We start from the raw sequence: 56943 nt of genomic DNA on the forward strand, positions 1-56943 counted from the left end.
GAAGGCGGCGCAGATGGGCCTGTCGGAAATCTTCGCCCGCCTTGCCTTGGCCAAGTCGGTGCTGGTGAACGGGTTCTCGACGATCTACACCCTGCCCGCGGCGACCGCGGCGCAGAACTTCATGAAGACCCGGATTGACCCGGTGATCGACAGCTCTGAGTATCTGCGTGACGCGGTTTCCGGCGACATCGACAACTCGTCCATGAAGCAGTTCGGCGACTCCTTCCTCTATCTGAAGGGTGCGCAGGTCGATCGTCAGGCCATCTCCGTCCCTGCCGACTTGCTGATCAACGATGAAGTGGACAACTCGTCGCAGGAGGTCATGACGCTGTACGAGTCACGCCTCAACCACTCGTCCTACGCTGAGAAGATCAAGCTCTCCACGCCGTCGATCCCGGACTTCGGCATCGACTTGCTGTTCAAGGAGTCGCGCCAGCACTTCAACTTGTGCAAGTGCAACCATTGCGGGCACTGGTTCTTCCCTCAGTACTACGAGAACGTGGTCATTCCGGACTTCAATCGTGACCTAGACAGGATCACCAAGGGGGATTTCCGCAGTCACAGCTTCCGCTGGCAGGAAGCTTACGTGGCTTGCCCTGAGTGCTGGAAGCCGGTCGATCTGGGGCCGGCGAACCGGGAGTGGGTCGTCAAGAATCCGGGTGACGCCTACGTCGCCGCAGGCTATCAGTGCTCTCCGTTTGACTGCCCGGCCATCATCAAGCCTTCGGCCCTGATCAAGTCCAGCGTCGAATACAAGCGCCCGCAAGACTTCCGGAATCAGCGCCTGGGCGAGTCGATGGAGGACAAGGAGTCGAGCTTTGACCTTGAAGAACTCAACCGAGCCTTGATCAGCGAGTACCCGGGCGGCGGCTTCAGCTACGTCATGGGGCTTGATATGGGCTTGATCTGCTGGTGCACGATCGCCGCGGTGTGCGGCGACGGCACGCTGATCATCGTCAAGACTGAGGGCATCCCGATGCACAAAGTCAAGCAGCGGCGAGCCGAGCTGGCCAAGCAGTATCGGGTCCGCATGACGGTGGTGGATTCGGTGCCCTACGCCGAGACGGTCCTGTCCATGCAGCAGGACGACAACAACCTGTTCGCCGCGGTCTATGTCGAGACCAAGGGCATCGAGCTGTTCAGGGTCAAGGATCAGGAAGAAGACGACGAGAAGGCTCAGGAGCAGATCAAGCAGGTCAATGTGGTGCGGAACCGGGGCTTCGACCAAGTCATGCTCGAACTGCGCAGCGGGCGCATCCTGAAGGTCATGGACGAGAACGACGATCTCTGGAAGGAACACCTGCGAGACCAGAAGCGGGTCAAGGAATTCCGGAACGAGGAGCTCATCATGGTCTGGAAGAAATCCAAGGGTGACGATCACCTTCATCACTCCCTGCTCTACACCCTTGTCGCCTCGCGTATGCTGGGTGTATCAGCGGGCGTCCTTGAGGGCGTACCTATCATCTTGGGCAAGTTCGGAGTTTGACACCTTGAACTTAGAAGAGCGACAACGTAGAATCCAAGTATGAAAGCTCGAATTCTCCTTGGCGCCATCCTCCTTTATTTCGTCTGCCTCTACTGGCTGGTGGAGAACCGCGTGCGTGGCTGGCTCGGCCTGAAGATCGAGCACAACTGCTTCACGGATGCCTGGGCCAATTTTGACTACGATGCCGGCGACGGCTTCATGCCGCACAAGTCGCTGTCGGGCTGGTTTCCCCACGTCGTTATCGTGAAGGGTGCACGGGCAGAGAACCGCATGCAGCTCAGCCTGACGGAGTATGTGCCGGTCAAGCGCCGACCCGATATGAAACTACCTCCCCGCAAGTTCAAGGGGATCAAGAAGACGCAGCGGTTCGTTGCGCTCTAAATCAACAAGATCATCAAGGAGATGACAATGGGCATGGCGAACGGCACACCTGATTTTTTGGTCGATATCGACGGCATCGGTTTTGGTTTCAGGGATCGCGGCGGCAAGGCACGTGCGGTGCCCTTCTGGTCTGATGACGGCACGCAGCTGATTGGTCCGGACAATCTCCCAGTATCCCTCGGAGGTAGCGGTGGTGGTTTCAACCAGGCTCAGGTTGAAGCCCTTGCTGACGCCCAAATCAATGCGCAGAAGGGTCAGCCCAACGGCATCCTCGCTCTTGATGCAGATGGAGTTGCACACGCCAGTATCGTCCCGAGGCAAGCTGCCCTTGCCACCCTGACCACTCTTATCAACGGTGGAGGGGAAATTGCTGTTGCTACAGACGTTGATGCTCTCGTTGTGCTGAATGACGCTGGCGCAAAGGTGTTTGGATTGGTACCAGTGGATTTTTATAACGCAAGTAACAATTCGGCACAGCTTGTTACACTTAAAAACCGTGATGGGGTATCCCTTAGCCTTGCTAGTACAGCTTCGATGTCACTTATGAGTGCTTCGTCTCTCCTAATGCAAGTTAAAGCCTCAAGCGTTTCTGGGGCTAGTCTCCCTCCAATTACGCTTCAAGGTGGTCACAGCACGCACGCAACAGCAGGAACTGGTGGCTCTGTCTATGTACAGCTAGGCAAGGGTGCTACTGCTACAGGTGAGTTTGCTGTACTGACTGCAAATGATTTTATGCCACTTAATATCACTGAAGTGGCAGGTGAAGCTGTGATCGGGTTCTTCGAGGCTGCACCTGTTGCACAGCCCACCGTGTCAGGCTCTCGTGGTGGAAACGCGGCTCTGGCGAGCCTGCTCACGGCACTAGCCAGCTTGGGGTTGATCGTCAACAGCACTACTGCATAAATATGCCTTCAGTTGTCTTTGATGGCGGAGGTGGCAGTATTCGCGCCTTCGTCGGCGCTGAAAACCCAACAGTTGCAATAGCTCCAACACAGGAGGTAGTTGCAACCTTTTCTGAACCAGTTCAAACGCAAGACATAGTTCTCAATAAGGTAACTGATGAAGCTGTGAGAACTAACGCGCAGGTGACTGTTACAGAAAGCTCGATACGCCCTGGATATACCTTCTCCAACCAAACACCTGCTGTTTGTACGATTGACGGCAGTGGGCTAGTTACGTGCGTTGGGCCGGGTGGATTGGCGAAAATCAGAGTGCGCACACTCTGTGCTGAATATGAAGTGTCGCAATATCTGAGCTATGCCCCTGTTGTTCATGAGCAGGTCAGTTCGTATGCTGCAGGCTCACTGGCCTGGCACATAGACAACGCAATCAGGGGCATGATTGAAGGTAAGACAGGTGACGCCAGTACGCGCAACCTGTTTCTCACTGCAAGTGGCGGCACATCTGCCCCGAACTACATCAGGAATCCGAACCTGTTCTCGGGCGCACTTGATCTGTCCGCAATCACGGTTGCAACAGCGGGCCTGCCTGCTGTTCTCATCTCACCTAGACACCTGATGGTGGGTCACGCTACTTTACCAAACAACAGCCAAGTGGTTTTCAAGGATAGCGCTGGAGATTACCAGACGAGAACTGTTCAAAGCAGTATTGCTGTGCGTATTGGCGGAGACAACAGTGTGGCCCTGCTGAACGAGGCAGTCACCTCGATAGAGCCGATCTCGTTTCTACCTGCAACATGGGCAAATTACATCCCGTCTTTCAGGGCAGAGGCCTATGTAGATAGTCAGCTATACCCAATCCCAGTACTTAATATCGGGCGAACCGCGGCAACGCGCCTCCGAGTAATACCTTCACGTGTCAGTGGAAACAACTGGTGGACGGGCACAATGGCTATCACACCCTCCGCATTCGCTGATTGGGGAACCAATCACTCCAATCCAGCCCTCGCCGGGGTTATTGGGGGAGATAGTAATGGGCCTGTGTTTGTGCCGATAAACGGAAAACCTGTTCTGCTGCACTGCATGAACTTCGGCGGTTTAGGTGGAAGTGGCGACTTCTACCCGGCCATGCTTGACCAGATTGATGCAGCGATGACCAGTCTGGGTGGCGGGTATGTTTCCACAAAGGCTGACATCACAATGTTCCCAAGTTACTAGCTTGCCCTTGGCACGGTTTTCGCTTATCCTCGGTCAAAATAACAAGAGAGGTAAAAACCTCCATGGGCATTCGCGAATTTTTCACGAACCTGAGTGCGGCAGCCGGCCTAGCGCCGGTCGCTGAACCAAAGGTAAAACGAGGGCCGTTGGCCCTTCCGTCTTTTCTCAAGACAGCTAGGCCGTCAACGTCTTCCTCTCTGCCAAGGGAAGACCGAAACATCGCCTCCAAAGACTTGACCACCCTAAGAACGGGGGCGAGTACGAACGCGGTCATGCGCGAGTTCATCGCCACGTCTCCGGACCTGAGCGCAGCTGTCTTCGCTTACACCCGCTCGGCGATCACCTCCAAATTCACGGCCTACGCCAAAAACCCGGACGGCACCTTCAACCCTGAAGCGACCAGCCTTCTGCAGCAGCTGATCACCCGCTTCAACGTCCTGCCGAACTACGACAACGGCTACGCGTCGATGGGCTCCATGACCGGCATCAGCGAGTCGCTGGTCAAGGAGTGCATGAGCTACGGTGCCATGGCCTGTGAGCTTGTGCTTGACAAGGCTCGGCTGCCTGCCTACATCCAGCCGCTGTCGGTTACGCACATCAAGTTCTACCCGGACAGCAAGGGCATCCTGCGGCCCAAGCAGGAGCTTTCAGGCAACAAGGTTGATCTCGACAACCCCTGCTTTTTCTATATGGCGCTCGACCAGGACCTGCTTCAGCCTTACGCATCGTCGCCGATGGAGCCGGCCCTGCAGCCGAGCCTGTTTGCCGCCGAGTTCCTCAACGACATCCGGCGCGTCGTGCAGACGGCCATCCACCCTCGCCTGCACGTCACTATCGACGAGGCCAAGCTGTCGCGCAGCATCCCTGCCGAAGCTCAGCATGACCCAGTCAAGAAGGCCGAGTGGGTAGCTGGCGTCGTCGCCCAGATCAAGGACTCAGTAACCAACCTTGCACCTGACGAGGCTCTGGTCACCCTTGATTCTCTCGGCATCAACCTGCTGAACAACGGCAACATCAGCCTGGCGGACGAGTACAAGATCATCCGCGACATCTCGGACGCCAAGCTCGCGACCGGAGCCAAGACCCTGCCAGCCATCCTTGGCCACGGCACGATGTCGAGCAACATCGCTTCGACCGAGACGATGCTGTTCATGCGCAATGCACAGGGCGTCCAGACCAAGGTCAATGAGCTCTACTCCCGTCTCTTCACCTTGGCGCTGCGCCTTTACGGCATGGACGTCTATGTCGAGTTCGCCTACGCACCGATCGACCTGCGTCCTGAAGCGGAGATGGAGACGTTCAAGTCACTCAAGCAGTCCCGTGTGCTGGAACTGTTGAGCATCGGCATGCTGACAGACGACGAGGCCTGCCTTGACCTGACCGGCCACCTGCCTCCGCAGGGCTACAAGCCGCTGGCCGGCACGATGTTCAAGAGCAAGTCAGGGGCTACCGACAGCAACCCGAACGGCGACTCGAACAGCGGCTCGACGCTCAACCAGAACCTCAACTCCGACGCGCCCAAGGGCGTGAAGGGCCAAAACAAGAAGGCTGACCCCATGAAAGCAAACCTTGTCGCAATCGCTGGTGGCAACTGATGGCTTATAGCACTGAGGAGATTGTCGCAGCCTATATGGCCAACGGGCAGAGTCAGCGAGCCACGTCACGGGTTCTGAACATGGCCGTCTCGACTGTTCAGTATCACCTGGACAAAGCTGGACTTCGCGGCGCCGTGGCTCAGCTGGCTGCCGAGGTGAAGCCCGAGGCGCTGACGCAGGAACTCATCCTTGCTGACAAGGTCAAGCAGCTGGAAGCCCAGCTCGCCCTGTTCAAGCGAGAGACACTGGACGACCACTATGTCAAAACCAAAATCCTTGGCATCAAGGAAGAGTTCGACCAACTGGCTCCACCGATCTGGCTGACTACGCCATCCAGCAGCGGGCACAGCCTTTCGGTACCAACTCTGCTGCTGTCTGACCTGCATTGGGGCGAAGTCGTGGATGCCAAGCAAGTCTCTGGGATCAACGAATACAACATCGGGATAGCTAACCGGCGCCTGGATACGGTCATCGAAAAGGCTGTCATGCTGCTCCGTGAGCACATCGCTGGTGTGGATTACCCGGGTTTTGTCCTCTGTCTTGGTGGCGACCTCCTTGCCGGCGATATCCACGATGAGCTCAAGGAGACCAACGATGGTCCGACCTTCCCAGCGCTGCTCAACTTATTGTCGGCCCTGATCTCGAAGATTGAGTTCCTTGCTGATGAGTTTGACTACGTGTATGTCCCATGCGTGGCCGGCAACCATGGTCGCACGACGCGCAAGCCCCGCGCCAAGCACCGCAACGAGACGAACCTAGACTGGTTGCTGTACCAGTTCCTTGCCCTGCACTTCCAAGGCGATTCCCGCGTTGTCATCGACGCGCCGACTAGCCCTGAGCTGACCTACAAGGTATTCAATCATACCTACCACCTGTGCCACGGTGACCAGCTTGGCAAGGGTGGCGACGGCATCATTGGTTCTTTTGGCCCGATCATCCGTGGTGATCACAAGCGGCGCTCGCTGCAGTCCCAGCTGAACAAGCCGTACAACACGATGATCCACGGCCACTACCACACGTATGCCGCGACCCAGCGCTTCATCTCGAACGGTTCGCTGGTTGGCTACGACGAATACGCCATGGCCTGTGGCTTCGGCTACGAGATACCCCAGCAGGCATTCTGGCTGACGCATGCCGAGCATGGCATCACCTTCTCGATGCCGGTTCATGCGGAAGAGCCAAAGAAGGTTGCGCCGGCCAAGTGGGTTTCCTTCGAGGAGCGCACGTGATCAGGCAGCGCATCCTTGTCGGAGCACTCTCCCTATCGGCTGCCGGCTTCGCTGGCATTGCCCTGCAGGAGGGTTACACCGAGCAGGCGATTGTGCCTGTGCCTGGCGATCCGCATACCTTTGGGATAGGTTCCACCACCGGCCCAGACGGCAAGCCTGTCAAAGCAGGTGACAAGATCAAGCCGACGCAGGCAATCCGCCTTGCTGTGCGTGACATTGAGGACAAAGAAGTGCGCCTGCGGGCCTGCTTCGGCGATGTTGCCCTCTACCAGCATGAGTACGATGCGTTTGTCGACCTTTCCTATAATGTCGGCGTTGGCGCCGTGTGCAACTCCTCGATCCCGAAGAAGTTGAAGGCGGAACAGCACGAACTGGCCTGCAACACGATCCTCGACTTCAAGTCTGTCCAGCACCGGAACTGCTGCCTGCCGGCGAACCGTAGGTTCTGCGGCGGCGTGTGTGACCGGCGCAAGGAGATGGCGGCACTGTGCCTGACCGGAGTGCGCAAATGAAGGCTTTCGATCTCGCTGCCGGCATCACCATCGTGCTCATCCTCAGCTTGCAGGCAGCCTCCTTCTGGGCGCTTTCTACCCACGAGCTCAGCTTCAAGGACTATGCCGCACTCTGGGCACCTGCCCTCACCCTCGCTCTCGGTTACTGGTTTCGTGGTACGCAGGCGGTGACGCAATGAACCCCTACCTGATCCTTGCCCTCATCGTTGCATGGGGCCTGTCCCTTGTTGGCGTTGGCAACTGGCAGTACGACGCTGGCGTGACGAGCGAGCGCTTGGTCTGGCAGAGCCAGCAAAGCACGCAGTTGCGTACCGCACTCGCCGACGTTAGCCGGTTGCAGAAGCAGGCCCGTGACGATGAAGCCACGCACGCCAAAGCTCTAGCCGACAACTCTGCCCACTACCAGGAGCAACTACTCAATGAAAAAGCTACCAATGCTCGCCGCGTTGCTGACATTCGCAATGGCACTCTCAAGCTGCGCCAGCCAACCGGCCTTAACGCCAACGCTGCAAGTGGAGTCAAGGCGCCTGGCACCAGCCCCAGCGGATGTGATGGTCAAGCGGGAGCCGAATTTTCGATCGAGACTGCTGAGTACCTTTACAACCTCGCAGGAGAAGCAGACGAGGTTGTCATCCAGCTCGGAGCCTGCCAGCAAGTAGTTATCGAAGACAGAAAAACAGTGAATACGGAGAACGAAAGTGATTGAAGTAGGTGAAAAGGTATCGAGCGTAATTACTTACACCTCAAGCGGCAGTGTTCTGCTGTTTGGTTGGTTGATTAGTGACCTCAGTATGGCTATTGCGGCAGCCGTTGCAATCCTTGGCTACCTCACTGGACTGTTCTTTCAGATGAAGCACCTGAAGATTAAAGAGCGTGAGCTTGAAGCTCGCCTAGCCGGCAACACCGAGGAGGAAGTAACGTGAAAACCACACAAGGTAAAGTCTGGGCGGGCACCGAGTCCAGCCTGCAATGCGCTCTTGACGCCGAGCAGTCCGTCACTGACAAGGTCATGGCTGGCGACTATGCCAAGGACAACACTGAGGACGAACTACCCTACCTGCTAACCAAGCAGGACTCTGTGGGCATCGTCAGCATCAAGGGGTCCCTTGTCAATCGCGACAGCGAGTGGAACAAGTACTTCGGGATCACCAGCTACAACGCGATCCGCGAGGCGATGATTGCCGCAGCCAACGATCCAGAAGTTAGCTCGATCGTGCTTGATATTGATTCTGGTGGCGGCGCCGTGAATGGTGTCAGCGACACAGCAACTCTGATCCGCATGATCAATGACAAGGTCAAGCCTGTTGTCGCCTTTACCGATGGCACGATGGCCTCAGCTGCTTACTGGCTGGGCTGCTCTGCTGGCCAGGTCTTCGCCGGCCGCACTGCACTTGTTGGCTCCATCGGCGTGATCGCTACCCATATGGAGTACAGCAAGCAGCTGAAGGAATCTGGCGTCGGCGTTACGGTCGTCCGCTCTGGCAAGTACAAAGCGCTGCTGAACAGCGTCGAGCCGGCCAGCAAGGAGGCAATCGCTGGGCTTCAGAGCCTCCTTGACGTTACCTACAACGTCTTCGCAGGCCACGTTGCTGACATGCGTAACAAGACGATGCAGGTCGTTGAAGACACCATGGCACAGGGGCGTGAGTTCGTAGGCGAGGCTGCTGTAGGCGCTTCTCTGGTCGATGGCATCACCACCTTCGACAAGCTGCTGTCAGGACTAGAAGCAGAATCTATTGACACACCAGCAAATTTTATCGACAATTTCAAAAACTCTCATCAAGGAGGCCTCATGAAGAAGGCACTGACTGAGCAGCAAATCGCTGCCATCGCTGTAGGCGGACAACAAGCCGCTGTTTCCACACCCGTTGTCGAAGGCTCTACGGATACTGTCATTGCCAACCCTGAAGCTGCAGTTGCTTCGGTTGAAGGACAGGCTGCAGTGGTTGCTCCGGTTGAAGGTCAAGAGGCTGCTCCGGTCGAAGCACAGGCTGCCGTTGCTGCACCCGTGGCAGCTGACGCGGGCGTCGTCGCTTACCTACAGGCCGAAATCAAAGAGAAGGACAGCGCCATTCTGGCTGCCAACGTGAAGCTGGCGCAGATCGAGGGGGAGCACGAAACCTTCAAGGCTTCCATCAATGCTTTGATGGAGATCGCTGGTTCTGCCATCGGCAACCTACAGGTCGCACTTGGTGGCACGGCCACCGATATCTCGGCCATGGCCCCGCTCCAAGTTATCGCTGAGCACAAGCGACTGGCCGGCGAGTTCAAGAACAAGTTCAAGGCTGGAGGTGTTGCTGCAGTTGATGCAGCCATCGAAACCCCGGTAACCGTCACGATCGACCCGCTTCACAAGGCTCGCCTTGCTGCGGTGCGTTCTGCATCCAAAGCCAAATAAGGAGAAAACCAAATGGCTAAGTTTCAAATGAAGGAACGCATCCTTACCAACGCCAAGTCGGCTCGGCTGGCTGAAGGTACGGACGCAGCGAATGCGACCCGCGCTACGCAGGTCACGAACAACCACGGCCAAGAAGAAGTCGGCAAGTTCGTCAAGACGAACGGGGAATCCCGCTTCTCCTTGGCGGCTGCCGGTGACCAGATCGAAGGTTTCATCACCTCCCTGGAAGCTGCTCAGGTCGATGGCTACACCTTCGGCTCTGTTGCCGGCTCGGTTGGCGACTACAAAGAAGTCATGTTCGACGGCCTGCAAGCAACCCCGGGCACCGGCACTCTCGTTGTCGGCGACCGCGTTGTTGTCGGTTCCGTTTCCGCCAAGGGCACCGCGTTGCCTGGCGCTGTCAAGGTGTGCAAGGCCACGACCCAGACCGGCATGGATTATGTCTGGCGCGTCGTTTCCCTTGGTTCCGCTGGTACGGGTGCTGTCGGCACTGTCGGCACCATCGAACGCGTTTCCTAATCAGCAGCCCACAAGGAGAAATATAAATGGCCGCTTTTATCGACGACGCAGGGCAGACTCAACAAGTCACCCTTGACGTCTCCATGTACCGGGTTGCTGCTGACAACAACCTGTCTTTCGAGCAGTACGTCAATCGCCAGTTCCCGGCTTCCGCCAACGGTAACACGTTTGACCAGCTGCTCGCCTCCGAAGGCATCTTCGTTCGCGGTGACCGCTCCATCGGCCTGCGTTCCGCCTCCATGGACGAAGTCCTGAATGGTCGCCCGCGGATGGAAGCCGGCGTCATCGTCAAGGACGCCGTTCCGACCTCGCGTATCCTCTTCCCGGCGGCGATCCTTGCCGCCGTCGAAGACAAACTGGTGGCCGATCTTGAAATGAACCCGAACGCGTTCGACCGCCTGGTTGCTCTCGACGAGACGATCAGCAACGACCGCTGGGAACGCCCGATCCTGAACTTCAGCAAGCCGGAAGCTGCCCGCTCGCAAGCGATCAGCCAACTGTCCTTGCCGACCTCGATGCTCACCATCACCGCTTCGCAGATCAGCCGGGCCATCCCGACTCGCTCGATCGGTATGGAAGTTTCCGACCAGGCGCTGCGTGGCACCTCCCTCGACCTTGTCACCCTCGCCCTTGCTCGCCAGCGTGCGACCGAGCGTAACGAGCGTGCCAACGAATACATCCTGTCCCTGCTCAACGGTGACAACGATATCGGCATGGGCGCCCTTTCCGCGATCGCCAACAAGGTCAAGAAGGCCAACACCTTCGACACCTCGATCGCTACTGCCGGCGTGCTGACCCAGAAGGCCTGGATGGCTTTCCTGATCAACAACGCTACCCGTCGCACGATCACCCACGTGATCACCGACTTGGCAGGTGCTCTGGCCATCGAGCAGCGTACCGGCAAGCCGATCATCACGAACGACAACGCCAACTCTCCGCGTGTGAACACGGAAATGGTTGTCATGAACCCGCTGTGGCCGCAGAACGTTCAAATCTTCATCACGACCGATCCGCTGTGGCCGGCGAACACCATCGTTGGCCTCGATGCCCGCTACGGCATCCACCGCGTCAATTCGGTCTGGGCTGCCTACGAGGCTGTCGAGCAGTTCGTGCTGAAGCGTTCCACCGCTATGCGCTTCGACTCCGGTGAAGTGGTCGAGCGCCTGTTCGACGACGCCTTCGACGTCCTCGAACTGAAGCTGTAAGCCTTGGGCTGAACTGGCTGCATAACAGGCCCTTCCACAAGAAGGGCCTGTTTTTCTGGAGAACACCATGGCTGTAAAAACGAAAACCCCAAACGCTGCACCAGAGCCTGTACCTGAAGCCAAGGTCATCGAGGTCACTGTGGGCTACGGCTGTTCGCTGATCGACCCGCTGACCAAGGAGACGTACTCGACGTTTCCAAAGCCCCTCGTCGCGTCGGCATGGACTGACACGCAACTTGCCCTTGGCAACCTGATCGAGGCGAAATAATGATCACCACCTACACGACGTATGCAGACGTTCGTGCGGTCATTGGCGTCTCTGAGGATGAGGTCGAGGATGCAACCCTTGCCCTGAGTCTTTACGACGACAAGCTGGCTCTGGAGATGCTGGAGATCAGCCCGAACCTGCCTGCGCTCTATACGCTGACACTGGCTATTGCCGAGGGCAGCCGAACACTGGCGCAGAAGAAACTGGTGCTGCTTACCCGTCTGTTCGCCACGTACCAGGTGGCTCGCCACCTTGGCATAGGCTTGCCAATGGCAGGCCCGAAGTCGATCTCGGACGGCAAGGCCAGCATGTCACGCTTCGCGGGCGAGCCCTACAAGCAAACCCTTGCTGCCCTTGAGGAGAACTTCCAGCGAGCCAAGCAGCAGCTGTCGGAAACCCTTGCTGAGCTTGGTGAAAGCACCAACGGGCAGGTTGCCCTTCCATTCCTGACTGGAGCAGCACCTTCAGTCGATCGAGTGACCAACGCATAATGCGCCTCGCCAAAGCTGCCTCCTACTTCGACCGTACCATCTGTCAAGATGCTTACGGTTCCGCTACCTTCAAGGCGCAGTTCGGGCTGTATGACGACGCGACCCGGGACGGCCTCGGCACCGTGCGCCGTATCCTCTCCACAGCTCCTGAGTTGGTCATGCCGGCTCGACACGCCATTGTTGTGGAAGGGGTTACGTGGCTGATTGGCGACAAGCATCAGGACTTTTTCGGCGCTCTGGCAATTCGGCACAAGTACGTGCTTCACAAAGCTGAGGGCCTCGCTAACCTGCGTTCATTTGCTGAGTGTATAGCTGGTACGGGAGGTTCCCAAGCCTACGCGGCGCCTGTCTGGATCAAAACGAACAAGCAGGTTGAAATCTCTTCCGACCTGTTCAACACCTTCGAAGTCATCCTCGGGCAAGGTGAAGCTGTTGGCGTGCCAAGCGTCATCGAGCTGAATAGCAAGTTCTTCCTGGTGCATTCGACTTACCCGACTGAAGCCGGCTTTCTGGCTGCTTCATCCGTGGAGTTGCCCAGCCCCCGCAGCACCATCACGTCCATCTCTCGGACCTATGTGCCGAACACGGACACGTGGACTGAGGCTCCAGTCTCCGTCACCGGCCTGCACATGCGTTGGCAGGAGCACTTCAAGTACTTCGCCCAGTACAGCACGGACTACGAAGCCGGTGACATGCAGGTGCTGGTCACCAAGACGGACGTCGCCTCTGTCAAAGCAGGTGATCGCTTTGTAGTTGGAGGCCAGACCTACTCAGTAGTCGTTGCATATGACGAAACCCCGATCTGGTCCTGTCACGTGAGGCCAGTGTGATCTATGCCAGCAACGTTGATCAGGTAGCAAAGGACCTAGAGGCCTTTCTCCTTGCAGCGGAGCGGAAGGCCACACTGAAGCTCAAGGTTATTGGCGGTCATGCCCTGCGCTGGCTGGCTACCAACTCACCACAGTACTCTGGTGACTTTGCAGCGAACTGGAAAGTTGCCATCAACGGTATCGACCTGACGTTCAATGACCACGCTGTGAGCGCTGCCGGCACAGCGAAAGCTCGCAGCGTAGGGCAGATTGTTGAAGGTCACGACGCAGCCATGTTCCAGCAGGGTTCGGCCCCTGCTGTTTCCTTCTCGTTTTCCCACGGAGGCCCAGTCATCAACCGGGCTAGGGTGGGCGACACGATCACTATCTCCAACAGCGCAGTGCATGACGAACCCTACGCCTGGAAGATCGAGAAAAACCAGATTAAGTTTCGTGACGAGAACCCTGATGGGGGTCGTGTCATTGAACGCTTCATCACATCATTCAGGAACCTCCCAACATGAACTATGAAACAGCCCGTACAGCACTTGCCGGCCTGATGGAAGCCGCGCTCACGGCCTACCCTACCCTTGCTGTGTCATGGGACAACACGCCGATCGACCTATCCAAGGCTGGCGACCTTGCTCTCCAGATTGAGTACATGTGGGATGACGCAGGTCAGATCGACCTCGGGCTTGCTCCCAACCACAGGACTACCGGCTCCCTCTTCCTGACCATCTTTGCCAAGGCAGGAACCGGCACAGTGAAGGCACTGCAGCTCATGGACACGCTGACGCTTCAGCTGAAGTGCAAGTCCGTCAGCGGGTTGGTTACCACTGTACCGAAGCCTGGCAAGAAGCCAGAGCGCTCCGGATGGAAGACACAGGAACTGCACGTCCCGTTTTACTTCGATTCAACCTCTTGACCTAGGCACGTTTCTTGCTTAGACTCCAAAAAAAAAAAACAAGATCATCACAAAGGTGACACTCTATGGCTCTCGCATCGACCTCGCTGGTACAGCTCCGCTACATCTCTGAAGCTGTTGCTGGTACTACCCCAAATTCAGGCAACGGCACCAATCTGCGAATGACCGGCGAATCGCTGGACTTCGCGGTTCAAACCGAAACCTCCAAGGAAATCCGTTCCGATCGCCAGACCACCGACCTCGTGCAGGTTGGCGCTTCCTGTTCGGGCGGCTTCAACTTCGAGATGTCGTTCAAGGAATATGACTCGCTGCTCGAAGCTGTGCTTCAGGGTGCGTGGGCTGACTACGGTACTGCCGGCAAAGGCACCGCACTTGCACTTGGTATCGACTCCACTGCCGGCACGCTGACCGCTTCCGTGGCTCCGACTGGCAACGATGCTTTTGCAAACCTTGCTGTTGGCCAGTGGTTCCGCCTGAAGGCGCCTGGTGATGCAGCCGACAAGGCCTTCCTGAAGGTTCTGTCTAAGACGGCTACTGCTATTACCGTCGATACGGCCACCCCGATCCCGGGTACTGGCAACCGTGCTGGTGTCGCTGGCTGTGTTATCTCGGCCTCGCGTGTTTCGAACGGCGCTGCCCAGAAGTACTTCACGCTGGAGAAGAACTTCTCTGACGTGAATCGCTTCCTTGCCTACCGCGGCATGTCTCCGAACAAGATGAGCCTTAGCTTCGAGTCTGGCGCCATCGTTACCGGCAACTTCGACTTCATTGGCATGAACGCCAGTGCGATGGTTGCTGCTACCACCCTGCCCGGCTCGCCTACTGCTTCGCAGACCTTCGACGTCATGAACGCCATTACCGGCGTCGGCCAGCTGCTCGAAGGCGGCGTCGCAATGACCTCGACCTTCATCAAGTCACTGAAGCTGGACTTCGACAACGCCCTGCGCGGCCAGACCGCCATCGGTACCTACGGCTTCGTCGGCGTTGCTGGTGGCACCATCAACGTCAGCGGCTCCATGACCGTCTATCTGAAGGACGGCACGGCTTACGACAAGTTCATCAACGGTACCGCCTCCTCGATCTCTTGGACGCTCAAGGACGGCGCCGGCAACGGTTACGTGCTGACCCTGCCGAAGCTGAAGTACTCCTCGGCCAAGGTTGTAGCTGGTGGCCTGAACCAGGATGCGGTGCTGGAAATGCCCTTCACCGCCATCCTTGATCCGGTAACCGCACGGACGATGATCATCGACCGCCTAGCGGCCTAAGCAAACGGGGCACCTGCCCCGTTTCTCAAAGCACCTTGGTAACAGGGTCCTTTGAGAAACACCGCTCTCAGGGCGTGGATTGAAACGAGAAACACTGAGAAGTAACTTTTGAAGAGCACCCAACCTACAAGGAGAACAACAAATGTTGGATATTTTCGCTTCTTTTGCTACCGACGAACTCGCTGAAGTGAATGGTACCTGGCTGCCGTTCAATGGCGCCAAGCTGCTGATCGCCCGCGCCGGCAACCGCAAGTACGTCAAGACCCTGACTAAGAAAGTCGAAACCTTCCAGAAGGAACTCGACGCTCAGGACGAAGCCGCTGACAAGCGCTCCGACGAGATCATGGCTGAAGTCTTCGCTGAATCCATCCTGCTGGGCTGGGAAAACGTCGGCTTCAAGGGCGCTCCGATGGACTACTCCAAGGACAACGCCAAGACTCTGTTGCTGGTCAAGGACTTCCGCCGCGCCGTGGCCGCGCTCTCCGATGACATGAACAACTACCGTGTCAAGGTCGAGGCCGAGCAGGTAAAAAACTAAGGGAGGCACTCAGCTGGCAGCTTCAGTGGGGTCCGCAGGTCAAGTTCCTGCAGGACATGGCGAGGGAAACAGGGATCATTCCAAATGCCCTCGCCATCCGCCCAAGCGTCCGACCTGAGTGCAACCAATACCTCGAAGCGTTCTTCACCTTGAGCGCTTCGAGAAGCAGCAACGGTTACGGACTAAACCCCGTGACGATTGGGGAGATCAAGGACTACGCGCTGATGCTGGACCTTGATCGAGAGGAGGCTCTGAAGCTCCTCAGAGTGGTGCAGGCAATGGACTCCAGCTTCTTGGAGTACATCGCGGAAAAGAACAAGACCTCCTAAGAGGCTGAGCATGTCAGACGCAGTCAGTACCATTGCCCTAAGAGTGGATTCCTCGCAGGCCCGCACGGGCCTGCAGGAGCTCACCGCGTCGATTAACCTGTTCAAGACCAGCCTGTCCAACCTTGGCACGCTGACGGATGGCTACGCCAAGATCAAGCAGGAAGTCCAGGCACTCAAAACCACCTTGGCTGAGTATCAGTCTGGGGTAAGGTCCAGTGGCGCTGCTGAAGAGCAGGCTATCAGTAAGTCGAAGACTGCGTGGGCCAGCTACCGCACGACCGTCGAAGGCGTTGGCCACTCCTACAAAGTCATCTCGAACCTGACCCGCGAGCAGATCAGCGCATCGGTATCGGCTGCTGAAGCTGTCAAGAAAGAGGCAGCTGAGCGCAAGGCCGGCATCCTGCAGGTCACTGCTTCGCTGCAAGACCAGGCCCGCGCCCAGCGCATCGCCAACGAGGCGGCTGCTCAGGTTCCGCAACTGAAAGCCAACCGCAACACACTGACAACCTCCCTTGCTGCACAGGGCGTTGGCACTTTCCCTGCCCGCGAAGCCGGCCTTGCTGACTTCTACAAGCGGCAGGGGCTTGCCGCAGACGCCACGGCCTCTGCCAGCAAGATCAGCCGCGGCTCCTCGACCAATGAGGTGATGAATTCCGTAGCTCAGCTGACAGCTGGGCCGTCAGCTGAACTGAGCAAGCTGAACGAGCATTACCGCCAGCTTGAAGCGAACGTGAGCAAGGTAGGTAAGGCGCATGTGGCTGCCAAGCAGGTGGTCAATGACCACTCCGCTGCCGTCGCTCACCATCGGGACCAGCAGGCGATGCTGCACTCCACCTTGCGAGGCGTAGCTGGTGGCATGGATAACCTGTGGCTGACCTACGGGCGCTACGTGGGTCACATGATCGGCGCCTACGCTGCGGTGACTGCTGCCCGCAAGTCGATGAAGGAAGGCGTCGAGTTCGACTACCAGAGCCGCTACATTGCGGCCATTGGCGATGACAAATCCCCTGACGCTTACAAGCAGGTTCAAGCAGGCCTCGAAGGCGTGAAGGACGCGCCGGCAAGTGTCAACGAGCTTGCAGCAGCCCTGCGGACCCTGCAACAGACAGGAGTTGAAGCCTCGCAGGGGTTAGGTCTATTGCCCACCATCATCGCAGCTTCGACGATGGGCGAGACCACGATGAAGACGGCAACCGAAGACCTTGTTGGCGTACTGGAAGTGTTCAACCTGCATAGTGAAGACCCGAACCGCCTTGCTGCTAACTTCAGAGGTGCAGGTGACGTGCTGGCTTATGTGGCCCAGGAGACTAAGGCCAACTTGCACGACGTAGCGACATCCATGCAGGGCGTAACTGGCGTGGCCGAGCAGTACGGTGTGAAGATGGAAACGGCTGCAGCGGCAATCGCGATGCTGGGTAAGCAAGGCATCGTTGGCAGTAAGGCAGGTACTTACACTCGCTCGATGATGGAGTCTCTCTACGTGCCCACTTCTGCCAAGGCGGAGAAGGTTACGAAGGAGATCGACTTCTCTATGTTTGACAAGGCAGGCAACGTCAAGGACAACTTACAAGGCATCCTTGAACTGGTGAATAAGCTCAAGGAGTACGACCCTAAGAGCCAAGCAACCATGATCGACTCCATGTTCAACGCATGGGGTGCCAAAGCGTTCCGAGGCATCTTCAACGACGTTCAGGGTTTCATCGACAAGCAAAAAGAAGCAGGGGAACAGGCTGGTCTGCTGGCAAAGCAGAACGAGGCGATGACGAAATCCACCAGTTACCAGTTGCAGCAACTGGGAGCGGACTGGGACAACCTCTTCACCAAGGCCGGCAGCGGCAACGAACTCCTTGCTGAGCCGATCAAGGCGCTGCGTGACGCTCTGAAAGACCCTGCCACCGTCGAGAGTCTGAAGTCGATTGTGACTGAGCTCGTGAAGCTCGGCGCCTTCGCCGCACAGAACGTCGATGGCATCCTAATGATCGTCAAGGCCATCGCCGCTTTGGCAGTAGGCCAGGCGGCGGCGGGCGCCGTCACGCTCCTTGGTACAGCTCTGACAGCGGCTGCCGGCCCCTTCGCCGCCATGACTGCGGCGGGTATGGCAGCTACTGGCGCCATGGGTCCGCTACTCACCGGCACAGCTGGCCTGCGTATCGCAATGGCAGGACTTCCTGCAGTACTGGCAGGCGTAACCCTGCCCCTGACGCTTATCGTTGGCGCGGCGGCGGCTGCCGGCGCAGCCTTCTACTTGTTCCGTGATCGCACCTACGAAGCGGTTGATGGAATCAAGACCAAGGTTGAGGGGCTTGCTGAGAGCGTACAGAAGAGTCTTGCTGATGTGATGCGTGACTTAGCCACTATGTCGACTGCCTCTGTCAAGTCGGCTGTGACTAATGCAGGTTCAAGTCTGGCTACTATCAATGATCAGCTTTCGACGCAAAAAGGGCTCATCAAGAGGAAATACGGACTAGGTGACGATGAGGCTATTCGGGCTGCTTACGTTTCCTCTATGGACGACGGGCACGGTGGAGTCTACGCAGAGGGAGAGAAGACACAGGCCCTAGGCGCCTACCTTGATACAGTCAAGAAGCGTGATGCTGCCTCTTCCAGCTACTACAAAGCCAATGAGGCACTTGCTGGCAAGCAGGAGGGCGACTCAGCTGCAGCTCAAGCGGCCAAAGAAAAGGCCAAGGCTGACGAGAAGAAGCTGAGCTACTCCGGAGCTCGCCCTGATCGCGCTGCTGAGAACGACCTCTCGCGTGCCGCAGTCAAGCGCATGGAGTCTGCCCTCAAGGTCGCGAAGAAGGAATACGAGACCATCGCCGCCCAGATTGACACGGACGTCGAGAACTTCGTCATCAACAAATCTGAAGGCATCGCCAAGAAGTACGAGGCTGAGATTCAGATGCTCAACAACCAGGCCGAGACCCTGAAGGGGCAGATCGAACTGGCGCATCGCCGCGGCAAGAAAGCCGACGAAGAGGCTGCCCGCGGCAAGTTGGCCGAGGTGAAAGAGGCTGGCGAGACTGCACAAGCAGAAGCCACCCTTGCCCTGACGAAGAACCAGCAGGCCCTGAACAAGGACACTGCTGAGTACATCATCGCCAAGCAGCAAGAAAGTGAAGAGCTTGCATTCCAGATCACGCTGATCGGCAAAACCGAGCTTGAAGTGCAGAAGCTGATTGCTGCCCGCAAGGACGAACTGGAGTTCCAGAAGCGAGCGAACAACCTGACTGTCGAGAACGGCAAAGTTGTAGCCAAGCCGAAGGAAAACTTTGCTGAGTTGAGTACCGCTCACGAGGAAGCAAGGAAGGAAAAGGATCGCATGGCGACTGAGGAGTATGAAGCTCAGCGCTCCTTCAGCACGGGCTGGAACAAGGCCTACCAAAGCTACATCTCAGACACCTCGAACGCAGCCACGATGGCGGCTGATGCTTTCAAGACGGGCACCTCCACGATGGAGGACGCCATCTACAACCTCGCCACCAATACCAAGGCCAGCTACAAGGACATGGTCAAGGTTGCGCTGCAGGAACTGGCGAGGCTCGCAGCAAAGCAGGCTGCGATGGGCCTGGTGAAGCTGGGAGTAAGCCTTGCCCGCGCGTACTTCGGGAGTTCTAGCTCCAGTTCCAGCACGGCAGGAGCCACGACAACGCCAGGCTACAGCAGTGGAGACCTTGGTTCTGGCATCAAGATGAGTGCCCATGGCAACGTCTTTGCCTCCGAGTCGCTTTCCAAATACAGCAACAATGTCTATTCCAGCCCGCGTGCCTTCGCCTTCGCCAAGGGCGCTGGAATATTCGCTGAGCGCGGCGCCGAGGCAATCATGCCCCTCACGCGGACGGCGACAGGCGACCTTGGCGTTCGCGCAATAGGCGGTGGCGGCGGTGGCGGTGGCCCGATCGAGGTCAATGTCAGCGTCACCGTCCAGGCCAATGGCGATAGCGAGACCACCACCGAAACCAAGGGACCGAACCAGATGGACGCCAAGGCACTTGGCGAGAGCGTGGGTGCCATCGTGAAACAGAAGCTCGTCGAGGAGATGCGCAGCGGCGGGCTGCTTGAGAAGGTGAGGACTGGGCGATGAGCGGAACATTCGTATGGATACCAGATCACGGAGCAGAGGAAGACATCTCGACCTCCGTGCTCTCCGCAAAGTTCGGCGATGGCTATGAGCAGCGGGCCGAGGACGGGATCAACTCAGTCAGATCAAGGTGGAACCTTGTCTTCTCGAAAAGAACGCTGGCCGATGTCAATGCGATGTCTGCGTTCCTTCGCTTGAAGAAGGGGGCCGAACCTTTTGACTGGGCGCCGCCCGGCGAGACTGCTCGCAAGTTCAAGTGTGTTGGCTGGCGCCGTGTGCTGAGCACGGACACTGACTGCTCACTATCCTGCACGCTGGAAGAAGTTTTTGACCTATGAGCATTACGAGCGATGTACAACTCCTTGCTCCCGGGGCGCTGGTCGATCTTTTTGAGGTTGATCTGACAGGCATAGGTGGCGGAACGCTGTTCATTCACCCGGGTCGCAACAGCGTCAATACTGACATCGTCTGGAACGGGAGAACCTACACCGCGTTTCCGGTCAAGGCCGAGGGTTTCGAGGCCACTGGTAACGGGAGAATGCCGAGGCCGACTGTTCGTGTCGCCAATGTTACGGGCTTGATTTCCAGCTTGCTGAAGGACTTCGACGACCTGATCGGTTGCAAGATCACACGTCGCAGAACCTTCGCGAAGTACCTCGATGCCGTGAATTTCCCGGGCGGGGTCAATCCAACAGCAAACCCCCTGCAGGAGTTCCCCAAGGAAGTCTGGTACATCGACCGGAAGGCTACCGAAACCAAGATGATGGTGGAGTTCGAGCTCGCAGCGAGCTGGGACGTTCAGGGAGTGCTGCTTCCTCGCCGGCAATGTATCGCCAACACCTGCACGTGGCGCTACCGCGGACCTGACTGCGGCTATACGGGCGGACCCGTGGCAGACGGAAGAGACAACCCCACTTCAGAAGCTGGACTTGATAGTTGTGGCAAGCGCTTGTCTTCTTGCAAACTCAGGTTTGGATCCTACGCAGTCCTGCCGTTCGGCGCCTTTATTGCAGTCGGGATTATTTCGTAATGGCCAGAATACTTGACATTACAGGCGTTAGAAACTCCAACGCGTCCTACAGGAAACAAGAATGATTGATGTTCGCCCTTTTTTCGAGCAAGCATTCAAGCACGCTCAGGAGACTCCACAGAGAGAGGCCTGCGGGCTTGTGGTTGTACCCTATGGCCACCCCATCTACCGCCCCTGCCGGAACATTGCAGAGACCGATGTCGAGTTTGTGATCCACCCTGCGGATTACCTGAAGGCTGAGCGTGAAGGAATCATCGCGGTGGTGCACTCCCACCTGCATGGCTCGCCGGAACCGAGCATGGCCGACCTCGTAGGCTGCGAGAGTACTAAGCTCCCTTGGATCATTGTCGCGCTGCCATCGGGTGCCTACAAGCAGATCGAGCCTACTGATTTCAAAGCTCCGCTGATCGGGCGTCCGTTTGTGCCTGGTGTGCTGGACTGCTTTTCACTGGCCCGTGACTACTACGCCACAATCGGTCTCGACCTGCCTGACTTTGCCCGGGACGGCGCTTGGTGGGAGCACGGCGAGGACCTCCTCACTCCAGATAATTTCTGGAAAGCTGGCTTCCGCGTAGTGACAGATGGAACCTTAAGGATGGACGATGGTATCATTATGCAGAACGGTATCACCCCTGTCCCGAACCACGTTGCGGTCTATCTTGGTGACGGTTTGATGCTTCACCACTCTGGCAACGCCCTCTCCTGCAAGACGCCTTACGGAGGGTACTGGCAGAAGTGCACCAACTTTATATTGAGGCACGAGTCGAAATGCTGACCCCTGTAATCCTCCATGGGCACCTGGCAGAAAAGTACGGCAGCAGGTTCGACCTAGCTGCCGAGTCTGTGGCGGAAGCCATAGCGCTTCTTCGAGCAAGTTTCGCTACCTTCGCGGATGACGTCATCGGCCACGAGTACCACGTATGGGTAGGTGAATCCAACATAGGTTCGAACGAACTTGCGAACCCTGTGCAAGGCCAAGAGATTCACATTATCCCTGTTATCAAGGGCGCTGGCGGCAACGGCAGCGTCTGGCAGGTCGTCTTAGGTATCGTCCTTGTTGTTGTGGGGGTGCTTACAGCTGAGTTCGGTGGCGGTTTTCTGGTTGACGTCGGCATCGGCCTGATCATCGGCGGAGTAATCGGCATGATCTTTGCCCCTAGCGCCAGGTCCCTCACGTTTGCAGGTCTGGAGCGAGGCGCGTCGAAAGCTTCTTACAGATTCAGCGGCGCTCTCAACGTGTCACGGCAAGGTAACCCGGTTCCGGTGCTTTACGGGCGAGCTGTGGTTGGTTCCCAAGTTATCGCAACGGCGATCTCATCCAAGGACCTTGTCTGATGGCTACGATCACGCTCCACGGAAACCTTGCTGAGCGCTACGGTTCGTGCTTCGAACTGGAAGTTCATTCAGTGCTGCAAGCTATTCAGGTGATCGGCGCCAGCCTTCCCTCCTTTCTGCACGATGTGATCGCCAGCGACAGCGGGTTCGTCGTTACGGTCGATGGCGTTGAAATGCAAAGCCCCGCCGATATGGTGGCTTCGCGATTGAACCCTGACATCCATATTGTCCCTGCAATCAAGGGAGCAGGTGGTGATAACAACGGCCTATCGACAATCCTCCTTGCAGCAGTAGTGGCTGTAGCCAGCTATTACCTAGGCCCAGCAGGTGCCGGGTGGTTGAGCTCGTCAGGGGTTCAGACTGGTTATGCAATCGCAGCCAACCTTGCGATCAGCGGCGTGCTCTCGATGATGGTGTCAGGTCAGAAAGATACGGATGTCCAGGGCGTTCTGGACGAGCAGGAACTCACTTCATACGCCTTTTCAGGCGCAGTGAATACGGTTTCACAGGGCCACCCTGTGCCGGTCCTTTATGGCCGGCTCGTCGTGGGTTCTCAGGTAATTTCAGCAGGGGTGACTGCAGGTGCATAACTACGTTAGAGGTGCAGGTGGCGGTGGTGGTGACAGCGGCGCATCAACCCCGCGTGCAGCGACAATCGCAGCGGACACGCTGGCGTCAGTCCAGTATGCAAGAATCCTAGACCTTGTTTCTGAGGGAGAGGTAGAGGGGCTAGTGAATGGCTTTCAGTCCATTCTAATCGACGACACCCCTCTGCAGAATGCGGATTCATCCTACAACTTCAACGGTTTCACTGTTGAAACTCGTAGCGGTGCAGTTGTCCAGACCCACGTTCCCGGCTTCCCAGCCACTGAGGCGGTTATTGCCTCGTCCATCGGCGAGGTGACTGCTGGTACGCCTCTGACGCGCATGCTGATCGGTGCTTACTATGACGCAGCCCGCATCATGGTTACTGTGCCCCGCCTCTCCACTCAGAACCCTACGTCGGGCGATGTTACTGGCGGATCGGTAGGCGTCCAGATCAGCGTGAATGGTGCAGTCGTTATCACCGACACGATCACCGGCAAGGCCTCAAGTCCTTACAGTAAGGACTACCGTATCGAACTCCCCGGAGATGGTCCTTGGACTATACAAGTGGCTAAGACCACCCCTGATTCTGACGACTACAACTTACGAGACCTACAATGGGCCTCGCTGACGGCCCTCATTGACTCCAAGTTCTCGTACCCGAACTCGGCCCTCGTTGGGATCACTATCGATGCCAGCCAGTTCTCTGCCATCCCTACTCGTGCTTATGACATGAAAGGGTTGCGGATCAGGGTTCCGAAGAATTACGACCCGATCACTCGCGTGTATGCCACCACCGGGCCGGGCACTTCTGGAGGTATCTGGAACGGAGAGATGAAGGTCGCCTGGTCGGACAACCCTGCCTGGTGCTTCTACGATCTGCTGACCAACCCGCGCTACGGCCTTGGTGAGTTCGTCCCTGAATCTCAAGTAGACAAGGCGAACCTGTACGCGATTGGCAAGTACTGCGACGAGCTTGTACCTGATGGCTATGGAGGCCAAGAGCCTCGCTTCAGTTGCAACATGTATCTGCAGACGAGAGAGGAAGCTTTCAAGGTCCTGTCGGACATGACCGGACTGTTTGCCGGCATGCTGTTCTGGGCCTCTGGCGGCTTGTCCTGCACGCAGGATGCGCCTGCAGACGCTGCCTACCAATTCACAAACGCCAACGTAATTGACGGCCTCTTCACTTACAACGGGTCTTCCCGGTCTGTTCGACACACCACTGCTCTAGTTAGCTACAACGACCCGCTCGACCAGTATCGCCGCAAGGTGGAGTACGTTGAGGACCCCGAGGGTATCGAACGTTATGGCATCCGACAGGCTGAACTGGTGGCCATTGGCTGTGCTTCACGCGGGCAGGCTCACCGGATGGGTAAGCGGATTCTCCTGACGGAGCGCTATCTCACTGATGTGGTCACGTTCAAGGTGGGCCTTGAACACCTGCGCTGTTACCCCGGAGCCGTGATCAAGGTCATGGACAACGACAAGGCTGGGGCGCGGTTGGGCGGTCGAGTCAAAGCTGCAACGCTGAACAAGATTACGCTGGACAAGTCGGTAACCCTCCTTGGTACTGAGGCCTACACGCTCTCAGTGATCAAGCCTGATGGAACCATCGAGGAGAGGGGTGTGTTCCTGACTCCCGGCGAGACCACGGAACTGGACCTGACTTCGGCGCTCTCCGAGGTGCCAAACACACAATCGGTATGGGTCCTTGCCAGTACGGCGGTTTCACCGCAACTGTTCAAGGTGGTGAGCATGAAGGAACTGGAGGGGATCACCTACGAGATCACTGCCCTTCAGTACAACCCGAGCAAGTTCGCCGCTATTGACCAAGGCACGCAGTTCGAACCCCTTGCGAATACCGTGACGCCGGCTCGGCCGGCTGAGAAGCTGGCAGCGCCCACTGGCCTGACCCACACGATCGTGCATTACATCGATCAGAATGGCTACTACCGTCCGAGGGTTACTATCCATTGGGATGCCATCGGCTCACCCTACGTGGCAACCTACACAGTCTCCTATCGTTACGGTGGGGGCACCTGGAGAAGCATGCCTGACGTGGCGGTGACTGAAGTTGAACTTGAGGACGCTACCCCCGGCGACTATGAGATCAGCGTGGCGGGTGTATCAATCCTTGGTCGCCCGGGGCATGTTTCATCTGACACGTTTGTGGTTCCAAGTATTGATCCGACCAGTGTCTATTCAGCTACCACTGTATCTCTGGTGGAAGCGTGGGAAGGTCCGGACCTGACAGTGGGCTGGGTAGCCTTGCCTCGTGTGAGAGGCTACTACGTGCGGTTCAAGGTGGGCGCTACCATCGTGCGCCAGTTTGAAACTCCCGATCTGCAATTTACCTACCGCTTCGCCCAGATGGCGGCTGACCAGTCTGACGCCCCTTCTCGTACCCTGACTGTCGAAGTGGAAGGGATTTCCCCTTCAGGAGCACACGGGGCTACGGCATCAATCGTTGTAACCAACTCGCAAATGGCTGAGGCTCCAGCTCCATCTGTAGATGAAGGCGTACAGGCTTTTGCGGTAACGGTTGGTAAGCCAGCCAAAGCTGATTATGCCGGGACGATCTTCTGGGCTTCCCAGACTTCGGGATTCACGCCCGATGATAGCAATAAAATCTACGAGGGACCGGCAACATCCTTCCTGCACATGGGTACAGGCAGCTGGTTCTTCAAGGCAGCCTACTATGACCTGTTCGGGAAGACTGGCCTGAACATTAGCGCTGAGTCAGGTGGCAGCAGCTTTAACGCAGGAGGCTTGCCATCCGTCTCAACCCTACCAGCCAGCCCAGCTGACGTAGGTGGTCAGCAGGTCGTCTACCACCTTGTAGAGAAAAAACTTTACCGATGGGATGGTGTATCGGCCTGGACAAATAAGATCGACGGTGGTGACATGATCCCCGAGTCTATTCTGGCAGAGCACATCGCATCTATCGATCTGAAGGCTATCAGCGCCAGCGTTGGTGAGTTAGAGACCGGCAAGATGAAGGTCGACAATACTGGTCATATCCGAGGTGGGCAGCCCGCATTTGATAATGGTAGTGGGTTCTGGCTTGGCTATGATGTTAACGCTTACAAGCTCTCACTTGGCAACGCCGCCTCTGACAAGATGACGTTCGATGAGAACGGCATGGTGATCAACGGTAACCTGTCCATTGTTTCCAACGCCAGCACACCTGCCATTCTCAATGGCAGTTTCGATGCAGGACTGTTGAATTGGACCACGCAGGTTGCAGGTGCTCAAGGTTCATGGAGTGCTGCCAACGTCGATACAAGGTCGTGCATAAAATTCACAACGCCGTCCACCTACGGAACATCGTTTGACACCTACCTGTACTCTGACAAGTTCGTCGTTGCCCCGGGTCAGGTTTTCTCATCGACAGTCACCTTCAGTGTGGATGCGCTACCTCTAAACGCAGGGATGACGATCACATTGGAGTGCAGTACCAATCCTGCGTTCAGCGGTCAGTATGTCGGGACCGGTGACATCAGCGTGTTCATCAGCCAGCAGGATATATCCGTAGTTGGTGAATGGATCACTGTCGCATTGGACGGTTTGATCCCGCCTGGTAGCTGCTTTGCATCCCTTGTAATCTACTTCTGGGGGCAGCAGGGGTCATGAGCTTGATGATTGATTCGACACTTGTCAGGCTTGAGCAAGCTGGGAATGAGAGCACGTTCAAGGCTGACGTCCTGAGCGCAGGTACTGTGCTTTCTTCCGCACCGATAATCGACGATTCCGATGAGTCGTTCGGATTCGACCTGGCTGTTGCCGGCAAGGGGCCGACCGGGAGAATCCCGCAATTGCTTCCTGTTGGCAGGTGCTTCAAGGTGAAACCTAGACCTAAGCACAATTATGTTGTGCCATATACGGAATGGGTGAGGATGGTACAGGTTGTCCGACAGGGGCAGTGCATCGTGCTCAGAGTGAGTGCCATGGTGACTGCTGTTGACGCGTCACCTGGATACTGTCGTTTCGTGGATAAAACAGACCCTTCAGACTGGTTGTACTTGCCAAGTTACGACGGCTTGACTCAAGGAACACTTAGCCCTGCCTACTCGAATATAGGGTCAAGCTATTACCCAAGTGGCAATCGCTCATTGGATTTCACACATGTGTGGAAAGTCCCTCAGGGTGTTGATGGCCCAAGGGTGATTGCGTTTGAACTTGCAGTCGGCAGCCTCACGTTAACAGAACTACTCATCATGGGTGCATGAGATGGGATTGATACTAGACAGGGCTGCAGTTGATGTTCCGTATTCAGTTAAAGCAGCTGTGGCTGACTTTGACGAGCTGCGGGTTGGTGGTCAGCGAGTCACCAAGATTTACGCTGAAAGCTATGCAGGTGTCACGTCTGGACAAGTGCTCACCAACACAGTCAATCTATTGAATGGTAGGCAGACTATTGTTGAGGTACATGTGCTGCTTCCGCATAGAACTGATTACACGTGGCAGGCATCGAGATGTCAGGCTCAGCTGAAAGTAAACGGTGTTGTGCATGGAACTATAGGTGTCTCACGAGACATAAGAAACGAGTATCAAACAGCAACCTTCATCATGCAGTTTGTGGCACCTGCTGACGGTGCTTACGTGCTGGACGTTGTTCTATCCATGTCGAGCGTTGTTGTTGCCAATGGATCAAGCACGTACACAAATAGATCGTCTGCTTTACCTGTCAATGTGACAGTAACAATTTGGCCGTGATATGAACCTCTCAATAGATAAAGTAGAACTATCTAAACTCGATAGAACCCCATCTACAAACCTGTTCGCTGTGTATCGACGCATCAAAGTTCAGGGTGATGAAGTGTCGTCAGTTGTTATCACACCTGACTGGCTCTTCAATATCGACTCTCTGCACAGGGCCGTGCTGCAGTACAAGTTGCAGCCATTGAAGAAAACCCTCATTCAGGTTCGATCGATACATGGGGCTGGCTTTTCAGTTAAGAAGGATGGTGTGGCCATCATCTCTCAGTCAACGGGTATCAGTGCTGAGGGGCCGTTCAGGTTCAGCCAGGTGATCACTGGCGCTGAAACAGTTGAGGTTGGCATATTCATCGAGAGCACTTTCGACTGGGAAACCTACGTTGCATTTCCTGAGAGTCAAAAGAACGAGATACATGTGACAGCTAGAATCGTCGCTTAGTCACTGACCCGGACAAATGAAGCTGAGCAGGTGTCTTGTAGCACCTCCCTACTTAACCAATTCCAGCCCTCGAACCAGTTGCCCAGTCTTACGGTCAATCCGTAGCCACCGGGATACTCCGGTTCTGGAGGTGAGTAGGATATCTACACAGTTCTCTGGGATACGCCCACCCTTGAAAAAGAACTGGACCTTGCTAAAGGTATTGGCGATTAGCTGCCGACACTTCAGGCGAGCGTCGTAGTCCAGTGCCATCACCCCTTCCCTCAACGCAGCCCACTCAAGTGAAGTAGCCTCAGCGGGTTCGCCTGCAGTCACCTTGGCATCCAGCTGGTGAATCCTGTCCCTGAGTCCAACCAAGGAGTCCTCAAGCTCCTTTGCTTTTCGCAGCAACGCCTGCGGCAGTTCGTCCAGTTCAAGGGCTGCGTCGAGGATTTTTGTGATCTTGTGCTCAGTTTCAGCAAGAGTCTGGGCAGTTAAAGCTCGTTCGGCTTGCAGCGTCGCATCCCTACCACCGCCACTCAGTAGGGCGTCTAGGTTGAGCTGATCAGAGCAATAGTCGAGCACAGCTTTCTCTATCGCTGTCGCGCCGGCACTAGCCTGCTGGTTCTTCAGGCGAGCCATGCTGGCTGTCAGAGAGCACGTCGTGCAGCGCACCCAGCGATAGACCGAAGGACCGCTTTCGAACTGGCGTGTGCTGTTGCAGGAGACAATTTTGCCCCCACAGTTCCCGCAGAACGCCAATGACATCCCAGTGAACAGGCTAGGATAGTCACTCTTGCCGCCAGCCCTACGCGGGGCCTGCTTACGCTCTGCAATCGCGGCCAGCAGTCGTGCGTACTCCTCAGCAGTGAGCAATGGAGGGTAGTACCCTTCCAGCACGAACGACTCTCCGCACGTGGAAATAGGCCTTTGCCCGATGAACAAGCGAGGCTGCTTCGTGATCAGTGCCAGCGCGTTTGAGGCGCGTTGTGATCCAGTCATAGGGATGCCCTGCTCCTCGAAGAGCTGCAGGATACGAACCGGACCATTGCCCTCTATGTACAACTGGATCGCGGTCTTGACTGCGGAAGCCATGACAGGCTCAAGCTCAAACGCCTGCCCGTTCCAACGCACCCAAGAGGGGTCCTTTCCGCCTGGCACCTTGCCACGGAACGTACCGGCCTCCCACCCCTGGCAACGTCGAAGGACAGCAGCAGCTACGCGCTTGCTTTTAGTCTCACTCTCCTCGTGTGCTCGGATCATCACAAGCAGCGAGTAGAGGAGGTCCATCGGGTTAGCTTTGAGGCGTTCCCGGTTGTACTGCTTGCCATCCACGGAGGTGACCACCGTGATATCAGCGTTGATGATCTGGTACAGCTGAGCCTGCGCTTGGATCGGCTCAGCCCGGGACAAGCGATCAAGGCCCTCGACGATCAACACCGAACCTGTAGGGATTCGCCCAGCTGTAACTGCTTCGAGGAAGAGGCCAAGGGCACCAGAGCGAACGTGCTTCTGGTGGTAGGCTGAGAGACCCTCATCCTTCATGGTGAGGGTCTGATCGAGTACCATGCCCTGTGACTCAGCCCACTTCAGTGCATACTCAGCCTGGCGCTCAATGCTCGTACCAGTGGCCTGCTTGGCTGCTGAGAAGCGGAGATAGCTATAAACTTTTCTGTTTTCCATGAAGTTATATTACACCTCTTTCATCTTCCTGAAGAACGAATTCAAGCGACTCGGCATTACCTTCCGCGCTTCCGTGCTGTGCACCGTCAAGCTGTCGCGCACCCTGTTCCCGGAGCACAAGCGGCACAATCTCGACAGCCTGATCGAGCGCCACGACCTGCGTGCCGAGGCCCGCCACCGGGCGCTGGCCGATGCCCAGTTGATCCACCAGTTCTGGCAAAAGATCCACCTCAAGCGCAGCCTTGAAACCATCGATGCCGCGCTCAAGGCACAGAACGCCCACCCCAGCCTGCCGCCGCATATCGACGCCAGCATTCTTGATGACTTGCCGGAATCGCCCGGTGTTTACCTGTTCTACGGCGACAACGACCTGCCGCTCTATATCGGCAAGGCCAAGGACATCCGCCAGCGGGTGCTGTCGCATTTCTCGGGCGACCACAGTTCAGCCAAGGAGATGGCGCTGGCCCAACAGGTCAGGCGCATCGACTGGATCGAAACAGCCGGCGAGATCGGCGCCCTGCTCAAGGAGTCGCGGCTGGTCAAGACCCTGCTGCCGACGGCCAACCGCCAACTGCGCAAGAACGACGACGTCTGCACCTGGACGCTGGTCGATGAAGGCGAAGGCTGGCTGCGCCCCCAACTGGCACTGGCCGCCGACCTGGATTTCGACATTCACACGTCCTGCTACGGGCTGTTCAAGAGCACCAAGGAAGCCAACGAGGTGCTGCGGACGCTGGCCGAATCGCACAATCTGTGTGATGTCCTGACAGGTCTGGACAAGGCCAAGCCGGGCAAACCCTGCTTCGGCCACCAGATCAAGCGCTGCAAGGGTGCCTGCATCGGCAAGGAGCCGCTGGCCAAGCACACCATGCGGCTGATGACCGCACTGACTAGCCTGAAGCTGGTGTCCTGGCCCTTCACCGGACCGGCGCTGATCCGCGAAGGCGAAGAAGCCCATCTGGTCGAGGGCTGGCGCTACCTCGGCACGGTGAAAAGCGACGAAGAAATCCACGCCCTGCTCGACGGCTCGCGCCCGCCCTTCGACCGCGACGCCTACAAGCTGCTCGCGAAATACGTCAGCAAGATGATTCCGTTACCATTGAAACGCTCCAACAACCTAGAATAAAGCCATGAAACATGTGCTCCCCCTGCTCCTCGCAGCCCTCGCCCTGCCGGTTGCCGCCGAAGAAATCGATTGCGCCACCACCGCCTGGAAATTGATAGGCGCCAACCATCGGGTCTGCGTCTATGCCTACGATGACCCGAAGATATCGGGCGTCACCTGCCACGTCAGCCAGGCGCGCACCGGCGGCGTCAAAGGCAGCTTCGGGCTGGCTGAAGACCCGTCGCAATTCTCGCTGGCCTGCCGCCAGATCGGCCCGATCAACCTGCCAGCCAAGCTGGCTGAAGACGAAGTGGTGTTCAGCGAAGACACCTCGCTGCTCTTCAAGGAAACCAAGATCCACCGTTTCTTCGACAAGAAACGCAACGTGCTGATCTATCTGGCGATCAGCCGCCGGATCATCGAAGGCGCCCCAGCCAACGCCATCTCGACCGTGCCGATCCAACCCTGGGGCGGCCAGTGAGCCTGAAAACATCGCTGGGTGATGTTGCCCCCTACATCACCAAGGATGGCTCGGAGATCCGCGAGCTGCTGCACCCCACCCAGCACGCGGTTCGCCAGCAAAGCCTGGCCGAAGCCGTCGTTCCGCCGGGCAGCACGACCCGGCTGCACCGGCACGGAATCACCGAAGAGATTTACCACGTGACCAAGGGTCGCGGCCTGATGACCCTGGGCAGTGAGCGTTTTGCCATCGCAGTCGGCGACAGCATCGCGATCGCCCCGGGCACACCGCACTGCGTGGAAAACACGGGGTCAGAAGCCTTGCACATCCTGTGCTGCTGCGCACCGGCCTATTCGCACGAAGATACCGAACTACTCTGATTTCTGAATCGGCCATCGGCCGGGCGATCAAGGCACAGCCGAGGCTAGCAGGCCGAAATCCTCGACAAATATGCCGTCACGATCCACCGATTTGCCGGCACGAACTTTGAGTTTCTCGCTGGACAAACTGTCGACCGAAACGGCTAACCAGGATTTCTCCCTGACACCCGAACACGGAGCACGAGCACGAGCGGCAATTGCACTCACAGCTCCCAACGTATCTCGCCACCGCCACCAATCTCGTTACCGTGCGAGCTAATCCGGCCGACGATTCCGGCGCGTACTGAGACTCCGGGGGCGATGTAGCCCTGCAAACCCAGTCCTATCAGATGATTGATCGGTCCCTTGTTGGCGCCGATTTGCGTAAATGAGCCAAACAGGTGGCTGTTGGCGGTGATTTCGTGGGCGGCGTTCTGGTCGGCGCTCCAGTCGTAGCCGAAGCGGTAGAAGCCGGCCAGCGACAGCGGGTTTTTCGTTCCATGACTCAGCGGCATCAGGAATTCGCCACCGACAAAGCTCAGCATCGAACGGGCGCTGGTCGCTGAAATCGAATAGTTGAAATCATTACCCCCCGATTCATTCGCCTGACCCATCCACAACTGTGAATAGGAAACACCGGCGAATGGCGTCAGCGCCAGGCGCTCGGAGGCCAGGAAGGGGCGGGAAAGTTTCAGGGCACCGTACACCCCGTTCGACTGATACTTGCTTTTCGCTGCACCGCCGGTGAAGGCGCCGATATTCGGGTTGTTACGCGTGGCTGTCGAATCGCTGTAGATATAGCCGACGGCGCCGGACAGCTTGAAGCTGTTCGGCAGGTATTGGCCACCGTAGAGGCCCAGGTAATAGTTGGTCGATGAAAAGTCCTGCGATACCTGTTCTGGTTCAGTCATCGTCGTGTAACCGACGCCGCCGAACACGCCGAATCCGCCGGATGGATTCCGGGCAAGGTCGCTACCGATGACGATGTTGGAGAGCTGGTAGCCAAATCCGGCCAGATTGTCGTAGCTACTTACCGAGCCTTTCATGGTGCTGGCATCGCCCCAGAAGTAGCGGCCCTGATCGATTTCATAGGCCGCCGACGTCGCATTCTGGCCGGAGAGCGGCGCATGGATGCGATCCATCACCGTATTGGTGATGTGCCCCATCTGCTCCAGGTTGATCGTCATGTTCGACGAATAGCCTTCGGCGTGGACCTTGGACAGCCCGTTGGCCTGGGCCGGGGTCAGTGACTGAATGGCGCCCAGCAAACTTCCGCTGTTGGCAATCGCCGTCGCACCGCTCGTGGCATACGAGATCAACAGCGCGTTGCTTAGCTTGTTGCCTGAACTGGTCCCAGTGCTGGTCGGCGTAACGGGGATCGAGGTGGCGGTGAGATCCCACTGCGTTCCCGCCGGGTTGCTCAGCAGCCAGTTCATCTGCACCAGGCCCCCGCCATAGACACCGCTGGTCGCTGCCAGATTGCCGGCAGTGACGCCGGTCAGCACGGCGGTGTAGGTGTTGTTGGTCAGCGCAGAGCCCTGAGCGATGCCAAAGCTCGTCTGACCTGAGGGCGCAGTAACATTCAATTTGCCGTAACTGGCTGGGCTGGCAATGATGGTGTTGTAGTTGGCTGGGAGTGGGCCGTAATACTTCAAGTCGCCCTGGGCGTTATTGAGGGTGCCGATTGTTCCGGTAACGCCGTTGATAATGCCGTAGCCGGTGCTGCCGGTATTGCCGCTGGTCAGGTTCCCCTGGTTGGTAATCGTGCCAATCGAGCCGCCTGCGTTATTGATTGCGGCATAGCAGGTTCCACCGGCATCGCAAACGCTGTGATCAATCGTTCCGGTGTTTAGAATCGTGCCAATTGAGTTGCCAGGCCCAAGCTCAATTGCGTTGGCAAAGGTGGAGGTCGGGGCACCGCTTATGCCGCCTTCAATGGTTCCCGAGTTGATCAAGGTATCAATTCTGGCAGTGAAGCCTGGCGTGAAATAAATCGCGCGATTTTGGGCCGAGATGGTGCCGGAGTTAATCAATGTTCCAATATGGCCGCTCTGCAAGATCGCCTGGGCGCCCGCGCCAAATGAACCGACCGTTGCAGAAATGATCCCTCTATTGGTTAGCGTGCCGATTTCATTGTTATTCAATACCGCGGCATATGAATTATTGGTGGAGCCATTCGTTATCGTGCCTTCGTTGGTTAGCGCCGAAACATTTCCATGGTTTACGAATGCGTTGTGGCCAAAGCCAGACGTAATGGTTCCCTGGTTCAGAAAGGTACCGCTCACCGTTCCCGCCGGATTGATCGATACGGCGTCCAGGGCAAAGAATGGCGATACCGTCGCTGATTGGCCTATCGTCACCCCCGTTGTGGAATTGCCAATGCTCAGGTCTTCGCAATTGGAGGCAATCTGGATGGTGTCTCCGGTGGCGCTACAAGTTGCAAATGCCGAGCCCGGCGCAAATATCGAGCACAGAACCCCTGGCAGTAGCAGATACGCGCTTCGCCCGGAGACAGCTCCTTTCCTGACGATTCTTGCCTTGCGTTTCGTGTTCATGAATACCCCCTGAAAATTGGCCCGCCTTTTGGGTTGCGTGAGCTTTTATTGACCGAAAAGCGTCCTGGTTGCCTTGGCATCCACCTTCTTGTCGTAGCGATTGGTCCAGCAGGTTTTCACCTTGGCATCGCAGGTCAGGCCACCGCGCATGGTGAAGGTCGTGGCGTCGAAGTCCTGGATACCGACCTTGTTGATCTCGGCCATCAGCTTCTGCTCGGCCTTTTCGCCGAGGTACATTTTGGTCAGGGCCACGGAAACCCCCATGTGGTCGGCGCAGAAGCCGGATTTCCTGTCGCAGATGGCGCCTTCCTTGTAGTACTCGAGGCCGGCGGCCTGGGCGGCCAACGTGGCAGTCAACAGGGCAAGCAGAGCAAATCTTTTCACGATCATTCCTCCCTGATGGTGTGGACGGTGCCGCCGCAACCGGTGAAGCACTGCCGGTAGTTTTCATCACAGCGCCAGGTGTTCGCATTGCTGAAACAGGCCTGGCGGAAACAGTGCTTGGCGTCTTTGTCGCTACGGGCGTGGTGCAGACAATCGTGATACTGATAGTCGCTGCGCTGTTCGCAGGCTTGCTGTTCGTACTGGGCGCGGTTCATCTCGTTCTGCTGGCAGAACTCCTTGGAGGTCGAACATTGCATGGCACACATTCGTCCGTGCTCGGTCGTCGGTGCCACATATTCATAGCGTGTCGTGACACAACCCGAGACCAGCCATACCGCGAGCAAGGCGCCGAGAATGCGCCCCGGAAAACTTGAGAATTTCATGACGACTCCCCCTGTGATGAGGCCGATCGACCCGCATCGGCATTTTTGCCCAGCAAAATTTCCAGCGTTGGCCGGATTTCGGCGATGCAATCCTCGGCGCTACCACCGTGGATGGCGGCTCGGCGGAATCCGACGTAATACACCGACCAGATGCCATAGCCCCGCGCTTCTATCCCTTCCAACCCCGCTTCGGCCATCCATCCGGCCACCGGCTGCAACAACTGCAGGACCTGGCCAATGATTTCCTGCTCATAGCGGGTGTTCCACATCCAGCCGAAAGCCGCCCCCACTGAGCGAATCGGCAGGAATTCGATGTCCAGGCGATAAAGTTCGAGAAAATAGGAGCAAACCCGTTCGCTCAGGCTCTCCCCCTTGACCCTGCCCAGCAGTTCCGGCAGTTGCCTGATTTCCTCCGCATTCAGTTCGATGATCAGTTCGGCGAGGATGTCCGGCTTGGCGAGATTCAAGCGATATATCTGCACTGGCTGGCGCCCCACGGCACCGGCGATATCCCGCACCCCGACCGCGTCATAACCCCGCGTGAGAAACAATTCCTTGGCGGCAGCGAGTACGAGTTGCTTGAGTGACCGGGTCACGAATTCCGCTTATATTTGAGTTATTGAGGCCTTTGTTGACGGTCAATGTAATCACGTTTACATTGACCGTCAACAAATAACAAAAAAAATAAAAACATTTTTCTTACATTCAATTGGCAATAATAGTAAGCAATCTCGACCGGGCCCAAAAATGAAAAAAATTTGTCGCGCATTGCTCTTCATGCTCTGTTTCCTTGGGGGAGCCGTACAGGCCGCCGGCCCTGACTGTGGCCGCAGCTTTACCCTGGGCCTCCATGAACACGGCTTGCTCTACTCGGCCGAGACGGACCGCGGAATCGACAAGGACGTTGCCGATGAACTGATCCGTCGCAGCGGTTGCAAGGTGAATGTCAGCCTGATGCCGCGCGCCCGGATCTGGCAACTGATCGAATCCGGCGCACTCGATTTCAGCCTGTCCGGGATCACCAATCCTGAACGCGAACGTTTCGCGGCGTTTGCCTGGTATGTCAGCAACAAATACTACTTGCTGACGCGCAAGGACGCGGGCGTTAGCCAGATTGCCGATTTCGAGCGAAACGACAGGCTGCAACTCGGCGTCATCCGGAGCTTCCGCTACAGCACCAACGCCAACCAGTTGGTGGACCGGCTGACGGCAGGCAACCGCGTCAGCCAGGCCGGCGGCTTGTCGCCCTTGTACGAATTGCTGCTGGCTAACAAGATACAGGGCATGATCATCGAGCCTTTCGACTACCCGGCGCTCCAGGAGAAAAGGATTCACGATGTGACGACCATCGTCGAATTCAATGACCCGGCAGTACCGCACGGTCTGATCATGTCGAAAAAAGCCTTGCCCCCCGAGGAGCGTGAAAAATGGCGCGCCCTGGTGGACGGCATGCGTTCCGATGGAACCATGCGCCGCATCTTCGAACGCTATTTCCGGACGGATCTGGCGGCAGAAATGGTTGAATTCCAGGCTCCTTGATGGCACACCTGCGCGCACTGTGGTTACCGCTGGGCATCCTGCTCCTGACCCTGGGCCTGACCTGGCAAGCCTGGAATCATGAGCGCGCCAATAGCCAGCTTCAGCTAAAAACACATTTCAATCACGCCCAGCAAGAAACGATCAGTCGTATCGAGCAACGCATGGGGGCGTATGAGCAGTTGCTGCGCGGGGTGCAGGCGCATTACGTCGCTGCCGGAAAAATTGATCGCACCGCGTTTCGCAACTATGTCGCAACGCTTCAACTGGATGCCAATTTCTCCGGCATTCAGGCCATCGGCCAGATCGACTGGGTACCCGCCGCCCAGAAAGAGGATCATCTCGCCAAGATGCGCCGACTTGGGGTTGCCGATTACCGGATTTCACCGGAAGGCGTGCGCGACGCCTACGCCCCCATCGTCCAACGCGAGCCCTACATCGGTCGCAACCGGATTGCCTACGGGTTCGATAGCTGGTCTGAGCCGGCCCGGCATCTGGCCATGGAACGGGCAAGAGACACCGGCATGGCCACGATTTCCGGGAAGGTACGATTGCGTGTCGAAACGGAGCCTGATGAACAGCCGGGTTTTATCATGTACCTGCCGATCTATGCGGGCGATACCGGACTTGCCACGCAAGAACAGCGCCGCGCCAAGCTGATCGGCTGGGTATACGCGGCATTCCGGATGAGCGACCTGATGGCCAGCCTCTACGGCCAGCTGCCGCCGGGAATCGGTTTTGCCATCCATGACGGGATAGAACTTTCCCCTCAGACCCTGATGTATCGGTACCCGACGCAAGCGGAGGGGACATCCGGCATTTTCAACGCCAACGAATACATGGTCATCGCCGGGCGTACCTGGGCGCTCTCCATGGTGGCTTCCGAAGGCTTTGCCAAGCGTTTTGGCAGTAACGAGGCGCCACTGATCCTGTGGAGTGGCGTCGGTCTTGGCCTGTTGCTGACACTGGTTGCCTGGTTGCTGACGACCAGCCGAGCCCGTGCCTTGAAACTGGCCCGGACGATGACGCACGAATTGCAGGCGCGCGAGCGCTTCCTGCTTGATGTGACCGACAACATTCCCGGCCTGGTCGCTTACTGGAATGCCGAACTGCATTGCGAATTTGCCAATGCCCGCCATCGGGAATTTTTCGGGAAAGCGCCAGAGGAAGTGCGCGGCCTGCACTTGCAGGCGCTCCTTGGCGAAGAATCGTTTCGCCATGTGGAACCCCATATCCGCGCCGTGTTGCAGGGTGAAATGCAGCGTTTCGAGGATACGTTGTACATGCCGGACGGCAGCGCATGCTCGACCTATACCCACTACTTGCCTGATGTTCAGGATCAACGGGTCAAGGGTTTTTATGCGCTGGTTTCGGACATCACGCCGCTCAAGTTGCTGGAGCGCCATCTGCGGCATTTTGAATCGATCATTCAGTCATCGGAAGATGCGATCATCAGCAAGTCACTGGATGGGATCGTCACCAGCTGGAACCCGGGAGCGGCCGCTTTGTTTGGCTTTACTGCCGAGGAAATGATCGGCCAGCCCTTGCAGCGCATCTTTCCGCCGGATCATCAGGATGCGGAAGCAGCGATCCTCAGACGGATTCAGCTTGGCGAACAGATCGATCACTTTGAAACAGTCAGGCTGCGCAAGGATGGCGTGAGGCTTGATGTTTCAGTCACCATTTCGCCGATCTTCGATGCCAATGGTGAAATCGTTGGCGTATCGACCATTGCCCGGGACATCACCGCGCAAAAGCAGGCAGAGGCGGAACTGGCCGACCACCGGGAGCGTCTGGAAATGCTGGTCGAGCAACGCACGGCGGCGCTTTCGATTGCCAAGGAGGCCGCCGAAGCCGCCAATCGGGCGAAGAGCATTTTCCTGGCGACCATGAGTCACGAGTTACGGACCCCGATGAACGCCATCCTCGGCCTGACAAGAATCGTCCGGCGCGCTACGACAGATCCCAAGCAGACTGATCAACTGGACAAGGTGCTGGTGGCCTCCAATCAACTCCTGGAAATCATCAACGATATTCTTGAGCTCGCCAATATCGAGGCCAGTGAAATACGGTTCGCGAACGCTGGATTCAGGCTAGCCGACACGCTTGAACGCGTTTCCTCACGATTCGAAGCGGACGCTCGCAAGAAGGATCTGCTATTCGAACTGAGCCTTGACCCTGCCCTGGCCAATCGCCAGCTCTATGGAGACCCGGCACGCCTCGAACAAATCCTCTCCAAGCTGACCAGCAACGCCATCAAATTCACTGCCGCTGGCTCAGTTCAACTTCGTGCGGCACTCGGCGAGGAAAGCGCGACAAGTCTTGTTCTGCACTTTGAGATAGCCGATACCGGCATCGGGATACCAGCCGAAGAGCAAGGACGTTTGTTCTCCGCATTTGAACAACTCGACGGCTCAATGACCCGAAAATTCGGCGGTACCGGCCTGGGGCTGGCAATCAGTAAGAAACTGGTGCAAGCGATGGGGGGAAGCATCGGTGTCGACAGCCAACTCGGCATGGGCAGCACTTTCTGGTTCACGGTGCGACTCGATAAACCAGCTGCTCAGGATGGCTGCTGACCAGCTCTTTGCTGCCCAAAACGTCATGCCGGTCAGCTGCCCCCCTTGATGAACAAGCGGCCGACAACTCCCCCGGCCAAACCTTCCTCAATGCGACCTGCATCACCGAAGCAGTAAGACAATCATCCTGTTGAGAAGCGATGTCCGGTTCAGGTAAAACGCCGCACCAATGGCCACCGGGGTTGGGTCCGCCGACAAACTTTGATACAAATCGTCGCACAAACGCTACTTGAAAAATTGCGTTCTGGCGCAACACTAGCTCCCTGCTGATATCGACAAGGAGTCCCCGATGCAATCCGACCACCACTGGCAAGAACAGACGCTTGCCCGATTCATGCGGGTGTCTCGCCAGCATCTTGGCCTGGCCGACACCCCGGCCGCCATCCGACCATCCCGCCGCCTTGCCGGAAACGGCCGGCTCATACTTCGTTCGCTGCTGGTTGCCGGCTCGCTCGGTGCGCTGTTTGGCGGATCGGCTTTCGCCGGCGAAAGTATTTCCCCGGACCCGGCCAAATCCAGTGAAACCGCGCAAAGAGCCGGCGAGACCGGCGATGAGCAGGCCGCCCATTCCCCCTGGCTTTCCTTGCATGGCAAAAATCTCTGATCAATGTCCAACCAATCCACCCGACAAGAGCTCAACATGAAACTGAAACCCCTGAAAATGACCGTGGCCGCCCTTGCCGTTGCCGCCGCCGTGGGCGGCGCCTATTCGCTCGGCCAGAACGTGCCCTTCGGCAATGCCAATGCCGCCACCCAGCCAACTGCCGCCGTCACAGCGCCTGCCGCGGCGCCCATCAACACTCCCAACGGCCTGCCGGACATGCGCAGCATCGTCGCCAGCAACGCCCCGGCCGTGGTCAACATCAGTGTCACCGGCACGCGCAAGACGGCGGCCAACGGCCCCGATCTCCAGCAGATGGACCCGAATGACCCGTTCTTCCAGTTCTTCCGCCACTTCCGCGGGCAGATACCGGAAAGCCGGCAGCCCGTGCAGGGCCTCGGTTCCGGCTTCATCGTGACGCCTGACGGCACGGTGCTGACCAACGCCCATGTCGTCGACGGTGCCGAGGAAGTCACCGTCAAGCTCAACGACAAGCGCGAGTTCAAGGCCAAGGTGCTCGGCCTCGACAAGGCCAGCGACGTCGCCGTGCTGAAACTCGACGCCAAAAACTTGCCGACGGTAAAGATCGGTACCTCGCTGCAAACCCAGGTCGGCGAATGGGTACTCGCCATCGGCTCGCCGTTCGGTTTCGAAAGCAGCGCCAGCGCCGGCATCGTCTCAGCCAAGTCACGCAACCTGCCGGACGGCAGCTACGTCCCCTTCATCCAGACCGACGTTGCGGTCAACCCTGGCAATTCCGGCGGCCCGCTGTTCAACATGAACGGCGAAGTGATCGGCATCAACTCGCAAATCTACTCACGCAGCGGCGGCTACCAGGGCCTCTCCTTTGCCATCCCCATCGAGGTGGCGATGAATGTCGAGAAGCAGATCGTCGCCCACGGCAAGGTCCAGCGCGGCAAGCTCGGCGTCAGCATCCAGGAAGTCAATCAGTCGCTGGCTGACACCTTCGGCCTGGCCAAGCCGGCCGGCGCCCTGGTCGCCTCCGTCGAAAAAGGCGGCCCGGCCGCCAAGGGCGGGCTGGAACCGGGCGACGTCATTCTCGGCATCGACGGCAAAACCATCGAGAGCTCGGGCGAACTGCCGGCCGCCGTCGCCATCAAGCAGCCCGGCGAAACCGCCCACCTGCAGGTCTGGCGCAAGGGCGAAACACGCAACATCGACGTCAAGGTCGGTAGTTTCGGCGAGGAAAAAGTGGCGTCCAGCGAAACGCCATCGGCCGACAAAGGCCGTCTCGGCGTCGCCGTCCGCCCGCTGACCCCGGAAGAACAGCGTCAGGCCGAAGTCAAAGGTGGCCTGCTCGTCGAACAAGCCAGCGGCGCCGCCGGCCGCGCCGGCATCCGCCCGGGCGACATCATCGTTGCGGTCAACGGCCAGCCCATCGGCGACATCGACCAGCTACGCGGCATCATCGCCAAATCCGGCAAAAAAGCCGCCATCCTGATCGAACGCGGCAATTCACGAATATTCGTGCCGGTCGACCTCGGCTAAACGTAAAAAAGGCCGTTCGGATGAACGGCCTGAAAAAAGCAAAGCCCCTTTCGGGGCTCTACTTTTTGCGGTACGGCGACGGGCTGGACGTACCCGGCAAGACGTCGATCAGTTCAGCTTTTCCGGGCTACCGCAGCACTGCTTGAACTTCTTGCCGCTGCCGCAGGGGCAAGGGTCGTTACGGCCGGGTTTGGCTTCGTCATTTTGCACCGTGCCGCCGGTGCGCTTGTTGCGCCAGAAGTTGTACAGGGTCTGGACGATGACCGGCAGGTTTTCCTGGATATCGGCGACCAGCCGGGCTTCTTCGGCCGGCGGGAACCAGCGTTCGCCACTCTTTTCGGCATCTTCCTTGAGCATGCCGTTGAGCAGGAACAGCGGTTCGAGCAGTTCAGAGAGGTCATCGGCATGTTTGCCGGCCATTTCGTACCAGTCGCCGGCCAGGCCGGCACCGAAAATGTAGGAATCCGCCCACGCCTCGTAGTCGTAGTCTTTGCAGCTTTCGTCGAGCGGATAGAGCACCGGCGCGATGGTTTCGCCTGCCAGCAGCGAGGCGGCAATGTCGTTGTTGAGGCGCATCAGCAGTTCCAGTGCGGCTTCGACATTCGGGTTGCCGCCGGCTTCCAGCCCCTTGCCCAGCGCTTCGGTCAGCCAGACAGCCGGCGCAACCGGTTGGGGGCCGCTAACGACGGCGCACAGCATGGCCTGGATTTCGTCGAGGCGCATTGCCTCGCCATTGAAAATTTCTTGCTCGAGCAATTCTTCAAGCCGGTCGAGGTCGGCATCGGTCAGGGGATTCGGGTTCATCTGCGTGCTTTCAAAACAATCGCTCAATCATAGCTGACGCTCCGGCGCCCGTCACGCCGATTCAGAAATCGACTTCAAAGACCAGCGCGCAGTGGTCGGAAACCTTGGCGATGAATTCGGCGCGCGCCGGGCCGCTCAGTTGCTGCCAGCCGCGCACACCGACCTGGTAAGCGCTGCCATCCGGCCGCTTGCCTTGCGCCTTGACAGCCAACCCCTGGCTGACCAGCACATGGTCGAGATCGGATTCGAGCGTGCCATTGTTGAAAGTGGCGCCATGTTCCTTGCTCAATAGCGTCATGTTCGCGCTGGCCGCCGCTTCGCCAAGGGCGGCAATCTCGCGTTCGGCCGCGACAACGAGGTTTTTCTTGGCCGGACGCGGAAAGGTCAGGCCCATGGTATTGAGATCGCCGGTGACGACGAACTGCCCCTCCTCGCCCAGTTTGTCGATGGCCTTTTTCATTTTCCAGACGTACGCGAACATCTCGGCCCGGTTGCCGAAGGCCGGCGCATCGGTACCGCTGTCGGTGTGCAGGAACAGCAGGTTGATGTAGGCATTGCCCTTGCGCAGCGTCAGGCTGGCGCCGGGTCGCAGGCTCGGGTTGTAGGCCTTGAATTCCCGCTTCTGGACGAAGGTTGGCTGGTAACTGGCGTTTTGCTTGAAGCCGACGAGGATTTCCTGCGCTTCCGGCCCGTCGGTGATGTGAAAAACGTATTTGGGGAAATAACTCCGCATCAGTTCGAGCACGCCGAGGTTTTCCACCTCATAGAGCGCGAAAACGTCCGGCTTGTGCTTGAGTACGTGTTCGGCGACGGCTTTAGTGCGGTCGCCGCCGCGAAAGTGTTCGACATTCCAGCTCAAAATCTTGAGTGCCATGGCCGCCTCCTTTTGCCCGCCCGACGGGGCGGTGGACAGCGCCAGTTTATGCCTGCGGCAAGCGACTGTCGCGCTTTACTTGCGGGCCGCGGCCGGGGTGTCGATATCGTGCTCGACGCCGGGATCATCGACCGGGCAGAGGCGCAGCGCCTCACGATGCGCATCGATGATGGCCTTGCCGCCACGGTCTCCGCGCAGGCCGAGCAATTCCGTTTTGAAGGCCGCCGAAAAGCCGACCGGATGGCCCGGCCGGCCTTCGAATGTGGGCCGGGCGATTGCCGCGCCATCGGCCAATGCCGCGATGACGGCCTGATAGCTGTCGCCGGCGATGTAAGGCATGTCGGCCAGCGCGACCAGCCAGCCGCTGGCCTCCGCAGCAGCCGCCACGCCGGCGGCCAGCGTGTGACCCATGCCAAGTTCGGCATCAGGGCAAACGATCACCGGCATGCCGGCGCGAGTCAGCAATGTAGCCAGCACATCGTCACCCGGCCGCACTATCGCCAGGCTGCGCGGGCAGGCAGCAAGCAGGTGGCGCGCCGAGGAAAGCGCCATCGGCGTGCCGTCGGGCAAGCGATGCAGGCGCTTGTCGGTGCCGAAGCGCCGGCTGGCACCGGCGGCCAGCAGGATGCCGGCACAGTCGTTCATGTCGCCTTGCAGGCGTAGGGATCGGCGGCTTCCACGATCATGGAATCAACGGCAGCCCCCAGGGGCCACCTGGAATTTTGCCCATTTTTCACAGCCGTCATTTCGGCCAGGATGGAGACGGCAATTTCCGGCGGCGTTCGGCTGCCGATGGGCAGGCCGACCGGGCCGTGCAGGCGGTCGACTTCGGCCTGCGAGAGGTCGAAATATTGCAGCAGTCGTTCTCGGCGCTTGCTGTTGTTGGCCTTTGAGCCGAGCGCGCCGACATAGAAAGCCGGCGACTTGAGGGCTTCGAGCAGGGCCAGGTCATCGAGTTTGGGATCGTGGGTCAGCGCGACGACGGCGCTGCGCGGGTCGAGGCCAAGTTCGGTGACCGCATCGTCGGGCATCGCGGCAATGCGCTCGGTGCCGGGGACATCCCAGCCGTCGGCATACTCGCTGCGCGGGTCGCAGATGTAGACGCGATAGCCGAGGGCCTGCGCCATGGTCGCGAGATAGCGCGAAATCTGCCCGGCGCCGATGATCAGCAGGCGCCAGGCCGGGCCGTGCAGCGTGACCAGCGTCTGGCCGTCCCATTGCTGGCTGTCCCCGGCGCTGCCGCCTTCGAGAGTGACCGCGCCGCTCGCCAACGCAACCCGCCGATGTACCAGTTGGCCGGTGCTGATGCGCTGGGCGAGTTGTTCGAGCAGTGCGGCATCCGGTGCCGGTTCGAGCACCAGTTCCAGCGTGCCGCCACAGGGCAGGCCGAAGCGATGCGCTTCGTCGGCCGTGACGCCATAGCGCAGCAGGCGGGTTCCGCCGTCAACAAATTCGCCGGATGCGGCGCGGCGAATCAGGTCGTCCTCGATGCAGCCGCCGGAAACCGAACCCTGCACCTGCCCGTCGTCGCGCAGGATCATCCAGGCGCCCGGTGGCCGGGGGGCGGAACCCCAGGTCCGGGCGACGGTGATCAGCGCGAAGCGATGCCCCGCTGCGGCCCATTTGCGGGCGGCGTCGAGGACCTGCGTATCGAGGCTGTCCATGTCAGGCCACCAGCTCGGCGGTATTGAACGGCATCTTGTGCAGGAACTTGCCGGTGGCGGCGGCGATGGCATTGGCCACGGCCGGCGCCAGCGGCGGCACGCCGGGTTCGCCGATGCCGGTCGGGGCGGAAGTTGAAGGAATAATATGAACTTCGACCTTCGGCATGTCGCCGATGCGCAGTAGCGGATAAGTATCGAAATTACCCTGCTCGACACGCCCGCCTTTGAGCGTGATTTCGCCACTCATGGCGGCCGAAAGCGCGAAGCCGACCGCCCCTTCAACCTGCGAACGGATGTTGTCAGGGTTGATCGCCGTACCGCAATCCACCGCGCACACCACGCGGTCGACCTTGATCGAGCCATCCTTTTTGACGGTCACTTCGGCCACCTGGGCGACAAAGGAGTTGAACGATTCATGCACCGCCACACCCCGGCCACGACGCTCGCCGGCGGCTGCCTTGAGCGGCGTTCCCCAGTTCGCTTTTTCGGCGGCCAGCTTGAGCACGCCAGCGTGCTTGGGGTGTTCAGTCAGCAGTTCGAGGCGCAGGGCCACCGGGTCCTTGCCCATCACCGCCGCCACCTGATCGAAGAACACCTCGGTCGAGTAAGCCGTGTGCGACGAGCCGACTGAGCGCCACCAGAGTACCGGCACGCCGATATTGGTCGGCGTGTGCAGATCGACCAGCAGATTGGGAATGGCGTAGGGCAGATTGGAAGCGCCTTCAACCGAAACGCGGTCGATGCCATCCTTGACCATCATCTCGAACGGCGAACCAGTCAGGATCGACTGCCCGACCAGCCGGTGATGCCAACCGACCAGCTTGCCGCTGCCATCGAGCGCTGCTTCCAGCGCGTGATGGAACATGGGCCGGTAAAAGCCGCCACGCATGTCGTCCTCCCGCAGCCAGACCAGCTTGACGGGCGCCCTGCCGTTGATCGCCTTGACGATATGCGCCGCCTCCAGCACGTAATCCGACTGGGTGCAGGCCCGGCGCCCGAAACTGCCGCCGGCGTAGAGCATGTTGAGTTTGACCTGTTCCGGCTTGAGGCCGAACAGCGCGGCCACCCGGCCCTGATCGACAGTCTGGAATTGCTCGCCGTTCCACACTTCGCAGCCATCCGCCTTGAGGTGGACAACGCAATTCATCGGCTCCATCGCAGCATGGGCGAGGTAAGGAAAATCGAAGGCGGCGCTGACCACCTTGGCGGCGCCGGAAAAGGTTTTCGCCGTATCGCCGGTCTGTTTCGCAATCAGGCCGGGCTTCTTGGCCATTTCCTTGTACTGGGCCAGGATTTCGTCGCTGCCCAGCTTGAAGGCCTTGCTGTCGTCCCAACTGACCGACAGCGCATCGCGCCCTTTCTTGGCGCTCCAAGTGTCGGTGGCCAGCACGGCGACGCCCTGTGGAATCTGCACGACATCGACGACACCCTTGATCGCTTTCGCCTTGCTCGCGTCGAAGGACTTCACGGTGGCGCCGAACTGCGGCGGATGGGCGACCACCGCCACCAGCATGCCGGGCAGGAAAACATCCTGCGTGAATTGCGCCGAGCCGTTGGTCTTGGCCGCGCTGTCCTTGCGTTTGGCCTGTTTGCCGATCAGGCGGAAATCCTTGGGGTCTTTCAGTTTGACCTCGGTCGGCACGGTTTCGTTGGCCGCATCAAGTGCCAGTTCGCCAAAGCTGGCTTTGCGGCCGCTGGCAGCATGGCTGACGATGCCGTCGCGCACGACAATCTCCGTCGCGCCGACATTCCAGCGCTTGGCAGCGGCCGAAACCAGCATGGCCCGACCGCTTGCCCCGGCCTTGCGCATCTGATCCCAGGAATTGGCCATCGCCGTACTGCCGCCGGTGCCCTGCGCCGGGCCCCAGAAGGTGTTGTTGTAGCGCTTGGCATCGGCTGCCGCGCCTTCGACGCGAACGTGCTTCCAGTCAGCATCCAGCTCGTCGGCCAGGATGGTGGCCAGACCGGTGTAGGTGCCCTGCCCCATTTCGAGGTGCTTGGACATGACGGTGACGCTGTTGTCGGCGCCGATGCGCAAGAAGGCGTTCGGCTCGAAAGTGGCCGTGCTGGCTGCGACAACGCCCGATTTTCCGGCGGCCCCAGCAGCCATCACCGGCAGGCAGAAGCCCAGCGTCAGGCCGGCGCCACCTTGCAGGAAACGGCGGCGGCTGAGGCTTTCAATGATGATTTCGCTCATGTTCAGACTCCTCAGGCCAAAGCCTTGGCAGCTTCGTGGATGGCAGCGCGGACGCGGACGTAGGTGGCGCAGCGGCAGAGGTTGCCCGACATGGCGTTGTCGATATCGGCATCGGTCGGCTTGCGATTCTGGCTGAGCAGCGCGACGGCGCTCATGATCTGGCCGGACTGGCAGTAGCCGCACTGGACGACATCGAGCTTGCGCCAGGCTTCCTGCACCACCTTGCCGACGCGCTCGCTATCTACCGCCTCGATGGTCCTGATCTTGCGCCCGACCACCGCCGACACCGGCGTCGTACAAGCGCGCACCGGCGTTCCATCGACATGCACGGTACAGGCGCCGCACAGCGCCTGGCCGCAGCCGTATTTCGTGCCGGTCATCTGCAGCGTGTCGCGCAGCGCCCAGAGCAGCGGCGTATCAGGCGCCACATCGAGTTGATGTGCCTTGCCGTTAATAGTCAGTTTGATCATCTGCAAGCTCCTCGTCGGAATGGGGACAGCGGGCTATCGAATGACCGCTGTTTGTGCAAATAGTGTCGGCGATACGAAGTGGCAAGCGATAACCCAATCGTGCAGACTTATTGCCTGATCCTCCAAAAACGGTCTATCGCCTCTCGTCGGCCGCCAGCAAAACCGCTACGCTGTCGGCCATGGATACTGCCGTTCTGACCCCACCTCGCCCAATAGATTCCATCGCCATGGAAAATGCCGCCTTGATTCGCCAGCGCGAGGAGCTCGCCGGGATTCTTCACCGCCATTGCCCGGATGACGGGACAGTTGAGACGGCGATCCCCGGCCTGCGCCTGTTTCGTGGCTCGACGACCGATGCACCGAGCTGCGCCATCATGGCCTCGGTTTTCGCCATGATGGTTCAGGGCGCCAAGCGCATCACGGTCGGCGACGAGGTCTATGACTACGATTGCCGGCATTGCCTGATTTCGTCGGTCGACCTGCCGATGTTCTCGCGCATCACCCGCGCCTCGGCCAGTGAGCCCTACCTCGGGCTGGGGCTGATTCTCGATCCGCTGAAGATCAACGAACTGTCGGCGGCCATTCCCAAAAATCGGGCCCTGGATGCCGTCGACCGTGGCATTGCCGTCGGCACCATCAGCGCCGACATTCAGGGCGCCGCCCTGCGCCTCGCCCGTTTGCTCGATACGCCGGCCGACATCCCGGTGCTCGCCCCGATCATCGAGCGCGAACTGCTCTACCGCCTGCTCACCAGCCCACTCGGCACACGCCTGCGGCAAGCGGCGGCGGCTGGCAGCCACAGCCACCAGATCGTGCGCGCCATCGACTGGCTGAAAACCAACCTCGACCAGCCGATCAGCATCGACCGCCTGGCCAGCCTGTCGAACATGAGCAAATCATCGCTGCACCACCATTTCAAGGCGCTGACCGCGATGACCCCGCTGCAATATCAAAAGCAGATGCGCCTGCATGAGGCGCGCCGCCTGATGCTGGTCAGCGATGCGGACGCTGCCTCGGCCGCCCACCACGTCGGCTACGAAAGCCCCTCGCAATTCAACCGCGAATATCGCCGCATGTTCGGCGCCCCGCCGGGCCGCGATGTCGCCCAACTGCGCCAAAACCAGCCGAGCTGACTGCCGGCGGAATTATTTGTTGCCCAGCCACTCCAAGCGGGGAAGCCAAGGAAAAAATCATGCCGAAAATCGAAAAATCCGACGTCGAATGGCGCAGCCAGCTCGACGAAATCCAGTACCGAGTCACCCGCCAGAAAGGCACCGAACGCGCCTTCACCGGCAAATATTGGGACACCCACGAAGACGGCACCTACCACTGCATCTGCTGCGGCGCCCCGCTCTTCCGCTCGGAAGCCAAGTTCGATTCCGGCTGCGGCTGGCCGAGCTTTCACACGCCGAACGACGAAAAACTGATCGACGAACACGTCGACCGCAGCGTCGGCATGATCCGCACCGAAGTCACCTGCCACGACTGCGACGCCCACCTCGGCCACGTCTTCAACGACGGCCCGGCGCCGACCGGGTTGCGCTACTGCATCAACTCGGCGTCGCTGAAGTTGGAGAAGGATGGGGAGTGAGGCGTGGGGGAGGTTCGCGGTGTGGCCGCAACTCGGACCGAAGCCGGCGGGCAATCACTTGCTATTGACTGGCAACGACGAGCCCAAAGCGGAAGTAGCTAGTTCGGGAAAGCTGACACGCCTTGGCTACTTATTCGGCACTGGACGGCGATCACGATATTCCTTGTCTTTCGCGATCCACCCATCAATCTTTTTCCAGTCCTCTTCGAGCTGCGAGCGCGTTTGGTCAATGACATCCTGACCAACTTGAGCACACTCATGAATGCTTTTCCCTGTTGAAGTTGGCAAGACGGTTACCGTGGAATCGTTAGCGCCATCAAGCTGTTTCGGACGTTTCCCGTTAATGCACATTAACCAAACATCGACATTCAACTGTCGCCGTCCGGGAACGACATTCCACGACACAAGCAGTCCATCATTGGTCCACACGGTCTTGTAACTTTTGGGACGTCGTTCGATCCATTTTTTAGCAAATTGCAGATCATCAAAATGGATCTGGCCTTCTTCGACTACTGTTCTGGAAATTCCAGAACAACCCCCGATGGATAATCCGGATGACGGGGCTGCGTCATAGATTCCCATGCTCCCGTACCATCTTTGCTTTCTCGCCCCCATATCACTTTTGAGTTTGCAGCGATCCCACTCGTAGGTTCTGTCAAACCCCTTGCCAGCGGTCACTATTACTGATCTGTTCCCCTTTCTGGCTTCGATTGTTGCGCCCTCTTGCATAACAAGCTCGGTGACCGCGTAAGCATTGGTTGTTAGCAGTACAGCAACGACAGCAGAGATAGCGGTTTTCATGAGGGCCTTACGAAAAGAGTTTATCCATGCCGAAAGCGTGCCGAGAATCAAATGGAATATCAAGGTTTGAGAATAGCCGGCCGATTTTGACCGCAACGGGGAAAGCTCCTTGACGGCCGGCTACTGGCCGATTGTTCCATTTTGATCACCACGTACTAAACGACAGTTTTGTTCGGCAAGCACCCAAAAGCAACCTATAGCCCGTCATTCCCGATATCTACCCTGCACTTCCTCATACCGCGGGCAACTGACGAGATGGTCATTGACCATCCCGGTCGCCTGCATGAACGCATAACAAATCGTCGAGCCGACGAATTTGAAGCCGGCGCGGGTCAGGGCTTTGCTCAGGGCATCGGATTGTGCGGTTTTGGCAGGGACTTCGGACAGCGATGACCGGGCGTTTTGCAGCGGCGCCCCGCCGACGAAAGACCACAGGAAATCACTGAACGATTGGCCCCCGGCGGTCAGCGCCAGATAGGCCTTGGCGTTCTGGATGGTCGCGGCGATCTTGGCGCGGTTGCGGATGATGCCGGGGTCGGCCAGCAGGGCGGCGACTTTTTGCTCGTCGTAGCAGGCGATCTTGTGCGGGTCGAAGTTGTCGAATACCAGCCGGTAGTGCGCCCGTTTCTTGAGCACGGTGGCCCAGGACAAGCCGGCTTGGGCGCCTTCGAGGATCAGCAGTTCGAACAGGGCGCGGTCGTCGCGCAGCGGCAGGCCCCATTCGGTGTCGTGGTACTCGCGGTAGAGGTCGAATCCTTCGCACCAGGGGCAGCGTTCCATCGTCATGCTTCCTTCGGTAAAAGGCGCAGTGTAGCTGTGTACGCTGCGTGCCGACAGTTTCAGGTCGGGTGCAGCGGGGCAATCGAATGAATGCTGGGGGGACCGCCTCCTCCCCCTTCAAGGGGGAGGCAGGGAGGGGGATGGGGTGCAAAATGGAGCATTCTATGCAACGCAACGGGGAATTTTGCCCCATCCCCACCCCAACCCTCCCCTTGAAGGGGAGGGAGTCCACGTTCATACGATTGCACTGCCGGCTGCTACATCTTTGATTTCCCTCGTCAGTCGTTATGCAGTTCGCCGGCGGGCGGCGTGCTGCGTTCCTGCATGAAGCGGCCCGGCGGCACGCCAAAGGCGCGCTTGAACATGGCCGAGAAGGCGGCCTGGCTGGCGTAGCCCAGTTCCGCCGCGACTTCGCCGTACGGGCGACCGCGACCGATCAGGTCGAGGGCCCGGGCCAGGCGCAATTGCTGGCGCCAGGCGCCAAAGCTCAATTTCAGTTCGCTGACGAACAGACGGGCCAGCGTCCGCTCGCTGGCGCCGACGCGGGCCGCCCACTCGGCCAGCGACAGCGCGGAAGCGGGATCGTCGATCAGCGCCTGACACAAGGCCTGCAGGCGTCGGTCCTGCGGCATCGGCAACCCCAGCGAGAGCGGCGGCGCGCGGCGGATTTCGGTGAGCAGCAATGCCGTTACCTGTCGCTGGCGCAGCGATGGCTCCTGACCGTCGCCCTCGGCCTCGCTCAGGGCCTCAAAAAGCGCCCGCATCAGGTCGGAAACTTCGATCACCGAACAGGCATCGAGCGGCAGCGGGGCAACTTCCGGCGCGATATAGACGGTGCGGAACTCCACTTCGCCGAGCATGAGCAGGTCGTGCTCGATATGCGGCGGGATCCACACGGCGCGCAAGGCGGGCACCAGCCAGGTCATGCCGGCTGCCGAAATCCGGATGCCGCCGCGCAGCGGATAGGCCAGTTGCGCCCAGTCGTGGCGATGCGGCGGCACATAAACGTCGGCCGGTGGACAACGCAGGTTGACCGTCATCGGCAACTCGGCGGTCGGGGCGCGGCGGGGTACGGCGTCGAAGGAAAGGTCTGTCTGCATTGCGATAATTTTTGTCCGAATATCGCATCACGGTCAATAGATCGGAAAGCTAGACTGTAATCCTTAACGTTTTACTCGGATTTTATCCATGACGACCGCCACCCTGCCCGCCCCCCAGCGCAGCGACATCGAAGTCATTTCGGTGATCGGCTTCGTCCATGGCGTTTCCCATTTCTTCCACCTCTTGCTGCCGCCACTTTTTCCCTGGCTGATGCCCGAATTCGGGCTGAGCTTCACCGCCATCGGCACCACGATGACCGTGTTTTTCGTGGTTTCCGGCATAGGCCAGGCCAGCGCCGGTTTTCTCGTCGATCGCTTCGGTGCGGCACGCGTGCTGGGCGGCGGCATCGCCTGCTTTGCCCTGGCCGGCGTGCTGCTCTACTTCGCCAACGGCTATCCGATGCTGATCGCCGTTGCCGCGCTGGCCGGGCTGGGTAACAGTGTCTTTCACCCGGCCGACTTCACGGTACTTAACCGCCATGTCTCGCAAGCACGCCTCGGACATGCCTTTTCAGCCCACGGGCTGTCTGGCAACCTTGGCTGGGCTGCCGCTCCGATCTTTCTCACCGGCCTCGCCACCGCGTACGGCTGGCGGACTGCGGCGCTCGGTGCCAGCGCCATGGCCATCGCTGCACTGGCACTGCTGTTCTGGCGGCGAGATGCGCTGACCGACCCGGTCGAACATCACACCGAGAAGGCCAGCGAACCAGCGGGGACGACGTTCGCCTTCCTGAGTTCGCGCGCCGTCTGGCTGTGCTTCCTGTTCTTCCTGCTGATCACGGCGGCTTTCGGCACCATCCAGAACTTCGCCAGCCCGATTTTGCAGGCGCTGTATGGGCTGTCGATCACCACGGCAGCCTTTGCGCTGTCGACCTATCTGGTCGGCGGCGCAGTCGGCATCATCCTCGGCGGCTTTCTTGCCCAGAAAGGCGAGCACGACCACCTGATCGCCGGCGCGCTGGGGGTTGCTGCCCTGCTCGCCATCCTGCTGGCCGCTGGTGTCATGCCTTCCTGGAGCATCCTGCCGCTAATGGCTGGCATCGGCTTCTGCACCGGCACCGCCGGGCCATCCCGCGACCTGCTGGTGCGCCGTGCCGCCACGGCCCGTTTCGGCAAGGCCGCCTACGGGCGAGTCTATGGCTTCGTCTATTCGGGCTTGGACCTGGGCCTCGCCATGGCACCGGTTATTTTCGGCGGGCTGATGGATGCCAGACATTTCAGCGAGGTGCTGGTTGGCATTGCCATCCTGCAAGTGCTGGCCATCTTCAGTGCCCTGCGAGTTGGGAAAGCCATTTAGGTTGGCTTGCGGTTCGGTTTAACAAGCTTGGGATTCCGCCTTGCTGGCGGGCGTACTTTTTCTTGCTTCGCCAAGAAAAAGTAGCCAAAAAGAAGGCGACCCCAAGGTCGGCGCCCTTCGGGTTCCTTGCGCTACTCGGCAGGCCGGGCGGCTGGCTAAACTCGCCTGCGGCTCAGACAACGCCAGCCGACACCCCCCGGCCTACCTGCGTTGCTCGGCGCCTCTCATGGGGACCCGAAAAACATCCCGCCTCAACCGGCACGACCTGAATTGACATTCCCTCGCTCAACCCGAAAAAACGCCTAAAAATGAAATCCACCGGTTCAGCGTGGACGCCCCATCGGGCCCCTTGAAAGGTGCCGAGCAACGCAGGAAGGCCGGGGGCTTTCGGCGAGGACTGTTTGAGGGGCGCAGCCCCGAGTTCCGCAGCCGCCCGGCTTTCCGAGTAGCGCAGGGAACCGGCGTAGCCGGCACCGACCCAGGGGTGGCCTTTTAGCTTCGCTAGCGATGAACCCCGCCTTTGGCTACTTTCTTTTGGCCACACAAAAGAAAGTACGCCCGCCAGCAAGGCGGAAACCCAAGCCAATCGAAGCTACAACCCCCGCGCCCAGGCCGGCCGCAAATGGGCGGCCTCTGGCGCCGCGATGGCCTGGCGTACCTGGGCCAGCAGCCGCTCCTTGTCGGCGCCGAGTGTGCCTTTCAGGACCAGCCAGTTCGAGGCGTGATCGCTGCGGAAAACCGTGCGTTTCAGATCGAGCGTAGATAGAAAACGCTCCATCTCGACGAACAGCTCGTGCTGCCCCAGCGGCTCCCAGCCCGGAAAGTCGTTGCGGAAGCGCTCTTCGCCCTTGGGAAAACTGACAACCAGCGTCGACAGAAACTCGGGTTGCGTTTCGTTCATCAGGCGAGCCGAGTTTTCAGCGTGCTGCATCGACAGCGCCTTGCCGCCCAGCCCGTTGAGGATCATCACCGAGCGCGTGATGCCGGCGGACCCGAGCTTGTCGAGCGCCTCGCGTGTGGTTTCGAAGGTTTCGCCCTTGTTGACGGCGGCCAGCACCTGATCGTCGCCAGATTCGGCGCCGACATAGACCATCTTCAGGCCGGCGGCAGCCAGTTCGTCGATTTCCGACTGGTCCTTTTTCCGCAGGTTGCGCGGCAGGCAATAGCTGGAAATCCGCCGCACAGCCGGCATGTGGGTGCGAATCGCTTCGAGAATGGCCAGCAGACGGCGAGTCGGCAGCACCAGCGCATCGCCATCGGCCAGGAAAACGCGACGAATGTCGTTGCCGTAGCGCTGGCCGGTCAGGCGGATGCTTTCCAGCACCTCGTCCTCGCCCCGCGCCACGAATTTTTTCTGCGGCGCGGTGTACATCTCGCAAAAGGTGCATTTGTTCCACGAACAGCCATCGGTGACCGGCAGGATCAGCGATTCCGCCTCGCTGGGCGGGCGGAAGACCGGCTCAACGTAGCGGATCGGAATCACGCCGCGCCCACCTTGGCGATGAAGGCCGGCGGTACCGAGGTCGCCTTGCGAGCGGCGTAGTCGAAGAAGATGATGCCGTGCTTGCCGCGCGCCACCTCGCGGCCGGTCGCCTTGTCGCTCAGGCGCCAGACCAGGTCGCAACCGTATTTATTGAAGTCGTCGGCGGCCATTTCGATGACCATCGTCTCCCCGTGGAAGGCTTCCGAGCGATATTGCGCGGCGACATCGGCGACCACGATGCCGACGCCTTCGACATCCAGTTCGCTGTAGCCCATCGACTTGAAAAAGCGTACCCGAGCCTCGGAAACCAGCGAGATCAGCTGGGCGTTGTCGAGATGGTGGCCGTAGTTGATGTGGCCGATATAGATCGGTACTTCGGTCGAAAAACTGAAGCGTTCGGGCAGTTCAATCTTGATGCGGGGCATGGTGTCAGGGCGGTTTGGGGTAAAGCCACATTTTAGGGGCTGCGGCGTAGAATCGCGAAAAACTCACGGAGCTCGAACCATGAAAGCAATTGACCACGGCAAACTCGACAAACTCGTCCTCGACGCCCGCAAGGCCGCCGATCAGCGCGCCGAGGGCTACCGGGAACGCACCCTGAAAATCTACCCGTGGATCTGCGGCCGCTGCGCCCGGGAATTCACCCAGGCCAACCTGCGCGAATTGACCGTGCATCATCGCGATCACAACCACGACAACAACCCGAACGACGGTAGCAACTGGGAGTTGCTCTGCCTCTACTGCCACGATAACGAGCACCAGAAGCAGATCGAGGCCGACCGCGGCTATACCGATAGCAGCAAGCGTGGCGGCGGCGCGACGCACAACCCGTTTGCCGCGCTGCAAGGGCTGCTCAAGAAGGATTGAGCAAAGCCATGGCCGAACAACTACGCCTCGTCATCAGCACCCGCGGCCGGGGTTCGGTCGAAATTACCGATGAGATTGCTGCCGTGGTGCGCCAGGCCAAGGTCGATGCCGGCATTGCCCATATTTTCGTGCGCCACACCAGTTGCGGGCTGGCCATTACTGAAAACGCCGATGCCAGCGTTCGCCGCGATCTCGAAATGCTGATGCAACGCTGGGCACCGGATGGCGACCCGGCCTATCGCCACGACATGGAAGGCGACGACGACATGGCCGCCCACGCCCGTTCGCTGCTGACCGGTGTTTCGTTGACCGTGCCCTTCGCCAATGGCCGCCTGCTGCTCGGCACCTGGCAGGGGATTTACCTGTTCGAACACCGTACGCAGAGCCACCAGCGGGAAATCGTCGTTACCCTGCTCGGCTGAGCGCCTGTCGGGATGCAGGCTAGCCCTTGACGCACACCACCTGCTTCAGGGTGTGCAGCACTTCGGTCAGATCACGCTGGTTGTCCATCACCGTATCGATGTCCTTGTAGGCTCCCGGAATCTCGTCGATGACCCCCTTGTCCTTACGGCAAACGACGCCTTCGGTCTGCCTGCGCAGATCGGCCTCGGTAAAGGCGCGAGTGGCGGCGTTGCGGCTCATCCGCCGACCGGCCCCGTGGGCGCTTGAATCGAAGCTTTCCGGATTGCCCATGCCACGAACGATGTAGCTGCGCGCCCCCATGCTACCGGGGATGATGCCAAGATCGCCAGCCCGGGCGCGGATGGCGCCTTTGCGGGTGACCCAGACATCGGCGCCGTAGTGGTGCTCCCGGGCGACATAATTGTGGTGGCAATTGACCACCTCGCTGGTCACCGAAAAGGCCGGCAGGTGGCGACGCAGCGCGGCCAGCACCAGATTCATCATGCATTCGCGGTTGGCAAAGGCGTATTCCTGCGCCCAATGCACCGCCTCGACGTAATCGTCGAAATGCACGCTTCCTTCCTTGAAATAGCCGAGGTCACGATCCGGCAAATGGATCTGCTGGCGCTCCATGTCGCACCGGGCCAGTTCAATGAAATAGCTGGCCAGCGCATTGCCGATGCCGCGGCTGCCTGAGTGCAGCATCACCCAGACCTGATCGGACTCGTCGAGACAGACCTCGATGAAGTGGTTGCCACCGCCGAGCGTACCCATTTGATTGACCCATTTCGAGAATTTGCCGAAGCTTTTCAGCAGTTGCGGGTGCTTCTGCGTCATCAGTTCCAGACGGGGCTCGAAGGGGCGCGCCGCCAGGATCAAGGCCCGGCCATCCTCGTGCTGAGCCCGGCCGACCGGCACATCGGCACTGACCTGTTCGAAAATCCTCTTGAGCGCCTTCTCATCCAGCGCATTGGCGCCGATAGAAAGCCGGCAGGCCACCATGCCGCAGCCGATATCGACCCCCACGGCCGCCGGCACGATGGCTTTGTGCGTTGCAATCACCGAACCGATGGTGGCGCCAATACCCAGATGCACATCGGGCATCGCCGCGACATGGTGGTGGATGAACGGCAGGCTGGCGATGTTGGCCAGCTGCTGACGCGAGTTGTCATCGACATCATCGGTCCAGATCCTGACCGGCACATTGGAAGTCTTGAGGGT

60 protein-coding genes (2 of these 60 only partly in view) are annotated in these 56943 nt (G+C 58.8%); 43 read left to right on the forward strand and 17 right to left on the reverse strand.

The features are described 5' to 3' along the window. The 31 genes from KI617_RS10720 to KI617_RS10870 form a co-directional block, all read left to right on the forward strand. Positions 1-1486, forward strand: partial view of a phage terminase large subunit family protein gene (locus tag KI617_RS10720; RefSeq protein ID WP_226446126.1) — the 3' portion only. Its footprint begins 209 nt before the window's first position; the window shows 1486 of its 1695 coding nt (coding positions 210-1695); its start codon lies off the left edge, out of view; it ends in the stop codon at positions 1484-1486. A gap of 39 nt (positions 1487-1525) precedes the next feature. After that, a complete protein-coding gene (locus KI617_RS10725) occupies positions 1526-1867 on the forward strand; it encodes a hypothetical protein (protein ID WP_226446127.1) in 342 nt (113 codons plus the stop codon). Between the two features lie 33 nt (positions 1868-1900). Next, on the forward strand, positions 1901-2770 hold the full coding sequence (locus KI617_RS10730) for a hypothetical protein (protein ID WP_226446128.1): 870 nt from the start codon (positions 1901-1903) through the stop codon (positions 2768-2770). A gap of 2 nt (positions 2771-2772) precedes the next feature. Beyond that, a complete protein-coding gene (locus tag KI617_RS10735) occupies positions 2773-3984 on the forward strand; it encodes a hypothetical protein (protein WP_226446129.1) in 1212 nt (403 codons plus the stop codon). 272 nt (positions 3985-4256) lie between these two features. Beyond that, positions 4257-5579, forward strand: coding sequence for a hypothetical protein (locus tag KI617_RS10740; RefSeq protein WP_226446130.1), 1323 nt, complete (start codon positions 4257-4259; stop codon positions 5577-5579). Beyond that, positions 5579-6808, forward strand: coding sequence for a helix-turn-helix transcriptional regulator (locus KI617_RS10745; protein WP_226446132.1), 1230 nt, complete (start codon positions 5579-5581; stop codon positions 6806-6808). The genes KI617_RS10740 and KI617_RS10745 overlap by 1 nt, the downstream gene beginning before the upstream one ends. Continuing rightward, positions 6805-7320, forward strand: coding sequence for a glycoside hydrolase family protein (locus tag KI617_RS10750; protein ID WP_226446133.1), 516 nt, complete (start codon positions 6805-6807; stop codon positions 7318-7320). The genes KI617_RS10745 and KI617_RS10750 overlap by 4 nt, the downstream gene beginning before the upstream one ends. Next, on the forward strand, positions 7317-7499 hold the full coding sequence (locus KI617_RS10755) for a hypothetical protein (protein WP_226446134.1): 183 nt from the start codon (positions 7317-7319) through the stop codon (positions 7497-7499). The genes KI617_RS10750 and KI617_RS10755 overlap by 4 nt, the downstream gene beginning before the upstream one ends. Next, on the forward strand, positions 7496-8026 hold the full coding sequence (locus KI617_RS10760; protein ID WP_226446135.1) for a lysis system i-spanin subunit Rz: 531 nt from the start codon (positions 7496-7498) through the stop codon (positions 8024-8026). Before KI617_RS10755 ends, KI617_RS10760 begins: the two co-directional genes overlap by 4 nt. Then, entirely contained in the window at positions 8019-8243 is a 225-nt protein-coding gene (locus KI617_RS10765) for a hypothetical protein (RefSeq protein ID WP_226446136.1), read from the forward strand. Before KI617_RS10760 ends, KI617_RS10765 begins: the two co-directional genes overlap by 8 nt. Beyond that, positions 8240-9718 carry a S49 family peptidase gene (locus KI617_RS10770; protein ID WP_226446137.1) on the forward strand — a complete coding sequence of 493 codons (1479 nt, stop codon included), beginning with the start codon at positions 8240-8242 and terminating at the stop codon, positions 9716-9718. Before KI617_RS10765 ends, KI617_RS10770 begins: the two co-directional genes overlap by 4 nt. A 12-nt stretch (positions 9719-9730) precedes the next feature. Further along, a complete protein-coding gene (locus KI617_RS10775; RefSeq protein WP_226446138.1) occupies positions 9731-10237 on the forward strand; it encodes a hypothetical protein in 507 nt (168 codons plus the stop codon). Positions 10238-10263: 26 nt separating this feature from the next. Further along, complete coding sequence (locus tag KI617_RS10780) at positions 10264-11442, forward strand: hypothetical protein (RefSeq protein WP_226446139.1); 1179 nt, start codon at positions 10264-10266, stop codon at positions 11440-11442. 67 nt (positions 11443-11509) lie between these two features. Beyond that, positions 11510-11710: a hypothetical protein gene (locus KI617_RS10785; RefSeq protein WP_226446140.1), complete on the forward strand. Its 201-nt coding sequence runs from the start codon at positions 11510-11512 to the stop codon at positions 11708-11710. Continuing rightward, positions 11710-12201 (forward strand): hypothetical protein, encoded by a 492-nt coding sequence (locus KI617_RS10790; protein ID WP_226446141.1) that lies wholly within the window; start codon positions 11710-11712, stop codon positions 12199-12201. The genes KI617_RS10785 and KI617_RS10790 overlap by 1 nt, the downstream gene beginning before the upstream one ends. Continuing rightward, positions 12201-13031 carry a hypothetical protein gene (locus KI617_RS10795; protein WP_226446143.1) on the forward strand — a complete coding sequence of 277 codons (831 nt, stop codon included), beginning with the start codon at positions 12201-12203 and terminating at the stop codon, positions 13029-13031. The genes KI617_RS10790 and KI617_RS10795 overlap by 1 nt, the downstream gene beginning before the upstream one ends. Continuing rightward, on the forward strand, positions 13028-13534 hold the full coding sequence (locus tag KI617_RS10800) for a hypothetical protein (RefSeq protein WP_226446145.1): 507 nt from the start codon (positions 13028-13030) through the stop codon (positions 13532-13534). Before KI617_RS10795 ends, KI617_RS10800 begins: the two co-directional genes overlap by 4 nt. Continuing rightward, positions 13531-13935, forward strand: a complete 405-nt coding sequence (locus tag KI617_RS10805; RefSeq protein ID WP_226446147.1) for a phage tail terminator-like protein — start codon at positions 13531-13533, stop codon at positions 13933-13935. The genes KI617_RS10800 and KI617_RS10805 overlap by 4 nt, the downstream gene beginning before the upstream one ends. 65 nt (positions 13936-14000) lie before the next feature. Beyond that, complete coding sequence (locus KI617_RS10810; protein ID WP_226446148.1) at positions 14001-15200, forward strand: phage tail tube protein; 1200 nt, start codon at positions 14001-14003, stop codon at positions 15198-15200. Between the two features lie 142 nt (positions 15201-15342). Next, positions 15343-15738: a hypothetical protein gene (locus KI617_RS10815; protein ID WP_226446150.1), complete on the forward strand. Its 396-nt coding sequence runs from the start codon at positions 15343-15345 to the stop codon at positions 15736-15738. A gap of 56 nt (positions 15739-15794) precedes the next feature. Further along, entirely contained in the window at positions 15795-16067 is a 273-nt protein-coding gene (locus tag KI617_RS10820) for a phage tail assembly chaperone (RefSeq protein WP_226446151.1), read from the forward strand. A 10-nt stretch (positions 16068-16077) separates the two neighbouring features. Further along, entirely contained in the window at positions 16078-20151 is a 4074-nt protein-coding gene (locus tag KI617_RS10825) for a phage tail tape measure protein (protein WP_226446152.1), read from the forward strand. Next, entirely contained in the window at positions 20148-20486 is a 339-nt protein-coding gene (locus KI617_RS10830) for a phage tail protein (RefSeq protein ID WP_226446153.1), read from the forward strand. Before KI617_RS10825 ends, KI617_RS10830 begins: the two co-directional genes overlap by 4 nt. Continuing rightward, positions 20483-21178, forward strand: a complete 696-nt coding sequence (locus KI617_RS10835) for a phage minor tail protein L (protein WP_226446154.1) — start codon at positions 20483-20485, stop codon at positions 21176-21178. The genes KI617_RS10830 and KI617_RS10835 overlap by 4 nt, the downstream gene beginning before the upstream one ends. A gap of 61 nt (positions 21179-21239) precedes the next feature. Next, a complete protein-coding gene (locus KI617_RS10840; protein ID WP_226446155.1) occupies positions 21240-21953 on the forward strand; it encodes a C40 family peptidase in 714 nt (237 codons plus the stop codon). Beyond that, entirely contained in the window at positions 21947-22513 is a 567-nt protein-coding gene (locus KI617_RS10845; protein WP_226446156.1) for a tail assembly protein, read from the forward strand. Before KI617_RS10840 ends, KI617_RS10845 begins: the two co-directional genes overlap by 7 nt. Next, on the forward strand, positions 22513-23103 hold the full coding sequence (locus tag KI617_RS10850) for a tail assembly protein (protein ID WP_226446157.1): 591 nt from the start codon (positions 22513-22515) through the stop codon (positions 23101-23103). The genes KI617_RS10845 and KI617_RS10850 overlap by 1 nt, the downstream gene beginning before the upstream one ends. Positions 23104-23245: 142 nt before the next feature. Beyond that, a complete protein-coding gene (locus KI617_RS10855; protein ID WP_226446158.1) occupies positions 23246-26734 on the forward strand; it encodes a host specificity protein J in 3489 nt (1162 codons plus the stop codon). Beyond that, positions 26731-27330, forward strand: coding sequence for a hypothetical protein (locus KI617_RS10860; RefSeq protein ID WP_226446159.1), 600 nt, complete (start codon positions 26731-26733; stop codon positions 27328-27330). Before KI617_RS10855 ends, KI617_RS10860 begins: the two co-directional genes overlap by 4 nt. A gap of 1 nt (position 27331) precedes the next feature. After that, a complete protein-coding gene (locus tag KI617_RS10865; RefSeq protein ID WP_226446161.1) occupies positions 27332-27817 on the forward strand; it encodes a hypothetical protein in 486 nt (161 codons plus the stop codon). 1 nt (position 27818) lies between these two features. Next, the gene (locus KI617_RS10870; protein ID WP_226446163.1) at positions 27819-28259 is read left to right on the forward strand and encodes a hypothetical protein; all 441 of its coding nucleotides are present in this window, start codon (positions 27819-27821) and stop codon (positions 28257-28259) included. A gap of 48 nt (positions 28260-28307) precedes the next feature. Here KI617_RS10870 and KI617_RS10875 read toward each other — a convergent pair whose 3' ends face one another. Further along, positions 28308-29921, reverse strand: a complete 1614-nt coding sequence (locus tag KI617_RS10875; protein WP_226446165.1) for a recombinase family protein — start codon at positions 29919-29921, stop codon at positions 28308-28310. Here KI617_RS10875 and KI617_RS10880 point away from each other — a divergent pair. Genes KI617_RS10880 through KI617_RS10890 form a run of 3 tightly spaced genes read left to right on the forward strand, consistent with a single transcriptional unit; the run spans position 29920 to position 31866 of the window. Continuing rightward, on the forward strand, positions 29920-31047 hold the full coding sequence (locus KI617_RS10880; protein ID WP_226446166.1) for a 3'-5' exonuclease family protein: 1128 nt from the start codon (positions 29920-29922) through the stop codon (positions 31045-31047). The genes KI617_RS10875 and KI617_RS10880 overlap by 2 nt on opposite strands. Positions 31048-31051: 4 nt before the next feature. Continuing rightward, entirely contained in the window at positions 31052-31507 is a 456-nt protein-coding gene (locus KI617_RS10885; protein WP_226446167.1) for a CreA family protein, read from the forward strand. Then, a complete protein-coding gene (locus KI617_RS10890) occupies positions 31504-31866 on the forward strand; it encodes a cupin domain-containing protein (RefSeq protein ID WP_226446168.1) in 363 nt (120 codons plus the stop codon). Before KI617_RS10885 ends, KI617_RS10890 begins: the two co-directional genes overlap by 4 nt. 203 nt (positions 31867-32069) lie before the next feature. Here KI617_RS10890 and KI617_RS10895 read toward each other — a convergent pair whose 3' ends face one another. From KI617_RS10895 to KI617_RS10910, 4 genes are read right to left on the reverse strand one after another with little or no spacing between them, the layout of a single operon-like run. Then, positions 32070-34400 carry an autotransporter domain-containing protein gene (locus tag KI617_RS10895; RefSeq protein WP_226446169.1) on the reverse strand — a complete coding sequence of 777 codons (2331 nt, stop codon included), beginning with the start codon at positions 34398-34400 and terminating at the stop codon, positions 32070-32072. A 45-nt stretch (positions 34401-34445) separates the two neighbouring features. Then, positions 34446-34784 (reverse strand): YcgJ family protein, encoded by a 339-nt coding sequence (locus KI617_RS10900; protein WP_226446170.1) that lies wholly within the window; start codon positions 34782-34784, stop codon positions 34446-34448. 2 nt (positions 34785-34786) lie between these two features. Then, positions 34787-35167: a hypothetical protein gene (locus KI617_RS10905; protein ID WP_226446171.1), complete on the reverse strand. Its 381-nt coding sequence runs from the start codon at positions 35165-35167 to the stop codon at positions 34787-34789. Beyond that, positions 35164-35763, reverse strand: coding sequence for a TetR/AcrR family transcriptional regulator (locus tag KI617_RS10910; protein ID WP_226446172.1), 600 nt, complete (start codon positions 35761-35763; stop codon positions 35164-35166). The genes KI617_RS10905 and KI617_RS10910 overlap by 4 nt, the downstream gene beginning before the upstream one ends. A gap of 181 nt (positions 35764-35944) precedes the next feature. Between KI617_RS10910 and KI617_RS10915 the strand changes: the two genes are divergently transcribed. The 4 genes from KI617_RS10915 (at position 35945) to KI617_RS10930 (ending at position 41392) form a co-directional block, all read left to right on the forward strand. Further along, a complete protein-coding gene (locus KI617_RS10915; protein ID WP_226446173.1) occupies positions 35945-36706 on the forward strand; it encodes a substrate-binding periplasmic protein in 762 nt (253 codons plus the stop codon). After that, the gene (locus KI617_RS10920; RefSeq protein WP_226446174.1) at positions 36706-39282 is read left to right on the forward strand and encodes a CHASE domain-containing protein; all 2577 of its coding nucleotides are present in this window, start codon (positions 36706-36708) and stop codon (positions 39280-39282) included. Before KI617_RS10915 ends, KI617_RS10920 begins: the two co-directional genes overlap by 1 nt. A 289-nt stretch (positions 39283-39571) precedes the next feature. Next, positions 39572-39886, forward strand: a complete 315-nt coding sequence (locus tag KI617_RS10925) for a hypothetical protein (RefSeq protein WP_226446176.1) — start codon at positions 39572-39574, stop codon at positions 39884-39886. Positions 39887-39922: 36 nt separating this feature from the next. After that, entirely contained in the window at positions 39923-41392 is a 1470-nt protein-coding gene (locus KI617_RS10930) for a DegQ family serine endoprotease (RefSeq protein ID WP_226446178.1), read from the forward strand. A 108-nt stretch (positions 41393-41500) separates the two neighbouring features. Here the strand turns inward: KI617_RS10930 and KI617_RS10935 are convergent, their stop codons facing one another. From KI617_RS10935 to KI617_RS10960, 6 genes are all read right to left on the reverse strand, one after another. Next, positions 41501-42196 (reverse strand): YecA/YgfB family protein, encoded by a 696-nt coding sequence (locus KI617_RS10935; protein WP_226446179.1) that lies wholly within the window; start codon positions 42194-42196, stop codon positions 41501-41503. 61 nt (positions 42197-42257) lie between these two features. Next, positions 42258-43070, reverse strand: coding sequence for an endonuclease/exonuclease/phosphatase family protein (locus tag KI617_RS10940; protein ID WP_226446180.1), 813 nt, complete (start codon positions 43068-43070; stop codon positions 42258-42260). 75 nt (positions 43071-43145) lie between these two features. Beyond that, a complete protein-coding gene (locus tag KI617_RS10945; protein ID WP_226446181.1) occupies positions 43146-43715 on the reverse strand; it encodes a nucleotidyltransferase family protein in 570 nt (189 codons plus the stop codon). Then, positions 43712-44734 carry an XdhC family protein gene (locus KI617_RS10950; protein ID WP_226446182.1) on the reverse strand — a complete coding sequence of 341 codons (1023 nt, stop codon included), beginning with the start codon at positions 44732-44734 and terminating at the stop codon, positions 43712-43714. The genes KI617_RS10945 and KI617_RS10950 overlap by 4 nt, the downstream gene beginning before the upstream one ends. 1 nt (position 44735) lies before the next feature. Next, entirely contained in the window at positions 44736-46931 is a 2196-nt protein-coding gene (locus KI617_RS10955; protein ID WP_226446183.1) for a xanthine dehydrogenase family protein molybdopterin-binding subunit, read from the reverse strand. Positions 46932-46942: 11 nt separating this feature from the next. Further along, the gene (locus KI617_RS10960; protein ID WP_226446184.1) at positions 46943-47401 is read right to left on the reverse strand and encodes a (2Fe-2S)-binding protein; all 459 of its coding nucleotides are present in this window, start codon (positions 47399-47401) and stop codon (positions 46943-46945) included. 110 nt (positions 47402-47511) lie between these two features. Between KI617_RS10960 and KI617_RS10965 the strand changes: the two genes are divergently transcribed. After that, on the forward strand, positions 47512-48534 hold the full coding sequence (locus tag KI617_RS10965) for an AraC family transcriptional regulator (RefSeq protein WP_226446185.1): 1023 nt from the start codon (positions 47512-47514) through the stop codon (positions 48532-48534). 59 nt (positions 48535-48593) lie between these two features. Continuing rightward, on the forward strand, positions 48594-48992 hold the full coding sequence (gene msrB, locus KI617_RS10970) for a peptide-methionine (R)-S-oxide reductase MsrB (protein ID WP_226446186.1): 399 nt from the start codon (positions 48594-48596) through the stop codon (positions 48990-48992). A gap of 126 nt (positions 48993-49118) precedes the next feature. Here msrB and KI617_RS10975 read toward each other — a convergent pair whose 3' ends face one another. The 3 genes from KI617_RS10975 to KI617_RS10985 form a co-directional block, all read right to left on the reverse strand. After that, a complete protein-coding gene (locus tag KI617_RS10975) occupies positions 49119-49793 on the reverse strand; it encodes a hypothetical protein (RefSeq protein ID WP_226446188.1) in 675 nt (224 codons plus the stop codon). Between the two features lie 204 nt (positions 49794-49997). Further along, positions 49998-50579 (reverse strand): DNA-3-methyladenine glycosylase I, encoded by a 582-nt coding sequence (locus KI617_RS10980; RefSeq protein ID WP_319004109.1) that lies wholly within the window; start codon positions 50577-50579, stop codon positions 49998-50000. A gap of 272 nt (positions 50580-50851) precedes the next feature. Further along, positions 50852-51673 (reverse strand): AraC family transcriptional regulator, encoded by an 822-nt coding sequence (locus KI617_RS10985; RefSeq protein ID WP_226446190.1) that lies wholly within the window; start codon positions 51671-51673, stop codon positions 50852-50854. An 88-nt stretch (positions 51674-51761) separates the two neighbouring features. Between KI617_RS10985 and KI617_RS10990 the strand changes: the two genes are divergently transcribed. After that, on the forward strand, positions 51762-52970 hold the full coding sequence (locus KI617_RS10990) for an MFS transporter (RefSeq protein WP_226446192.1): 1209 nt from the start codon (positions 51762-51764) through the stop codon (positions 52968-52970). A gap of 592 nt (positions 52971-53562) precedes the next feature. Here KI617_RS10990 and KI617_RS10995 read toward each other — a convergent pair. Both KI617_RS10995 and KI617_RS11000 read right to left on the reverse strand, forming a co-directional pair. Then, positions 53563-54453: a radical SAM protein gene (locus KI617_RS10995; RefSeq protein ID WP_226446194.1), complete on the reverse strand. Its 891-nt coding sequence runs from the start codon at positions 54451-54453 to the stop codon at positions 53563-53565. Beyond that, positions 54450-54878 carry an acyl-CoA thioesterase gene (locus KI617_RS11000; protein ID WP_226446195.1) on the reverse strand — a complete coding sequence of 143 codons (429 nt, stop codon included), beginning with the start codon at positions 54876-54878 and terminating at the stop codon, positions 54450-54452. Before KI617_RS11000 ends, KI617_RS10995 begins: the two co-directional genes overlap by 4 nt. A gap of 79 nt (positions 54879-54957) precedes the next feature. Between KI617_RS11000 and KI617_RS11005 the strand changes: the two genes are divergently transcribed. Then, positions 54958-55320, forward strand: a complete 363-nt coding sequence (locus KI617_RS11005) for a YajD family HNH nuclease (protein ID WP_226446196.1) — start codon at positions 54958-54960, stop codon at positions 55318-55320. A gap of 8 nt (positions 55321-55328) precedes the next feature. Continuing rightward, on the forward strand, positions 55329-55742 hold the full coding sequence (locus KI617_RS11010; RefSeq protein WP_226446197.1) for a secondary thiamine-phosphate synthase enzyme YjbQ: 414 nt from the start codon (positions 55329-55331) through the stop codon (positions 55740-55742). 19 nt (positions 55743-55761) lie between these two features. Here KI617_RS11010 and KI617_RS11015 read toward each other — a convergent pair whose 3' ends face one another. After that, on the reverse strand, positions 55762-56943 hold the 3' portion of the coding sequence (locus KI617_RS11015; protein ID WP_226446198.1) for an RtcB family protein. Its footprint extends 15 nt past the window's final position; 1182 of the gene's 1197 nt are visible here — the last part of the coding sequence; the start codon falls outside the window, past its right edge; the stop codon is at positions 55762-55764.

The organism is Ferribacterium limneticum, assembly GCF_020510625.1.
In the GTDB taxonomy this organism is placed as follows: domain Bacteria; phylum Pseudomonadota; class Gammaproteobacteria; order Burkholderiales; family Rhodocyclaceae; genus Azonexus; species Azonexus limneticus_A.

Bases quoted from the DNA above. Each gene is read 5' to 3' on its own strand.
- KI617_RS10725 (WP_226446127.1), top strand. From the start codon at position 1,526: ATGAAAGCTCGAATTCTCCTTGGCGCCATCCTCCTTTATTTCGTCTGC.
- KI617_RS10730 (WP_226446128.1), top strand. From the start codon at position 1,901: ATGGCGAACGGCACACCTGATTTTTTGGTCGATATCGACGGCATCGGT.
- KI617_RS10735 (WP_226446129.1), top strand. From the start codon at position 2,773: ATGCCTTCAGTTGTCTTTGATGGCGGAGGTGGCAGTATTCGCGCCTTC.
- KI617_RS10740 (WP_226446130.1), top strand. From the start codon at position 4,257: ATGCGCGAGTTCATCGCCACGTCTCCGGACCTGAGCGCAGCTGTCTTC.
- KI617_RS10745 (WP_226446132.1), top strand. From the start codon at position 5,579: ATGGCTTATAGCACTGAGGAGATTGTCGCAGCCTATATGGCCAACGGG.
- KI617_RS10755 (WP_226446134.1), top strand. From the start codon at position 7,317: ATGAAGGCTTTCGATCTCGCTGCCGGCATCACCATCGTGCTCATCCTC.
- KI617_RS10760 (WP_226446135.1), top strand. From the start codon at position 7,496: ATGAACCCCTACCTGATCCTTGCCCTCATCGTTGCATGGGGCCTGTCC.
- KI617_RS10775 (WP_226446138.1), top strand. From the start codon at position 9,731: ATGGCTAAGTTTCAAATGAAGGAACGCATCCTTACCAACGCCAAGTCG.
- KI617_RS10780 (WP_226446139.1), top strand. From the start codon at position 10,264: ATGGCCGCTTTTATCGACGACGCAGGGCAGACTCAACAAGTCACCCTT.
- KI617_RS10785 (WP_226446140.1), top strand. From the start codon at position 11,510: ATGGCTGTAAAAACGAAAACCCCAAACGCTGCACCAGAGCCTGTACCT.
- KI617_RS10790 (WP_226446141.1), top strand. From the start codon at position 11,710: ATGATCACCACCTACACGACGTATGCAGACGTTCGTGCGGTCATTGGC.
- KI617_RS10795 (WP_226446143.1), top strand. From the start codon at position 12,201: ATGCGCCTCGCCAAAGCTGCCTCCTACTTCGACCGTACCATCTGTCAA.
- KI617_RS10805 (WP_226446147.1), top strand. From the start codon at position 13,531: ATGAACTATGAAACAGCCCGTACAGCACTTGCCGGCCTGATGGAAGCC.
- KI617_RS10810 (WP_226446148.1), top strand. From the start codon at position 14,001: ATGGCTCTCGCATCGACCTCGCTGGTACAGCTCCGCTACATCTCTGAA.
- KI617_RS10815 (WP_226446150.1), top strand. From the start codon at position 15,343: ATGTTGGATATTTTCGCTTCTTTTGCTACCGACGAACTCGCTGAAGTG.
- KI617_RS10820 (WP_226446151.1), top strand. From the start codon at position 15,795: ATGGCGAGGGAAACAGGGATCATTCCAAATGCCCTCGCCATCCGCCCA.
- KI617_RS10825 (WP_226446152.1), top strand. From the start codon at position 16,078: ATGTCAGACGCAGTCAGTACCATTGCCCTAAGAGTGGATTCCTCGCAG.
- KI617_RS10830 (WP_226446153.1), top strand. From the start codon at position 20,148: ATGAGCGGAACATTCGTATGGATACCAGATCACGGAGCAGAGGAAGAC.
- KI617_RS10835 (WP_226446154.1), top strand. From the start codon at position 20,483: ATGAGCATTACGAGCGATGTACAACTCCTTGCTCCCGGGGCGCTGGTC.
- KI617_RS10840 (WP_226446155.1), top strand. From the start codon at position 21,240: ATGATTGATGTTCGCCCTTTTTTCGAGCAAGCATTCAAGCACGCTCAG.
- KI617_RS10845 (WP_226446156.1), top strand. From the start codon at position 21,947: ATGCTGACCCCTGTAATCCTCCATGGGCACCTGGCAGAAAAGTACGGC.
- KI617_RS10850 (WP_226446157.1), top strand. From the start codon at position 22,513: ATGGCTACGATCACGCTCCACGGAAACCTTGCTGAGCGCTACGGTTCG.
- KI617_RS10860 (WP_226446159.1), top strand. From the start codon at position 26,731: ATGAGCTTGATGATTGATTCGACACTTGTCAGGCTTGAGCAAGCTGGG.
- KI617_RS10865 (WP_226446161.1), top strand. From the start codon at position 27,332: ATGGGATTGATACTAGACAGGGCTGCAGTTGATGTTCCGTATTCAGTT.
- KI617_RS10870 (WP_226446163.1), top strand. From the start codon at position 27,819: ATGAACCTCTCAATAGATAAAGTAGAACTATCTAAACTCGATAGAACC.
- KI617_RS10880 (WP_226446166.1), top strand. From the start codon at position 29,920: ATGAAGTTATATTACACCTCTTTCATCTTCCTGAAGAACGAATTCAAG.
- KI617_RS10875 (WP_226446165.1), bottom strand. From the start codon at position 29,921: ATGGAAAACAGAAAAGTTTATAGCTATCTCCGCTTCTCAGCAGCCAAG.
- KI617_RS10885 (WP_226446167.1), top strand. From the start codon at position 31,052: ATGAAACATGTGCTCCCCCTGCTCCTCGCAGCCCTCGCCCTGCCGGTT.
- KI617_RS10895 (WP_226446169.1), bottom strand. From the start codon at position 34,400: ATGAACACGAAACGCAAGGCAAGAATCGTCAGGAAAGGAGCTGTCTCC.
- KI617_RS10905 (WP_226446171.1), bottom strand. From the start codon at position 35,167: ATGAAATTCTCAAGTTTTCCGGGGCGCATTCTCGGCGCCTTGCTCGCG.
- KI617_RS10915 (WP_226446173.1), top strand. From the start codon at position 35,945: ATGCTCTGTTTCCTTGGGGGAGCCGTACAGGCCGCCGGCCCTGACTGT.
- KI617_RS10920 (WP_226446174.1), top strand. From the start codon at position 36,706: ATGGCACACCTGCGCGCACTGTGGTTACCGCTGGGCATCCTGCTCCTG.
- KI617_RS10925 (WP_226446176.1), top strand. From the start codon at position 39,572: ATGCAATCCGACCACCACTGGCAAGAACAGACGCTTGCCCGATTCATG.
- KI617_RS10930 (WP_226446178.1), top strand. From the start codon at position 39,923: ATGAAACTGAAACCCCTGAAAATGACCGTGGCCGCCCTTGCCGTTGCC.
- KI617_RS10935 (WP_226446179.1), bottom strand. From the start codon at position 42,196: ATGAACCCGAATCCCCTGACCGATGCCGACCTCGACCGGCTTGAAGAA.
- KI617_RS10940 (WP_226446180.1), bottom strand. From the start codon at position 43,070: ATGGCACTCAAGATTTTGAGCTGGAATGTCGAACACTTTCGCGGCGGC.
- KI617_RS10945 (WP_226446181.1), bottom strand. From the start codon at position 43,715: ATGAACGACTGTGCCGGCATCCTGCTGGCCGCCGGTGCCAGCCGGCGC.
- KI617_RS10950 (WP_226446182.1), bottom strand. From the start codon at position 44,734: ATGGACAGCCTCGATACGCAGGTCCTCGACGCCGCCCGCAAATGGGCC.
- KI617_RS10955 (WP_226446183.1), bottom strand. From the start codon at position 46,931: ATGAGCGAAATCATCATTGAAAGCCTCAGCCGCCGCCGTTTCCTGCAA.
- KI617_RS10960 (WP_226446184.1), bottom strand. From the start codon at position 47,401: ATGATCAAACTGACTATTAACGGCAAGGCACATCAACTCGATGTGGCG.
- msrB (WP_226446186.1), top strand. From the start codon at position 48,594: ATGCCGAAAATCGAAAAATCCGACGTCGAATGGCGCAGCCAGCTCGAC.
- KI617_RS10975 (WP_226446188.1), bottom strand. From the start codon at position 49,793: ATGAAAACCGCTATCTCTGCTGTCGTTGCTGTACTGCTAACAACCAAT.
- KI617_RS10980 (WP_319004109.1), bottom strand. From the start codon at position 50,579: ATGACGATGGAACGCTGCCCCTGGTGCGAAGGATTCGACCTCTACCGC.
- KI617_RS10985 (WP_226446190.1), bottom strand. From the start codon at position 51,673: ATGCAGACAGACCTTTCCTTCGACGCCGTACCCCGCCGCGCCCCGACC.
- KI617_RS10990 (WP_226446192.1), top strand. From the start codon at position 51,762: ATGACGACCGCCACCCTGCCCGCCCCCCAGCGCAGCGACATCGAAGTC.
- KI617_RS11000 (WP_226446195.1), bottom strand. From the start codon at position 54,878: ATGCCCCGCATCAAGATTGAACTGCCCGAACGCTTCAGTTTTTCGACC.
- KI617_RS11005 (WP_226446196.1), top strand. From the start codon at position 54,958: ATGAAAGCAATTGACCACGGCAAACTCGACAAACTCGTCCTCGACGCC.
- KI617_RS11010 (WP_226446197.1), top strand. From the start codon at position 55,329: ATGGCCGAACAACTACGCCTCGTCATCAGCACCCGCGGCCGGGGTTCG.